Origin of the sequence: Streptomyces sp. NPDC086554 (assembly GCF_040686095.1) — a bacterium.
Classification (GTDB): domain Bacteria; phylum Actinomycetota; class Actinomycetes; order Streptomycetales; family Streptomycetaceae; genus Streptomyces.
This window is the reverse complement of record NZ_JBFBJK010000016.1, coordinates 54852-112311: the sequence shown is the minus strand read 5'-3', so window position 1 is coordinate 112311 and position 57460 is coordinate 54852. Positions and strand designations below refer to the sequence as shown.

47 protein-coding genes and 3 pseudogenes (2 of these 50 only partly in view) are annotated in these 57460 nt (G+C 71.6%); 22 read left to right on the top strand and 28 right to left on the bottom strand.

The features are described from left to right. The 4 genes from AB0O76_RS26055 to AB0O76_RS26040 form a co-directional block, all read right to left on the bottom strand. A protein-coding gene (locus AB0O76_RS26055) for a type I polyketide synthase (protein WP_365495862.1) crosses the window boundary here: on the bottom strand, nt 1–2073 show its beginning. It extends 12012 nt beyond the left edge of the window; only the first 2073 of its 14085 coding nucleotides appear in the window; its start codon is at nt 2071–2073; its stop codon lies beyond the left edge, outside the window. Between the two features lie 104 nt (nt 2074–2177). Further along, entirely contained in the window at nt 2178–2441 is a 264-nt protein-coding gene (locus AB0O76_RS26050) for an acyl carrier protein (RefSeq protein WP_365495860.1), read from the bottom strand. Nucleotides 2442–2547: 106 nt separating this feature from the next. Beyond that, nucleotides 2548–4065, bottom strand: coding sequence for an amino acid adenylation domain-containing protein (locus AB0O76_RS26045; protein ID WP_365495858.1), 1518 nt, complete (start codon nt 4063–4065; stop codon nt 2548–2550). Continuing rightward, nucleotides 4062–5201 carry an acyl-CoA dehydrogenase family protein gene (locus AB0O76_RS26040; RefSeq protein WP_365495856.1) on the bottom strand — a complete coding sequence of 380 codons (1140 nt, stop codon included), beginning with the start codon at nt 5199–5201 and terminating at the stop codon, nt 4062–4064. The genes AB0O76_RS26045 and AB0O76_RS26040 overlap by 4 nt, the downstream gene beginning before the upstream one ends. A 246-nt stretch (nt 5202–5447) precedes the next feature. On the opposite strand from AB0O76_RS26040, the gene AB0O76_RS26035 reads away from it, so the two are divergent. Further along, nucleotides 5448–5885: an ester cyclase gene (locus AB0O76_RS26035; RefSeq protein ID WP_365495854.1), complete on the top strand. Its 438-nt coding sequence runs from the start codon at nt 5448–5450 to the stop codon at nt 5883–5885. Between the two features lie 165 nt (nt 5886–6050). On the opposite strand, the gene AB0O76_RS26030 is transcribed toward AB0O76_RS26035, so the two are convergent. Continuing rightward, nucleotides 6051–8774, bottom strand: a complete 2724-nt coding sequence (locus tag AB0O76_RS26030) for an AAA family ATPase (RefSeq protein WP_365495852.1) — start codon at nt 8772–8774, stop codon at nt 6051–6053. A 922-nt stretch (nt 8775–9696) separates the two neighbouring features. Here AB0O76_RS26030 and AB0O76_RS26025 point away from each other — a divergent pair. Next, a pseudogene (locus AB0O76_RS26025) lies at nt 9697–9801 on the top strand (ISAs1 family transposase); the annotation flags it as partial. A gap of 504 nt (nt 9802–10305) precedes the next feature. On the opposite strand, the gene AB0O76_RS26020 reads toward AB0O76_RS26025, so the two are convergent. Then, the gene (locus AB0O76_RS26020; RefSeq protein ID WP_365495850.1) at nt 10306–10893 is read right to left on the bottom strand and encodes a hypothetical protein; all 588 of its coding nucleotides are present in this window, start codon (nt 10891–10893) and stop codon (nt 10306–10308) included. 224 nt (nt 10894–11117) lie between these two features. Here AB0O76_RS26020 and AB0O76_RS26015 point away from each other — a divergent pair, with 224 nt between their 5' ends. Next, on the top strand, nt 11118–12905 hold the full coding sequence (locus AB0O76_RS26015) for a BTAD domain-containing putative transcriptional regulator (protein WP_365495848.1): 1788 nt from the start codon (nt 11118–11120) through the stop codon (nt 12903–12905). A 155-nt stretch (nt 12906–13060) separates the two neighbouring features. On the opposite strand, the gene AB0O76_RS26010 is transcribed toward AB0O76_RS26015, so the two are convergent. Both AB0O76_RS26010 and AB0O76_RS26005 read right to left on the bottom strand, forming a co-directional pair. After that, nucleotides 13061–13933: an ABC transporter permease gene (locus AB0O76_RS26010; RefSeq protein ID WP_365495979.1), complete on the bottom strand. Its 873-nt coding sequence runs from the start codon at nt 13931–13933 to the stop codon at nt 13061–13063. A 14-nt stretch (nt 13934–13947) separates the two neighbouring features. After that, nucleotides 13948–14841, bottom strand: coding sequence for an ABC transporter ATP-binding protein (locus AB0O76_RS26005; RefSeq protein WP_365495846.1), 894 nt, complete (start codon nt 14839–14841; stop codon nt 13948–13950). 168 nt (nt 14842–15009) lie between these two features. Here AB0O76_RS26005 and AB0O76_RS26000 point away from each other — a divergent pair, with 168 nt between their 5' ends. Further along, a complete protein-coding gene (locus tag AB0O76_RS26000; RefSeq protein ID WP_365495844.1) occupies nt 15010–15879 on the top strand; it encodes a MarR family transcriptional regulator in 870 nt (289 codons plus the stop codon). Here the strand turns inward: AB0O76_RS26000 and AB0O76_RS25995 are convergent. From AB0O76_RS25995 to AB0O76_RS25980, 4 genes are all read right to left on the bottom strand, one after another. Next, entirely contained in the window at nt 15861–16544 is a 684-nt protein-coding gene (locus tag AB0O76_RS25995) for a response regulator transcription factor (RefSeq protein WP_365495842.1), read from the bottom strand. The genes AB0O76_RS26000 and AB0O76_RS25995 overlap by 19 nt on opposite strands. Next, nucleotides 16541–19081 carry an ATP-binding protein gene (locus AB0O76_RS25990; RefSeq protein ID WP_365495840.1) on the bottom strand — a complete coding sequence of 847 codons (2541 nt, stop codon included), beginning with the start codon at nt 19079–19081 and terminating at the stop codon, nt 16541–16543. Before AB0O76_RS25990 ends, AB0O76_RS25995 begins: the two co-directional genes overlap by 4 nt. A 274-nt stretch (nt 19082–19355) precedes the next feature. After that, a complete protein-coding gene (locus AB0O76_RS25985; protein WP_365495838.1) occupies nt 19356–19934 on the bottom strand; it encodes a sigma-70 family RNA polymerase sigma factor in 579 nt (192 codons plus the stop codon). A gap of 211 nt (nt 19935–20145) precedes the next feature. After that, nucleotides 20146–20931, bottom strand: coding sequence for a hypothetical protein (locus tag AB0O76_RS25980; protein WP_365495836.1), 786 nt, complete (start codon nt 20929–20931; stop codon nt 20146–20148). Between the two features lie 221 nt (nt 20932–21152). On the opposite strand from AB0O76_RS25980, the gene AB0O76_RS25975 reads away from it, so the two are divergent. Beyond that, nucleotides 21153–22223 (top strand): NAD-dependent epimerase/dehydratase family protein, encoded by a 1071-nt coding sequence (locus AB0O76_RS25975; RefSeq protein ID WP_365495835.1) that lies wholly within the window; start codon nt 21153–21155, stop codon nt 22221–22223. Nucleotides 22224–23020: 797 nt separating this feature from the next. Here AB0O76_RS25975 and AB0O76_RS25970 read toward each other — a convergent pair. From AB0O76_RS25970 to AB0O76_RS25960, 3 genes and pseudogenes are all read right to left on the bottom strand, one after another. Then, nucleotides 23021–23224 (bottom strand): hypothetical protein, encoded by a 204-nt coding sequence (locus tag AB0O76_RS25970; protein ID WP_365495833.1) that lies wholly within the window; start codon nt 23222–23224, stop codon nt 23021–23023. A gap of 148 nt (nt 23225–23372) precedes the next feature. Then, nucleotides 23373–24485 carry a HAMP domain-containing sensor histidine kinase gene (locus AB0O76_RS25965; RefSeq protein ID WP_365495831.1) on the bottom strand — a complete coding sequence of 371 codons (1113 nt, stop codon included), beginning with the start codon at nt 24483–24485 and terminating at the stop codon, nt 23373–23375. Between the two features lie 628 nt (nt 24486–25113). Continuing rightward, nucleotides 25114–25806: pseudogene (locus tag AB0O76_RS25960) on the bottom strand (response regulator transcription factor); the annotation flags it as partial. Between the two features lie 123 nt (nt 25807–25929). On the opposite strand from AB0O76_RS25960, the gene AB0O76_RS25955 reads away from it, so the two are divergent. The 3 genes from AB0O76_RS25955 to AB0O76_RS25945 all read left to right on the top strand — a co-directional run bounded on the left by AB0O76_RS25955 (nt 25930) and on the right by AB0O76_RS25945 (nt 28363). Further along, nucleotides 25930–26673: a glycosyltransferase family 2 protein gene (locus AB0O76_RS25955; RefSeq protein WP_365495829.1), complete on the top strand. Its 744-nt coding sequence runs from the start codon at nt 25930–25932 to the stop codon at nt 26671–26673. Between the two features lie 305 nt (nt 26674–26978). Next, nucleotides 26979–27599, top strand: a complete 621-nt coding sequence (locus AB0O76_RS25950) for a DUF2064 domain-containing protein (protein ID WP_365495977.1) — start codon at nt 26979–26981, stop codon at nt 27597–27599. Further along, nucleotides 27596–28363 (top strand): class I SAM-dependent methyltransferase, encoded by a 768-nt coding sequence (locus tag AB0O76_RS25945; protein ID WP_365495827.1) that lies wholly within the window; start codon nt 27596–27598, stop codon nt 28361–28363. The genes AB0O76_RS25950 and AB0O76_RS25945 overlap by 4 nt, the downstream gene beginning before the upstream one ends. 331 nt (nt 28364–28694) lie before the next feature. On the opposite strand, the gene AB0O76_RS25940 is transcribed toward AB0O76_RS25945, so the two are convergent. Then, nucleotides 28695–29951: a molybdopterin-dependent oxidoreductase gene (locus tag AB0O76_RS25940; protein ID WP_365495825.1), complete on the bottom strand. Its 1257-nt coding sequence runs from the start codon at nt 29949–29951 to the stop codon at nt 28695–28697. Between the two features lie 280 nt (nt 29952–30231). On the opposite strand from AB0O76_RS25940, the gene AB0O76_RS25935 reads away from it, so the two are divergent. Next, nucleotides 30232–31593 carry a hypothetical protein gene (locus tag AB0O76_RS25935; protein WP_365495975.1) on the top strand — a complete coding sequence of 454 codons (1362 nt, stop codon included), beginning with the start codon at nt 30232–30234 and terminating at the stop codon, nt 31591–31593. Between the two features lie 4 nt (nt 31594–31597). Here the strand turns inward: AB0O76_RS25935 and AB0O76_RS25930 are convergent, their stop codons facing one another. Continuing rightward, nucleotides 31598–32386: a lysophospholipid acyltransferase family protein gene (locus tag AB0O76_RS25930; RefSeq protein ID WP_365495823.1), complete on the bottom strand. Its 789-nt coding sequence runs from the start codon at nt 32384–32386 to the stop codon at nt 31598–31600. Beyond that, nucleotides 32383–33162 (bottom strand): GNAT family N-acyltransferase, encoded by a 780-nt coding sequence (locus AB0O76_RS25925; protein ID WP_365495821.1) that lies wholly within the window; start codon nt 33160–33162, stop codon nt 32383–32385. Before AB0O76_RS25925 ends, AB0O76_RS25930 begins: the two co-directional genes overlap by 4 nt. Before the next feature lie 272 nt (nt 33163–33434). On the opposite strand from AB0O76_RS25925, the gene AB0O76_RS25920 reads away from it, so the two are divergent. Next, complete coding sequence (locus tag AB0O76_RS25920) at nt 33435–34649, top strand: CaiB/BaiF CoA-transferase family protein (protein ID WP_365495819.1); 1215 nt, start codon at nt 33435–33437, stop codon at nt 34647–34649. Between the two features lie 6 nt (nt 34650–34655). Here the strand turns inward: AB0O76_RS25920 and AB0O76_RS25915 are convergent, their stop codons facing one another. Both AB0O76_RS25915 and AB0O76_RS25910 read right to left on the bottom strand, forming a co-directional pair. Next, entirely contained in the window at nt 34656–35213 is a 558-nt protein-coding gene (locus AB0O76_RS25915; RefSeq protein WP_365495817.1) for a YbaK/EbsC family protein, read from the bottom strand. A gap of 74 nt (nt 35214–35287) precedes the next feature. Further along, nucleotides 35288–35872 (bottom strand): XRE family transcriptional regulator, encoded by a 585-nt coding sequence (locus AB0O76_RS25910; protein ID WP_365495815.1) that lies wholly within the window; start codon nt 35870–35872, stop codon nt 35288–35290. Nucleotides 35873–35966: 94 nt separating this feature from the next. Here AB0O76_RS25910 and AB0O76_RS25905 point away from each other — a divergent pair, with 94 nt between their 5' ends. Further along, complete coding sequence (locus AB0O76_RS25905; RefSeq protein ID WP_365495813.1) at nt 35967–36830, top strand: DMT family transporter; 864 nt, start codon at nt 35967–35969, stop codon at nt 36828–36830. A gap of 103 nt (nt 36831–36933) precedes the next feature. Here AB0O76_RS25905 and AB0O76_RS25900 read toward each other — a convergent pair whose 3' ends face one another. Then, a complete protein-coding gene (locus AB0O76_RS25900) occupies nt 36934–37674 on the bottom strand; it encodes an acyltransferase (protein ID WP_365495811.1) in 741 nt (246 codons plus the stop codon). A 133-nt stretch (nt 37675–37807) separates the two neighbouring features. On the opposite strand from AB0O76_RS25900, the gene AB0O76_RS25895 reads away from it, so the two are divergent. Beyond that, nucleotides 37808–38338, top strand: a complete 531-nt coding sequence (locus tag AB0O76_RS25895) for a gamma carbonic anhydrase family protein (protein ID WP_365495809.1) — start codon at nt 37808–37810, stop codon at nt 38336–38338. A gap of 2 nt (nt 38339–38340) precedes the next feature. On the opposite strand, the gene AB0O76_RS25890 is transcribed toward AB0O76_RS25895, so the two are convergent. From AB0O76_RS25890 to AB0O76_RS25880, 3 genes are all read right to left on the bottom strand, one after another. After that, nucleotides 38341–39015 carry a DedA family protein gene (locus AB0O76_RS25890; RefSeq protein ID WP_365495807.1) on the bottom strand — a complete coding sequence of 225 codons (675 nt, stop codon included), beginning with the start codon at nt 39013–39015 and terminating at the stop codon, nt 38341–38343. Nucleotides 39016–39116: 101 nt separating this feature from the next. Beyond that, complete coding sequence (locus AB0O76_RS25885; RefSeq protein ID WP_365495805.1) at nt 39117–40733, bottom strand: carboxylesterase family protein; 1617 nt, start codon at nt 40731–40733, stop codon at nt 39117–39119. Nucleotides 40734–40985: 252 nt separating this feature from the next. Continuing rightward, nucleotides 40986–41438 carry a DUF4442 domain-containing protein gene (locus AB0O76_RS25880; RefSeq protein ID WP_360771504.1) on the bottom strand — a complete coding sequence of 151 codons (453 nt, stop codon included), beginning with the start codon at nt 41436–41438 and terminating at the stop codon, nt 40986–40988. Between the two features lie 81 nt (nt 41439–41519). On the opposite strand from AB0O76_RS25880, the gene AB0O76_RS25875 reads away from it, so the two are divergent. The 4 genes from AB0O76_RS25875 to AB0O76_RS25860 all read left to right on the top strand — a co-directional run bounded on the left by AB0O76_RS25875 (nt 41520) and on the right by AB0O76_RS25860 (nt 46107). Then, nucleotides 41520–42500: a hypothetical protein gene (locus AB0O76_RS25875; RefSeq protein WP_365495803.1), complete on the top strand. Its 981-nt coding sequence runs from the start codon at nt 41520–41522 to the stop codon at nt 42498–42500. Between the two features lie 77 nt (nt 42501–42577). Next, the gene (locus tag AB0O76_RS25870; protein WP_365495801.1) at nt 42578–43585 is read left to right on the top strand and encodes a hypothetical protein; all 1008 of its coding nucleotides are present in this window, start codon (nt 42578–42580) and stop codon (nt 43583–43585) included. A 99-nt stretch (nt 43586–43684) separates the two neighbouring features. Next, nucleotides 43685–44725 (top strand): hypothetical protein, encoded by a 1041-nt coding sequence (locus AB0O76_RS25865; protein ID WP_365495799.1) that lies wholly within the window; start codon nt 43685–43687, stop codon nt 44723–44725. 62 nt (nt 44726–44787) lie between these two features. Then, nucleotides 44788–46107 (top strand): MFS transporter, encoded by a 1320-nt coding sequence (locus tag AB0O76_RS25860; protein WP_365495797.1) that lies wholly within the window; start codon nt 44788–44790, stop codon nt 46105–46107. Here the strand turns inward: AB0O76_RS25860 and AB0O76_RS25855 are convergent. Further along, nucleotides 46069–46860 (bottom strand): fused MFS/spermidine synthase, encoded by a 792-nt coding sequence (locus tag AB0O76_RS25855; RefSeq protein WP_365495973.1) that lies wholly within the window; start codon nt 46858–46860, stop codon nt 46069–46071. The genes AB0O76_RS25860 and AB0O76_RS25855 overlap by 39 nt on opposite strands. Before the next feature lie 132 nt (nt 46861–46992). Next, a pseudogene (locus AB0O76_RS25850) lies at nt 46993–47487 on the bottom strand (EF-Tu/IF-2/RF-3 family GTPase); the annotation flags it as partial. Nucleotides 47488–47836: 349 nt separating this feature from the next. Between AB0O76_RS25850 and AB0O76_RS25845 the strand changes: the two are divergent. From AB0O76_RS25845 to AB0O76_RS25820, 6 genes are all read left to right on the top strand, one after another. Continuing rightward, nucleotides 47837–48163 carry a hypothetical protein gene (locus AB0O76_RS25845; protein ID WP_365495795.1) on the top strand — a complete coding sequence of 109 codons (327 nt, stop codon included), beginning with the start codon at nt 47837–47839 and terminating at the stop codon, nt 48161–48163. A gap of 1382 nt (nt 48164–49545) precedes the next feature. Beyond that, entirely contained in the window at nt 49546–50568 is a 1023-nt protein-coding gene (locus AB0O76_RS25840) for a dehydrogenase (protein ID WP_365495793.1), read from the top strand. A gap of 52 nt (nt 50569–50620) precedes the next feature. After that, entirely contained in the window at nt 50621–51019 is a 399-nt protein-coding gene (locus AB0O76_RS25835) for a 6-carboxytetrahydropterin synthase (protein WP_360771578.1), read from the top strand. A gap of 11 nt (nt 51020–51030) precedes the next feature. Next, a complete protein-coding gene (locus tag AB0O76_RS25830) occupies nt 51031–51711 on the top strand; it encodes a dihydrofolate reductase family protein (protein ID WP_365495791.1) in 681 nt (226 codons plus the stop codon). A gap of 107 nt (nt 51712–51818) precedes the next feature. After that, nucleotides 51819–52130 (top strand): trypco2 family protein, encoded by a 312-nt coding sequence (locus AB0O76_RS25825; protein WP_365495790.1) that lies wholly within the window; start codon nt 51819–51821, stop codon nt 52128–52130. Next, a complete protein-coding gene (locus AB0O76_RS25820) occupies nt 52120–55113 on the top strand; it encodes a trypsin-like peptidase domain-containing protein (protein ID WP_365495789.1) in 2994 nt (997 codons plus the stop codon). The genes AB0O76_RS25825 and AB0O76_RS25820 overlap by 11 nt, the downstream gene beginning before the upstream one ends. Nucleotides 55114–55419: 306 nt before the next feature. On the opposite strand, the gene tuf is transcribed toward AB0O76_RS25820, so the two are convergent. Together tuf and AB0O76_RS25810 are read right to left on the bottom strand one after the other, a co-directional pair. Continuing rightward, complete coding sequence (tuf, locus tag AB0O76_RS25815) at nt 55420–56601, bottom strand: elongation factor Tu (RefSeq protein ID WP_365495787.1); 1182 nt, start codon at nt 56599–56601, stop codon at nt 55420–55422. 306 nt (nt 56602–56907) lie between these two features. Beyond that, a protein-coding gene (locus AB0O76_RS25810; RefSeq protein WP_365495785.1) for a DNA alkylation repair protein crosses the window boundary here: on the bottom strand, nt 56908–57460 show its 3' portion. It continues 161 nt past the right edge of the window; 553 of the gene's 714 nt are visible here — the last part of the coding sequence; its start codon lies beyond the right edge, outside the window; the stop codon is at nt 56908–56910.

Sequence of the window (57460 nt, the reverse complement as noted above, 5' to 3'; positions counted from 1 at the left end):
GAGGAGGCCTCCCACGGTGGCCGCATCGCCCTGCACGGCGAGCATCCGGCCCAGGCCCGCGGTCTCCTCGAGGAGCTGCCCGCGGCGCACGATCAGCCGTACTGCGTCCTTGAGTTCGAGGACTCCTGCGGCGTGCGCGGCGGCGAGCTCGCCCACGCTGTGGCCGACCAGCGCCGCGGGCCGCACCCCGCGGGCGGTCAGCCACCGCACCAGCGCCACCTGGACGGCGAAGACGGCGGGCTGGGCGAAGTCGGTACGGTCCAGGCGGCTGTCCGTGGTGCGGCGCAGCTGCTCGACGAGGGACCAGTCGGCATCCCGGCGCACCAGGGCGTCGATCTCGTCGAGGGTGTCCCGGATCGCCGGGTCCGCGTCGTACAGGTCGGCCGCCATGCCGGGCCACTGGCAGCCCTGCCCGGAGAAGACCAGGACCGGCGCGGGCTCCCCGTCGTCGCCGACACGTCCCGTGTAGGCACCCTCGGGCAGGTCCTCGGGGTCGGCGGAGTCGGCCAGCACAGCGGCGAGTTGCGCCCGGCCGGTCGCGACGGCCGTGTAGCGGTGGCGCTCGTGGGTACGCCGGGTGGCGGCGGCGGCAAGCAGTTCGTCCAGGGGGACGCTCTCGTCGGCCACCGTGGCGCGCATCGCCTCGACCTGCTCGGCCAGCGCGCCGGGTGCGCCGGCGGAGACCAACAGGACGCGGGGGCGCTCGTCGCCGGACTCGTCGGCATCGGCGGCCGGCTCGTCGGTCCCGGGCACGGGCGGTGCCTCGGCGATCAAGTGGACGTTGGTGCCGCTGAGCCCGAAGGCGTTGATCCCGGCGCGCAGCGAGCGGTCAGCGGTGAGCGCGGTGCCGCCGGAGGCTGGCAGGGCGATGCCGTCGCCCTGCCAGTCGACGGCGGGGGTGGGCTCGTCGACGTTCGGCTGAGCGGGCACCAGACCGTTCTTGACGATCCAGATCACCTTGAGCAGGCCCACCACGCCGGCCGCCGAGTCGGTGTGCCCGAACACGGCCTTGTGCGAGCCGACGAGCAGCGGTGCCCGGTCCTGACGCCCCGCGCCGTAGACCTCGGACAGCGAGCCCAGCTCGATCATGTCGCCCAGCGGGGTGCCGGTGCCGTGCGCCTCGACGTAGTCCACGGCGTCGGATGTCAGGCCCGCGGAGTCCAGCGCTTGCCGGGCCACGGCCGCCTGCGACTCGGCGTTGGGCGCGGTCAGTCCCATCGTGGCGCCGTCGCTGCCGGCCGCCGAACCGCGGATGACGGCGTGGATGCGGTCACCGTCGGCCAGCGCGTCGGCCAGCCGCTTGAGCACGACCACGCCGCAGCCCTCGCCGCGCACGATGCCGTCGGCCGAGGCGTCGAAGGGGCGGCACCGTCCGCTGGGCGAGATCGCGCCGATGCCGCTCATGAAGACACTGATCTCAGGGCTCAGCATCAGGCTGACCCCGCCGGCCACCGCCGCGTCGATGTCGCGGGCGCGCAGGCTCTGGCACGCCTGGTGGACCGCGTACAGAGACGAGGAGCAGGCCGAGTTGAGGGCTATCGCGGGCCCGCGCAGATCGTAGGTGTACGCCAGGCGCCCGGCCGCGAAGCTGAACTCCATGCCGGTGACATAGTGCGGGCCGAGGTCGCCCAGGTCGACGCCCTTGGCGTGCAGCAGGTGGTAGTCGCCGGCGAGCAGGCCGACGTACACACCTGTGCGGGTGCCGCGCCACTGGTCCCGCGGACGGCCGGCGTCTGCCATCGCCTCGGTCGCCACCTCGAGCAGCAGCCGCTGCTGCGGGTCGACGGCGTCGGCCTCGCGCGGGGCGATGCCGAAGTACGCGGCGTCGAACCTGTCGACCTCGTCGAGGAAACCGCCGACATGGTTGACGACGGTGCCGGGCCGACTGCGCTCGGGGTCGTGCAGGTCCCGTCCCCAGCGGTCCTCCGGCACCTCGCGCAGAACGTCCTCGCCCGAGCCGAGCACCCGGCCGAGGGAGCCGAGGTCGCGGACGCCGCCGGGCAGGCGACATCCCACACCGACGACGGCAATGGGCTCGACGGGACTGGCGGTCTCATCCGTGCTGGCGGCCATGGTCGCGAATTCGCCTTTCACCTCGGGCTCGGGACCCCCGGCGGGGGCACCGCGGGGACGGGATGCGTCGGAATACGTTCTGCGGGGTGTGCGGGGTGTGGGGGTCAGGCTGCGGCGGCGCTCTGACGGGTCACCAGGGCGGTGATGCTCCGCACGTCGTGAAAGTTCTCCGAGTTGACCTGCATCGCGGGGATCTTGACGCCGACCGCCGTCCGTATGTGGGCGATCAGCATGGCGGTGTTCAGCGAGTTGAGGACGCCCCACTCGAGCAGCGGGCTGGTCTCCTCGAGCTCGCCCTTGGTGTCTCCGTCGAGGAACCGCTCGCGGATGAAGGCGGTAATGGACTCACGGATCTCGGACTCGGTCATCGGGGTCACCTTTCGTGGTGGAAGACGGTGGGGCAGCGGGTGGTGAGCGCTCGTCATGGCCCTGCCCACCACCGGACGTGGCGGGCGGGACGGCGGTCGGACACGGTCAGGAGCCGGACTCCTCAAGGCTGGCGGCGAGCCGCCTGCGATCGGTCTTGCCGTTGGCGGTACGGGGCAGTTCGGCCACGATGCGGACGTCGTCGGCGAGCATGTAGCGGGGCAGTTGGCGGGAGGCGTGGGCCTTGAGGCCGAGCACGCCGGGCTCGCGGCCCTGCGCGGGCAGGACGAACGCGGTCAGCCGGGTGTCCATGCCGGTGCCGGTGACCACCACCGCGGCCTCGGCCACGTCCTCGTGCAGCGCGAGCACGGCCTCGATCTCGCCGAGTTCGATCCGGTGGCCGCGCACCTTCACCATGTGGTCGCGCCGGCCGACGTAGGCGTAGGAACCATCGGGCAGTTCGCGCACCAGGTCACCGGTGCGGTACGGGCCGTCGCCGTGCGGCTCGCGGCCCCAGTAGCCGAGCATGACGGTGGGGCCGTCGACGAGCAGTTCGCCCTCCTCGCCCGTTGCCGCGCGACCGCCGTCGGGCGCCTCGGCCCAGACCCGGTCGCCGCTGACGGCCCGCCCGATCGGCAGCGGTCTTTCGCTGTCCAGGTCGGCGGGGGTGACCTCGTGGGCGGTGCACACATTGGTCTCGGTCGGGCCGTAGAGGTTGAGCAGCCGACGTCCCGGGGCCTGCGCTGCGAGCGCCTTGACCTGCGCGATCGGGAAGGGTTCACCGGCGAACAGGACAGTGCGCAGCGCCGGTGGCGCGGGCCGGTCGAGGAGTCCTCCGTCGCGCATCATCAGCGTCAGGGCGGAAGGCACGGAGTACCAGACGGTGATCCGCTGCTCGTACACGAAGTCCACCAACTGGGCGGGCGCGTAGGCGAGTTCATGCGGAATCAGGTGGACGCTGGCACCGACGGAGAAGGCCGCATACAAGTCGAGCACCGAGAGGTCGAAGCCGAACGGCGCATGGCTGGAGAAGCGGTCGTCGGCAGTGGGCTTGAGCTCGTCGACCACCCAGTCCACGAAGGCGCGGGCATTGCGGTGACTGACACAGACGCCCTTGGGGGTGCCGGTGGAGCCGGAGGTGTAGAGGATGTACGCGAGGTCGTCCGGGCCCACGGCGGCGTCGACAGGGGTGGCCGCCGGGTCGGGCTCCTGGGCGAGCTCCGCGCACGGGATCCCGCCGTCGAGGTCGGCCGCCGTCGCGGCCAGGCGTGCGCCGTCGACGAGCACCACCGCCGCAGCGCAGTCCCGGGCCATGGTCGACACCCGGGCCACCGGCAACGAACCGTCGGCCGGCACGTACGCGGCGCCGAGCCGCAGCACCGCCTGCATGCCGACCACGACCGCGGCCGACTTGGCGGCGTACAGCACGACCCGGTCACCCGGGCGGACGCCGAGGTCGCGCAGCCGGTGCGCCAACGCGTCGGCGGTGCGGTCGAGTTCGGCGTAGGTCAGCTCGGCGCCGGGGCCGGCCACGGCAAGCCGGCCGGGCATGGTGCGGGCGGCCTCGATGACCGGCCGGTGCAGGGCGTCAGCGGTACTCAGGGATTCGGTCGTCCGACTGCTCACAGTCCCAGCTCCCTGGCTATGAGTTCCTTCTGGATCTCCGAGGTGCCGGAGAAGAGCGTGGTCGGTACGGAGTCGCGCAGCTGGCGCTCGATGCCGGCGTGGCGCAGGTAGCCCTCGCCACCGAAGATCTGGATCGCGTCGAGACTGTTGGCTACCGCGGCCTCCGACACGGCCAACTTGGACAGGGCGACCGCGGAGGTGTAGTCGCGCTCCTGGTCCATCAGCCAGCAAGCGCGGTAGAGCAGCAGTCGCGCGCTCTCCAGACGCTGCTTCATGCCGGCGATACGGTGCGAAACGGCCTGGAACTCGGCGATGCGGCGCCCGAACTGCCTTCTACCGTCGGCGCGTTGGACGCACTCATCGAGCTGGCGATTCATCATGCCGAGGTAGCCGCCGAACAGGCAGGCACGCTCCCAGCCCATGGATTGCTGGAAGATGGCGCTGCCCTGGCCCTCGGCGCCGAGCCGGTACTCGGCCGGCACATGGCAGTCACGGAACGACACCCGGCCGGCCGGGCAGCCGGCCAGCCCCATCTTGTCGAACAGCGGCCCCGCTTCGGCGCCGGGCAGCTCCGCGGGCACCGCGAAGGCGGACACCCCGAGGAAACCGGCCTTCGGTGCGGTGACCGCGTAGGTGACGAACAGGTCGGCGAGCGGCGCGTTGCTGGCGAATGACTTGTCGCCGTGCAGGAGGTAGTCGTCGCCGGTGCGTCGGGCGGTCACGGCCAGGTTACCGACGTCGGATCCGGCCTCGTCCTCGGTCATCGCGTTCGCCGCGATCAGGTCGCCGCTGGCCATGCCGGTGAGCAGTTCGCCGCGGACCTCGACCTGGGCGTGGTCGCGGACCGGTACCGCGCAGGCGAGCAGGTGAGCGGAGACACCGAAGACGAGTCCGGTCTCGGGGCAGCCCTGTCCGAATGCCTCCAGACACAGCGCGGTGTCCAGGGCACCGAGGCCGCCGCCACCGCATTCGGTGGGCAGGCACAGACCGGTGAGGCCGATGTCCGCGGCGGTCTTCCACTGAGCGCGGGTGAAATGTTGGCCGTCCGGTGTGTTCGAGGATCCGAGCCGGGTACGGACTTCACCCAGAATGTCATCGAAGCGTTTCCGCTGCTTTTCGGTGAGATCGAAATCCACGGGGCCCGGCACCCTTCGTATTCACTGCGGACGAGAATTGCTTTGCACGATGGTCAGATTAGGTCGGGTACTGGCCCCCCGTCAGCCCCTAGGTCCGCCCCCCTAGACCCCTAGACAACTCCTCCTGCGAGCCCGGCGCTTGCACCGGCTAGGGGTGTCTATTCTGGGGTTGTGGCGTCCGTCGCGGAGCTCCTAGAGTCCATCTCCTGCAAGCCTTTGGTACACCCATCGTTCGGACGGAGCACCATGTCGAAAACGCCCTCGGAAACTGTTCGCAGTCTTTACGATGCGTTCAACTCGAATGACCTGGAGGCGCTGCGCGAGGTCATCGCGCCGGACATCATCGCCCATCTCCCCGGCACCTCCGCCGACGCCGAGCACCCGCCGGGCACGCCGCGCGACCGCGAGGGCTGGCTCGGGGTGTGGCAGTTCACCCAGGCGTTCTTCCCGGATATGCAGGCCGAGGTCCAGCAGATAGTGGAGACCGGCGACATGGTGGCCACCCGGTGCGTGGCGCGCGGCACCCACTCGGTGGAATTCATGGGGGCGCCTGCGAGCGGCAAGGTATTCGAGATGACGATGCTCAACATGAGCCGGGTACTTGACGGGAAAATCGTCGAGCACTGGACGATCAGCGACAACGCCACCATGCTGGCCCAGCTCGGTATCAAGCTCAGCCTCTGAGTCCGCCGGGGTTCGTCACGGCGCGACAGCCCGGCGGACACCGCCGGCCCTCCGCATCGGTCCCCGTGACCCGCTCCGGCGGAGCCAGGTCACGGGGACATGCGCGTACGGAGCCGGACCGCCTCGGTCACTGTGCCCAGGACTCGCCGACCGGCGTGCGGCTCGCTACAGGTCGACCGGGATCTGGTCCCGCCGGGAGATCTGCAGCTTCTGGTAGACGCGGGTGAGGTGCTGCTCGACCGTGCTGATGGTGATGTTGAGCCGTTGCGAGATCTCGCGGTTGCTGCGTCCGCGGGCGGCGAGTCCAGCCACCCGGCGTTCGGCCTGGGTCACCTTGCCCGGTGCCAGCGGGGTCGACTCGTCGTCCTTGAGCACGACGCGTTCCTGGGCGGACAGGGCGCCGATGCGTCCGTCCCGGTCAAGCCGCCAGCACAGCGGTCCGGCCCCGCACTCCCGGGCCAGGTGCCAGGCGCGACGGCGGGCGGCGTCGGCGCGATTCGGGCTGCCGGTACTCTCGTGCGCGACGGCCAGGTCGGCGAAGGCCTTGGCCAGCTCCAGCAAGTCACCCGTGTCGTGCAGCAACTCCACGGCCTGGCCGAGCAGTCGGGGACGGTCGGCGACCGGGGCGAGGGCAGCCTTCAGGCGCAGGGCGATGCCCCTGCTGCGGCCGTTGCTCGGCAGCTTCTTCACCTCCTGCTGGGCCAGCAGCTCGGACGCCTGTTCCGGCTCGTCCAGGCGGATCCAGGCTTCGGCCGCGTCGTAGGCCCACGACACTATGAGCGGGTGGTCGAGGCCGAGGCGGCGGGCGATCTTGCCGACGCGCAGGAAGTCGGAGAGCGCGGCGTGCGGCCGGTCGGTGGCCAGGTGCAGGCAGCCGCGGGCTCGGAGGTAGCCGAGCCAGAAGATGCTCTTCTCCGGGTCCACGGGCACCGGCAGGTCGAACAGCCGGGTGGCCTCCTCGTACGCTCCCATCTCGGTGTAGATGACGCCGAGGACGGCGCGCGCGCCGCAGACGAGAACGCTCCAGGTGCGCTCCGGCAGCACACTCTGGGCCTGCTCGATGCAGGCCAGCCCGTCGGCCAGGCGGCCCTGACGTACCGCCACCATTCCCTGTATCACCGCGAACACCGCCTCCCAGCCCGGGCAACGCCGTCGCTGCGATTCCTTGACGAGCTGCTCGCACCAGTCCCACGCCGAGTCCAGGCGGTCCGCGAACAGCAGCGCCTTTATGGCGCTGCACAGCGAGCCCACAGCGGAGTCGGTGAGCGGGGTGACCTTGAGGAAGTTCTCCGCAGCCGACACCCACTGTGTCGGGTCGTGCGTGAGCAGCGTCTCCGCGGAACTCTTCAGCCGCGGCATCCCCGGAATGCGCGGGTCCGCGCCGTCGGGTGCCGCCCCGGGCACCGTGGCAGGGCCCTCGTCAGGGAACTCCAGCGCGTGGAAGCTGTAGCGCACCCACATCCAGGCGACGTCCGGGGCGATCTCGCTCTCGGCCTCCGGTGCGCTGTGCTGGTCCACACCCTGCTGGTGCAGCGCCTCCAAGGCCTCCTCAATGCGGCCGTGGGCGATCAGGAGCCGTACGAGAACGCTGACGGCGGCGGGGGAAAGGCGCCCGGCCCGCATCGAGGCGATGAGTTCCGGCAGGTACCCGGACTCCACGGCGGCCGGGTCGATGCGCCAGGTGATCAGGCCGAGCCGCAGCAGGATCTCGATGCGTTGTTCGTCGTCCGGGGAGTTCTCCAGGGCGAGTTCGAGCAGGTCGATGGCGCGGCACGCATCGTCCTCGGTGAGTGCATCCTCCGCCGCGTGCCGCAGGATGACTTGCTGCCAGGGCTCGGTACCGCAGCGCCCGAGCAGCAGTTGTGTCGCGACCACCGGGGACGGCAGGCCCGCCTCATACAGCACGGAGGCCACCCTGCGGTGCAGTGCCTCGCGGGCCGCGGGGGGCATGTCGGCCAGCACGGTGGCGCGGGCGGCCGGGTGCCGGTAGCGCAGGCCGTCGATGATGCCGGCGCCACGCAGCGCCTGGATGTGGTGGTCGAGCTGCGCCGAGGGACGGCCGCTGACCCGCGCGACCAGTTCGGGGGTGGCGACCTCCTCGAGAACCGCGAGGAGGTGCCCTAACTGCAGGGCCACTTCTCCGCTCCGGTACAGGCAGGTGAGCACCGCCTGTCCGTACATCCCGCCTTCCATGGGCTGTGGTTCGGTGACCGCGTCGGCCCCGGCGTCGTCCCAGCGGCAGCACTCCTCGATCAGTGCGCGCAGGAGCAGCGGGTTTCCGGCGCTGATGCGGTGCAGCTGATCGACGACCGTGCCTAAGTGCGGGCCGCCGACCCTGCCGTCGACCATCTCGGCGACGCCCTTCTTGTCCAGCGGGCCGAGGCGGATCCGTAGCGAGTCGGACTGCCGCAGCAGTTCCGTCTTGATCACCGGGTCGCGGTGCGGGAGATGGAGGCTCTCCGCGAAGACCATCAAGGTCCGCGGTTCGCGGCCGACGGCCTGGAAGAGCCGGAACAGCGAGGCGTGGTCGGTGTCCTGGGCGTCGTCCACGCAGATCACGATCGGCCCCTGCCGCGACAGGACACGCAGTGCGTCGGACAAGTGCCGTACCGGGTCGGCCGCCGCCTCCTCGGGCTGCGCCCCGGACGGCAGTTGAGCGTTCAGCTGATGGAGCACGGTCATGTACTTCTCCGGGTCCGCACCCATGCCGCGCGCGCTCAGCACGGTGGCGCCCGCTTCCTCCGCGTACTCGGCGAAGGCGGCGAGCAGGGCGCTCTTGCCGCAGCCGACGCCGCCCTCCACGACAATCGTCCGCGAACGGGCACCGGAGCACTCCGCCAGCGCGGCTTTCAGGTGACCGAGTTCGCCATCACGATGGACGAGTAACATCCCTAAACCATCCCCCCATAAAACAGCACAGTGATCCCTGCGGTTCCGGGGCGCGACTATGGGCCCGGGCCAAACCCGAGTACGTCTGCGCTCTGCGAGGCTCCATCAGGGAAACTGCACAGCAATACCGCACAGCAATAGAATTCACAGTACGTAAATAAAGAGAAAAGTCATCGCCGAATAACCCACGATAGTGGGCAAGCGGGAGGTCTCGGCCAGATCCAATGAATCTCGGACATCCGTAACAAGCGGTCCCCCGTGCAACTCGTACACTGCATAGCGACATTGACACTATCGCGTAAGTGGCCCACGCAAGTAGATCACGCCCTCAAAAGTGGCGTAACTGACAGTTCGTTTACCCCGGCAGTAACGTGAGTTGGCGGCTGACGAGCCCTCCCCCGACGTTCCCGACCGTGGGCAAAGCGAGGATGACGCAGAAGCAGGCGGCAGGACGGTCGTGGTCCGCCGAGCGCATGCCGGCGGTCCGGGCCGCCCCCTCGGGCAGCACCGGGGGCATGGCGTGATGGGGCTTGGTCCGGTTCGCCGGTCTCGCGACTGACGTGGCGTCATATTCGTTATGTGGCAAGAGGCCCCGGAGAGCAGAGCAGGCACGGTGCTGGTGATCGTGCGGTTGTCGAGACTCATGAGAACCGAGCGAGACCGTGCCTGCCCGGGCATCATCGCCCATCCCTTCCGCGCCGGAGCAGCTGGGCTTCCCGAGTGCTCCCCTCACCTCAAGTGCTGTCGCTGACCTGGGGCGTTTCCTGATCCTGGTCACCGATCCCCGCGATGCGCGAGGGCTGCGCCATCCAGCTCTCGCGTTGCCCCGTACCGGGTCGGCCGCCGCCTCCTCGGGCTGCGCCCCCTGATCACCGGCCCGAGCGTCTTCGACGCCACCTGCACCGAGCTCGCCACCTGGATCAGAGGCCACTGGGGTATCGAGAACCTCTTGCACCACGTGCGGGACCGCACGTTCCGCGAGGACGACTCCAAGGTCCGCACCGGCACCCTGCCCCGCGCCATGGCCTCCGTGACCCGCGGTCCACTGGGCCGTCATGCAACGCGTTGTTTCACCTGTCCAACCACATGCCGTCGCTCCCAGTCTCAAGATCAATGCACACGCAGTGCACAAAACACGCGGGAACTCCTGGGAACACCCCAGGTCAGCCGGGAACAGCACCCCCAACGCCAAACGGCCCCGCCCCAGGTAAACACCCAGGTCAGGGCCGCAAAAGCAGACGAGCCGAGCCATACGCCGGGGTCTGTAACGCTGGTGCCAGACCTCGGCATCGTGAGTCGGCATCAACATCCGCCGCTTCCGGTGGCGCCCGGGAGGCCCACCCCGGCCGGCCCACACGCCGCAGCTCCTTCTCCGACCGCTGGGCCCCGCCGCGCCGATCTCCACGGCGACCGCGCCGTCCGGCGGCAGCGCCGAGCGCATGCCGAGCCCCGTCCAGCCCGCGAGAAGGTCAGCCATCGCGAGCGGTACGTCACTCCAGACGAGCCGCGCCCGGGAGGGCCCGCCCGTCCCCTACGGGATGTCCGCGCGGAACTTCTTCGTCAGGTCCGCGCCCCGGATCACGCCACCCGTGTGGTACTTGAGGCCCCAGGCGTCGATCACCGAGCCGTCGCCGAACATGCAGGCGGCGACGACCTTGCTTGCGTCGGTCTCGCCCTTCTCGGCCCAGCCGCCGCCGTCCGTCGCCTTCGGGCCGTACATGGCCGTGCCGTTGATGGACTCGCAGTAGCCGATGGACGGGTTGCCGGGGTGGCCGCCCGGGTCGGCCGGCTTGTGGATGTAGGCGAGTGCGGCCAGGGTCGGCTTGTCGGCGGCCAGGGTGTCGGCTCCGATCGTGATCTTCGTACCGTCCTCGCCGGTGAAGACGCACATCTCGCGTTCGCCGCCGAGCTGGACGATCTGGGTTCCGGTCTTGGTGTAGTACGGGACCTGCTGCTGCGGGGAGCCGCCCTGCTCGGTGCACCAAGTGGCGTCGGCCGACGGGCGCTTGGCGGAGTGACCGGCCGCGGGGGCAGCCGGGTTGTCGGCGGCGTCGGCCGCCACGACACTGCCCGAGAGCAGCAACGCGACGCCCACGGCGAGGGCTTGGGAACGCTTCACGCTTCCTCCAGAGGGGACACGGGGATGGCGGCGGTGCTCGGCACATATCTTCGGGAGGCCCTTTGCGCAGGTCAACGCGTTCTCCGGGGCTCTGTCCCGCCGGTGCGAAGTCGACGTGATCAGGCACGCGGCACTCGTCTGACGTGCCGCTACGAGGGGCGGGATCCGGCCAGTAATTCACCGGTAACAGGCCGGTGGGGGCAAGCGGTTACAGTGCTGCTCCCATGGGCGCTCCTCCAACACTCCGCATCAGACTGCTCGGCGGATTCCGCACGGAACGGGCCTCCGGGGTGCCGCCCTCCGAGCGGTGGCCGCGGCCGAGCGCCCGCACCGTGGTCAAACTCCTCGCCCTCGCCCCGGGGCACCAGTTGCACCGCGAGCACCTCATGGCGGAGTGCTGGCCGCATGCCGAACTGCCCGCCGCACAGCGGAACCTGCGGGTGGCGCTGCACGCCGCCCGCCACGCCCTGGAGCCCGAACTGACGCCACGGGCCGCATCGTCCTACGTGGTGGCCGACGGGGCGCTGCTGCGCCTGGCGCCCGGCAGGGTCGTGGTCGACGCGGACCGGGCGGGGTCCCTGGCGGAGCGTGCGCTCTCGGGCGGCGACACTGCCCAACTGGCCGCCGCCCTGGACGCGTTCACCGGAGACCTGCTTCCCGAGGACCGCTACGCGCCATGGGCCGAGCCGCACCGCACCCGCCTGGCCGAGCTGCGGGTCCGGGTGGCCCTCGCCCTCGCGCGGGCCCGGCTCGACGCGGGCGACGCGGAGCAGGCGGCGGCCGTAGCGCGCCTCGCCCTGGAGTCCGCCCCCGCCGACGAGCGGGCCCACCGCGTGCTGATCGGGGCGTACCTGCGGCAAGGGATGCGGGGCGCGGCGGCCCGCCAGTACGAGCGGTGCGCCGCGGCCATGGACTCCGCCGACCTGGGCGCACGCCCCGCCCCGGAGACGACCCGCCTTTACCGCGCGGCGCTCGACCACCCGCCGGAGCCGGAGCCGGAGGCGGACGCGGCACGGGTCCGGGTGGCCCTGGCCCGCACCCTGGAGCGCTCGGGCCGCTATGCCGACGCGGTGCACGTACTGCGCGAGGCGCTGGCGTCGTACGAACTCCAGCAAAGACCCGACGCCTGCACGTTGACGGCCGCGCGGCTCGCGGAAGTGCTGTCCCGCGCCACCACGCCCGACGAGGCGCGTGCCACCCTGGCGGGCCATCCACCGCGGCCGGACGCCGCCCCGGCCGTGCACGCCGCGCACCGCATGGCGGAGTCGGTGATCCTTTTCAACGACGGGGAGTACGAGGCCGGGCTCGCGGCGGCGCGGGGCGCGGAGGAACTGCTGCGTACGGACGTCCGGGACGCGCTGCCCGCCCGACCGGGGCCACCGTCGGCGACCGCACCGTCCGGAGCCGCTACCGCGACCGCCGGACGCCCGGAGCAGGCCGCCGGGCATCGGCGTCCGGACCGGCAGGCCGAACACGCCGCCCTCCTCGCCAGGTCCCTCGCCCAACAGGCCGCCTGCCACGGCCTGCTGGGGCGCAATGTGGAAGCGATCGCACCCGCCGAGCGGGCTCTCGTGCCGGCCGAGGAGTCCGGTGACCCGGCGCTGCTCGCCACGGTCCTCTCCGTGCTGCGCGAGAACGCCCGCCGCTCGGGGCGGCACCGCAAGGCGCTGGAGCACGGGCGGCGCGCGCTCACGCTCGCCGAGCAGGCAGGGCGGCCCACGGCCACCGCCTTCGAGCGCGCCAACCTCGCCGAGCTTCATCTGCTGCTCGGCGAGGCGGACGAGGCCGAGCAGTTGGCTGGCGCGGCCGTCGGGCTCGCCGAGCCGTTCGGCGGAACGGTGCTCGCCTTCGCGCTCACGGCGCTGGCCCGCGTCCGCGCGGCAACCGATCCGGACTCGGCCCGCTCGCTTCTCGACCGGGCCGAGCGCTGTGCCCACGAGGGCGGGCACCGGCAGGCCGTGGACGAGGTGCGCACGGCCCGCGCCGAGCTGGCCGAGCACCGGCGGGGCTGACGGCCGCCTCCATCCGGACCGGGCCGCGCTCCTCTCGACCAGGCCGAGCACTGTGCCCACGAGGGCAGGCACCGCCAGGCCGTGGACGAGGTACACGCGGCCCGCGCCGAGCTGGCCGAGCGCCCACCGGCGACGGCCCAAACATGTCGCCGCACCTACCCCACCCTCCGCAACGCCCGCTCCCGCCGCTCGGCCACGCTCGACCCCGACTCCCTGCGTGCCATGCGGCGAAGGACGACCGGCGCCACGAGGAGCCCCACCACGGCCCAGACGCCCAGTACCCCCGCGGTCTCCCAGTGCCGCCAGGACTCCCCGATCTCCACGGCGGCCGCGCTGTCCGGAAGCAGGGCGGAGCGCATGCCGAGGCCGAGCCAGTAGATGGGGAACGCCTGGGCGAGCCACTCCACCCACTGCGGCATCGCTGTCACCGGGTAGAAGATGCCGGAGACCGCGATCAGGCCGAGGACCGGCAGTTGGACAAGACCCTGGCTGCGCGCGCTGGTGAAGACCGAGCCGAGGACCGCGCCGATCGGCAGGGTCGCCACCATGCCGAGGACGAGCACCCAGGTCAGCGTCAGCCAGGAGCCCGCGCCGCCCACCGCGAGGCCGTCGACGAGGAGGACGCCCGGGATCAGCAGGATCGCGAGGTCGGCCAGGAGTCCGCCCGCCACCGAGATCACCTTCCCGATGAGGTGGCCCCGCATCCCGTTCGGCGTCGCCTTGGCCCGCAGCAGCGTGCCGTCCTCGCGTTCGGCGGTGAGCACCTGGCTCATGGTGACCATGCCCATCGCGGCGTTCATCCCCAGGATGCTGGGCAGCGCGAGGGTGCCGAGCAGGAGTCCGCTCGTACCGAACGTCGTGTCCCGCAGGAAGAACAGAACGATCAGCATCAGCACCGGCCAGAGCAGATGCGACAGCAGGTCGGCGCCGTTGGTGAAGGACTGCCGCAGCTCGATCAGGCCGCGGCTCCAGCCGGCGCGCAGCGCCACCGCCGCCGGACGCGTCGGGCCCGTCCCCTTCGTCGCCATCGCGTGCGTGCTGCTCATCGGGCCACCGCCTCGCCGTCGCGCACCAGTGCCAGGTACGTGTCCTCCAACGAGGCCCTGCGGACCTCCAGTTCACCGATCTCCTCGCCGTACCGCCCGAAGAGGCCGCGTACGAACTCCGTGGAGTCGGCCGTCGACGTGGCGAACCGTTGCCCGTCGCGCGTCCAGCGCACCTCGTCCTCGCCCGCGATCCGCCGGGCGAGATCGTCCGCCGTGCCGTCCGCGACGATGCGCCCGCCGGACAGGATCATGATGCGGTCGGCGAGCTTCCCCGCCTCGTCGAGGTCGTGCGTGGTGAGCAGGACCGTCGTCTCGTGGTCGTCGGCGAGCCGGTGCACGAGGGCGTGGAACTCCTGGCGCGCCTGCGGGTCGAAGCCCGCGGTGGGCTCGTCGAGGAAGAGCAGTTCGGGGCGGCCCACGATGCCGATCGCCACGTCGAGCCTGCGCCGCTGCCCGCCGGACAGCGTCTTGATCTTCTTGCCCGCGTGAGCGGTGAGACCGACCTCGGCCACGAGCTCGTCGGTGTCCCACGGGCGCCGGCGCGTCTCGGTGGAGTACGGGGCGTAGTACGTGCCCAGATGCGCGAGCAGCTCCCGCACCCGCCACTTGCCGTGGTCGCGCCAGGACTGCAGCACGACACCGATCCGGGCGCGCCAGGCCTCGGAGGCGTCCGCCGGGTCCGTGCCGAGCACCGCGACCCGTCCCCGCGAGCGGATGCGGAACCCTTCCAGGATCTCGATGGTGGTGGTCTTGCCCGCCCCGTTCGGCCCGAGCAGGGCCACCACCTCGCCATGGTGTGCCTGGAACGTCACGTCGTGCAGGACGTCGGTCGCGCCGTACCGCATGCGCAGCCCTTCGACATCGAGCACGACGTCCTTGCCGGTCGTCATCACGTCAACTCCTCGCCGGATCGCCGGGATATCCCTGGATACAGCCGCGAAGCTACGTTGCGTTCAGTACGCCATCAATGACGAAGCCGCCAAGTAGGCTGCTCCAACAAGGGATTTCACGGCATTCGTTGCAATGGCATTGCCGTCAAACGCAAGGAGGCGGTGTGCGTGCCCGGAGGCAGGCTCACCCACCAGGACCGCCGGGACATCGGCGCGGGCCTCGCCGACGGGCTCGGTTACGCCGAGATCGCGCGGCGGCTCGGCAGACCGACGTCCACCGTCAGCCGGGAGGTGGCCCGCAACGGCGGACCCTCCGCCTACCGGGTGGACCACGCCCATCTGGCCACCGAACGGCGCGCCCGGCGCCGCACGCCACGCACGCCCCTGGATCCGTCGGCAACGCCCGACGCCCACGGCCGCGACCCCGACGTCGTCAGCGACTTCGCCGAACAGCTCGCCACGCTGATGGTCAGCACCGGGCTCCCGCGGATGCCTGCGCGGGTGCTCGCCCGCCTGATCACGGACGACTCCGGCAGTCTCACCGCCGCCGAACTCGTCCGGCGGCTGCGGGTCAGCGCCGCGTCGGTGTCCAAGGCCGTCGGCTATCTGGAGTCCCTCGGCGTGATCCGCCGGGTGCGCGAGCCCGGGCAGCGGCGCGAGAGGTACGTCGTCGACGACGACGTATGGCTGCGGGCCTGGACGACCAGTGCCCGGACCCACGCGCAGTGGGCGGACACCGCCCTGCGGGGCGTCGGCCTCCTCGACGCGGCCACACCGGCGGGAGCTCGCCTGGCCCGGATGAGCGGATTCTTCGCGACCCTCAGCGACGACATGAGCGGCGGCCCCACGGCCGTCGACGACGCCCTGACCGTGCTCGCCGCCCTCCTGCACTCGGCCCGGCCCCTCACCGCGGACCAACTGGCCGCGGCCCTGGACTGGCCCCCGTCACGCGTCGCCCACGCCCTGCGGCAAGCCGGACCGGACCGCCTCTCACCGACCCAGCGCGCGGCGCTCGGTTCTCAGATCTCGAAGCGGTAACCCATGCCCGGCTCCGTGATGAGGTGCCGCGGGCTGGACGGGTCCGCTTCGAGTTTGCGTCTCAACTGGGCCATGTAGACGCGGAGATAGTTGGTCTTGTCGCTGCGGGACGAGCCCCATACGTCCGCGAGGAGCTGGCGCTGGGTGATGAGCCGCCCGGGGTGGGAGACCAGTATTTCCAGGAGCTGCCATTCGGTCGGGGTCAGGCGTACGTCGTGTCCGCGCCTGCGCACCTTCTTGGCGGCCAGGTCGACGGTGAACTCGTCCGTCGTGACGACCACCGCCTCGCCGGTGAACGGCACGGCCCGGGTGCGGCGGACGGCGGCGCGAAGACGGGCCAGGAGTTCGTCCATGCTGAACGGCTTCGTGATGTAGTCGTCGGCTCCCGCGTCGAGCGCCGCGACCTTCTGCGGCGCGGAACGCCGCGCGGTGAGCACGAGGACCGGCGCCCGGGTCGAGGCGCGCAGAGCCGTGAGCACGTCGATGCCGTCCATGTCCGGAAGGCCCAGGTCCAGGAGGATGACGTGGGGCCGCTGCGCCGCGGCGATCCGCAGCGCCGTCGCACCGTCGGGGGCGGTCTCGACCCCGTACCCGCGGGCCCGCAGGTTGATCACGAGAGCCCGTACGAGCTGGGCGTCGTCCTCCACCACAAGCACGCGTGTCATCGGTCTGCCCCCATTCCCTCGACCTCCGCGAACGGCAGCGAGAGGACCATCGTGAGGCCCCCGCCCGGGGTGTCCTCCGGGGTGAGCGTGCCGTCCATCGCTTCGGTGAGCCCCCGGGACAGGGCGAGCCCTAAGCCGAGGCCCGTGGTGTTGTCGGTGTCGCCGAGCCGCTGGAACGGCTCGAAGACCTGCTCCCGGTCGGCGGGCGGCACGCCCGGGCCCCGGTCGACGACGCGCAGCTCGACCCGGCCGCCGAGCGCGCTCGCGGAGACCAGGACCGGGGCTCCGGGCGGCGAGTGACGGGCGGCGTTGCCCACGAGGTTGGCGATGACCCGTTCCAGGAGCGGAGGATCGGCGAGCACCGCGGGGATCTCCTCCAGGCTCCGTACCTCGATGTCCGTCGCGTGCGCGGGCAGCGAGTCCAGGGCGGGCGGAAGGACCTCTTCCAGGGCCGTGGCGCGCGTCTTGAGGGTGAGTGCGCCGGCCTGCAGACGGCTCATGTCCAGGAGGTTCTCCACCAGTCGGGCCAGCTTGGCCAGGGACTCCTCGGCGGAGGCGAGCAGTTCGTCGCGGTCCTCGGCGGAGAAGTCCACGTCACGGCTGCGCAGCGAGCTGACGGCGGCAAGGACCGCGGCGAGCGGAGTCCGCAGATCGTGGCCGACGGCTCTCAGGAGCGCCGTGCGCATCCGGTCGGCGGCCTTGACGGGTTCGACCTCGGCCGCCCGCTCGGCGAGGCGGGCCCGCTCCACGGCGGCGCCGACGTGCGCCGCGAACGCGGCGAGCACCCGGCGCTCCGAGGACGGCAGCGTACGGCCGCGAAGGAGCAGCCAGGAGCCGGTACCGACCGGCACGGACAAGGTGCCGCCCGTCCCCGACGCACCGGCGCCCGGCGGTTCGTCCACGAGCTCGGCGGACTCCATGCCGAAGGTCTCCCGCATACGTTCCAGGAGTGCCGGAATCGCCTCGTCGCCGCGGACGATGCTGCCCGCGAGCGAGGACATCGTCTCCGCCTCGGCCGTGGCGCGGGCCGAGCGCCGCGAAAGCCGCAGCGACCGGTCCACGACGGCCGCGACCGTCGCCGCGACGACGGCGAAGACACCCAGCGCCAGCATGCTGTTCGGGTCGGCCATGGTGAACTCGCCGACCGGCGGCATGAACCAGTAGTTGAGCAGCAGCGAAGCGGTGAGCGAGGCGATCACCGCCGATGCGACGCCCCCGATGCAGGCCACGCCCACCACGGCGAGCAGATAGAGCAGCGCCTCGCTGGTGAGGTCCAGCGGACCGCGAAGACCGTCGAGCACGAAGGTCAGCAGGACCGGCAGGACAAGACCGGCGATCGGGCCCGCGACCAGGCGCGAGGTCGGCAGCGTACGGCGGCGGGACGGCAGCAGCCTGCCGCGGCCCGCCCGCTCGTGCGTGACCATGTGGACATCGATGTCCTGGGAGAGCGCGACCACCGTCTCGCCGATGCCGCTGCCGGTGAGGAACCGTTCGAGGCGGCCGCGCCGGCTGGTGCCGAGGACGAGCTGGGTGGCGTTCTCCGCGCGGGCGAACTCCACCAGGGCGGTGGGCACGTCGTCCCCGACGACCGAGTGGTAGCTGCCGCCGAGACTTTCCACGAGACGGCGCTGGCGGACCAGGGCGGAGTGCGAGGCCCCGGCGGCGAGCCCGTCGCTGCGCGCCACGTGCACGGCCAGCAGATCGCCGCGGTCCTGCGGGGCCTGCCCGGCCCGTACGAAGGTGAGCGCCCGCGGCAGAGCACCGATGCGGGCGGCCCTGCGGATCAGGGTCTCCCCCTCGGGGCCGCCGGTCAGCGCGACGACGACGCGTTCGCGGGCCTCCCACACGCGGGCGATGCCCTGTTCGGAGCGGTGCCGCAGGAGCGCCACGTCGACCTGGCCCGCCACCCACTGGAGGGCGAGTTCGCGCAGCGCGGTGAGGTTGCCGGGGCGGAAGTAGTTGGAGAGGGCGGCGTCGACCTTCGCCGGGGCGTAGATGTTGCCGTGCGCCATGCGGCGGCGCAGGCCTTCGGGCGCCATGTCGACCAGTTCGATCTGCTGGGCGCGGCGGACCACGTCGTCGGGCACGGTCTCGTTCTGCGGCACGCCGGTGATCTTCTCGACGACGTCGTTGAGGGACTCCAGGTGCTGGATGTTGACGGCCGTGACCACATCGATCCCGGCGGCGAGGAGCTCCTCGACGTCCTGCCAGCGCTTGGTGTTGCGGCCGCCGCCGGGGGCGTTCGTGTGGGCCAGCTCGTCGACGAGCGCGACCTGCGGGCGCCGTGCAAGCACGGCCTTCAGGTCCATCTCAGGGAACTCGCCGCCCCGGTAGCCGCAGTTGACGGGCTCGACGACCTCAAGGCCGTCGAGCATCGCCTCGGTCCGTGGGCGCCGGTGGCACTCCACGAAGCCCACCACCACGTCCGTGCCGCGGGCCGCGCGACGGCGCCCCTCGTCGAGCATGCGGTAGGTCTTGCCGACGCCGGGGGCCGCCCCGAGGTAGACCTTCAGCTGTCCGGGCCGTACGCCGCTCATGGGCTCGCGCTCAACTCCTGTTCTCCCCTGGGGATTTACTCGGGCGCCTTCCGCGGGAGCGGGGGAAGTGCCCTAGGGGAGATTCCTCCACCGAACGCCCTCCCGGCCGCGCGGACACGGCCCTTGACGCGACTCTGGCGCCTGTCACGAGGACATTGACGCGGCCCTGACGGCCTCGGCCGCCGACCGTCGAGGGCCGCGGCCGCCGGTCATGGGGTGCCGCGGCCGCCCGGCGTGGCTGCCGGGCGGGCGCGGCGCGAACGCGCGCGACCCGTCAGGCCGCCGCGCCCGCGAGCGCGGGGCGTTCGGCGTCCCGCAGCCGTTCCATCAGCGCGAGGCGGGCACGCGCCACCCGCGAACGGACCGTGCCCACCGGACAGCCGGTGAGCAGCGCGGCCTCCGCGTAGGGCAGCCCCAGGAGCTGGGTGAGGACAAAGGCCTCACGCCGCTCGTCGGGCAGATCCGCGAGCAGATCGGCGAGGGCCACGCCGTCGTCGAAGCCCGGCAGCCCGCTGGGCTGGGCGCGCTCCGCAGCCGACTGCCAGTCGTCCGTGTCGCAGAGACGCGGCCGGGCGGCGGCGTGCCGGAGGCTGTCGATCACCGCGCGGCGGGCGATGGAAAGGAGCCATGTACGGGCGGACGAGCGCCCCTCGAAACGGTGCAGGCTGCCGAGGGCCCGCAGAAATGTGTCCTGGGTCAGGTCGTCGGCGGCCTGCGGGTCGCCGCCCAGGTACGTCACGTACCGGCGGACGTCGCGGTGCAGGGCTCGCACGAAGTGCTCGACCGCTTCCGGGTCACCGCCGCGGGCGGCGAGCGCCCAGGCCGTTATCGACTCATCTGGTGAGCCGGGCAAGGCAGAAATGATCACCTGGTGTCCTTCTCGGGAGTCCGGAGATCCGGGATTCCGGGATTCCGGGATGCGGACCGGCCGTGCGCGCGCAGGCGGGCACGGTGCGGGTCCGGTGTTGGAGGTACAGCCGTACGGATACGTACGGCCGATGCCCGAGCCGACCGGGGAGCGCGGCGCTGGGCGCGGCGCGCGGGCGACGTCGGGGAACCGGCTGTCAGGCGACAGCGGTCCCCGCGGGCGGACCCCGAGAAGTGATGGCGTGCACGAGGAGGAACTGCCGCGGTGTGCGCACCGAAAGGCTGCGGCGCGGGCGGACCCGCGGCCGGGGGGCCGGCACCAGGGCCGTGCCGGGCAGCCGCAACGGTGCGACGAGCCAGCCGGCGAAGGAACGCGCGATGCGGAAGACGGCACGTTCGCCGTGCGCGAGCCAGAGGCCGCAGAGCAGCGCGGCCAGGAGGTGGGCGGCGAGCATCCCGGTGGGCGACATGCCGCCCATGTGGTGCATGTGCGCGGCCGCCCCCGCATCGCCCATGTGCTGCATGGACTCGACGTGTTGCGGATCCGGCATGTGCTGCATGTGCTGCATGTGCTGCATACCGGTCATGGCGGACGACATCGCGGAGCCGCCACCCGCCCCCGACCCCATGTCCATGGACCCCATGGATCCCATGTCCGATGACGGCAGGCACAGCACATTGCGCACCCACTGCCGGACGAGGGACGTGCCACCGGTCCGGGGAGTCGCGAGTGTCTGCGCCAGGGAGAACCCCGAGTGCAGTGCGGCCTGCGCCGCCACCGCGAGCGAGACGACGGCCGGCAGCCCCCGCTCACGCCCGGCAAGCGCCCACGCGGCAGCGCCGGCGCCGACGGTTCCGGCGCCGAGCGCCCACCAGGACACCGGGCTCCCGGACATCATGACGTGCCCCAGGGCAGCGAGCAGTACACAGACGGCGGCGAACACCGCGGCCCGTCCCGCTCGACAACACCAACCAGCACTCATGGCGGCTCATCCTTACATCCGCGTCACTCTCTTCACGGAGGGGTACGCCGTTTCCACTCACCCCGCCCACACATCCCCTCTTGTGAGCCACACCACACCAGTTGGCGGGAACTGGACGGCACATCGCCCCGACGCCCTCAAGGCGGGCCAGGTTCTTACGGACCGGTGACATGACGCCGTGATACGTCGATGAAGCAGTCGCGTCGGCCTAGCGTGGCGGCATGCGTGTACTGGTCACCGGCGGCGCCGGGTTCATCGGGTCACAGATCGTCGACGCGCTCGTGGCGCGCGGGCACGAGCCCGTCGTGTTCGACGCGTTGATCGCGTCGGCGCACTCCGGGGCGGAACGGCCCCGCTCCGCCGGAGAGCTGATCATCGGCGACGTACGCGATCCGGACGCCGTGGACGGTGCGCTGCGCGGCGTCGACGCGGTGTGCCATCAGGCGGCGATGGTCGGCCTCGGCAAGGACTTCGCGGACGCGCCCGATTACGTCGCCTGCAACGATCTGGGCACGGCGGTACTGCTGGCCGCGATGGCCCGGGCGGGGATCCGCGACCTGGTGCTCGCCGGCTCGATGGTGGTCTACGGGGAGGGCCGCTACACCTGCGCGGACCGCCACGGCATGGTGCGCCCGGGGCCGCGCGCGGAGTCGGACCTGCGGGCGGGCCGCTTCGAGCCCCGCTGCCCCTCCTGCGGCGCGGAGCTGACGCCGGGCCTGGTCACGGAGGACGCCCCGGTCGACCCGCGCAATGTGTACGCGACGACGAAGCTCGCCCAGGAACATCTGGCGGCGGCGTGGGCCCGGTCCACCGGCGGCCGCGTGGTGTCGCTGCGCTACCACAACGTCTACGGCCCCGGAATGCCCCGCGACACCCCGTACGCGGGCGTCGCGTCCTTCTTCCGCTCGTCCCTGGCCGCGGGCCGCGCTCCACGCGTCTTCGAGGACGGCGGCCAGCGCCGGGACTTCATCCACGTACGCGATGTGGCGGCGGCCAACGCGGTGACGCTTGAGGCTCTGCGGGACCGCGCCGACGGCGAGTTCGCGGCGTACAACACGGGCAGCGGGGATCCCCACACGATCGGCGAGATGGCCCGAACCCTGGCCGCCGCATGCGGTGGCCCAGCACCGGTCGTCACGGGGGAGTACCGCCTGGGCGACGTCCGCCACGTGACGGCGGACTCCACCCGCCTGCGGACCGAACTGGGCTGGAAGCCGGAGGTGGACTTCCCGTCGGGGATGCGGGAGTTCGCGGGGGCGGGGATGCGGGGGCAGACGGTTTCACGGCCATGATCCGGCACCGATCCGGCCGCGCACTGCCGCACCGCCGCACTGCCGCGTACTGATCTTGCTCATGAATCGGCCGATGGATCAACAGCCGCATCCGCCGCCACACCCCGCCACCGTGGCGGGTCCTGGTGGCCAGCTGCTCGTAGTGGTCAGGTCCGCGTCGATGATGTAGGCGGCGGATTCCTGAGGGGTGAACAACCCCACGGTCACCAAGCGTCGGTCGGCTCCGGTCAGGGCGGCCTCACGTCGGCGCGTGGTGACCAGGGCACGGCCGTGGGAGCTAGTGGGCGGCCACCAGCCACGCATGTCGGCAGGACCTCCACGGCGGCCTGTGCGTATCCGGCGGTGATTGCTGAGCGGCTGCTCGCGCTGATCCAAACCAGTACGTCGACCTCGCCGCTGTGCGCAGCTGGTCGGCCTCGGACCGGTGCTGGAAGGACAGGGCGCGCGGCGGGAGCACGCCGACCTGGTGCGGCCAGGCGGCCGGCGAGCGGGGCGCTGCCTGCTGTACCAGCGTGAGGCTGTCGATCGCCAGGTACCCGGTGTTGGCCAGTCCGCCCTCGTCGGAGGTGGCGGCCCCCGTACGGCTCACGTCTACCGGGCCGCCGCCCACTGGCCGGGTCCGATGTAGCCGGATACCGCTGTGCCGCCCTCGCGGGCGATGGCATCGCCGGTTTCCGCGGCGGCCACCGACGGCCCAGGCGTTGCGTCTGTCGTCCCGGGACCAGGACCAGGACCAGGACCGAGACCGGGATCGGCGCTTGGGCCACCGTCCGGTTCGGGGCGGCGTTTAGGCCATCTCACCATCGCGCGGAGATCCTCCCGCATACTGCGGCCGAGGACTGCATCAGCGCCCACACCAGGGCGGCGACACCGGTTGCGCCCTGCACCGAGGCGGCTACCAGCTGGCCGGTATCCGGGTCGTCCAGCAACCAGAAGAACGGTGTCGACACGGTCAGCACGACCGCGACCACCATGACCATGATCTTCCTGGGCCTCGACACACCCGCTCACCCCTCCCGGCAACCGACGCATGCCGCCCTCGGCAGCATGGGATGAACGTCACTGGTAGCACAGGACGTCTCTGCGCAACCACCGGTTCCCCGCGCGCTGTTGGGGCTGCCACCGCTTTGCGTTCAGGCACCGACGCCCCTACGTTCCCGCCTCCGGAAGCACCACCTCGAAGCAGCAGCCGCCCGTCACGTTGCGTACGTCTGCTCGGCCCTGGTGCGCCTCGACGATGCCGCGCACGATGGCCAGGCCCAGGCCCGCGCCCGCCGGGGGTGTACGGGCGTGGGTGCCGCGCCAACCCGTGTCGAAGACTCGGGGCAGATCCTCTTCGGGGATGCCGCCGCAGCCGTCCGTCACGGACAGGACCACGCCGTCGGTCGAGCGCCGTGCGGCGACGGCGACCGTGCCGTCGGCGGGGGTCCGCCGGATGGCGTTGATCAGCAGATTGCCGAGCACCCGGCTCATCTCCTTGCCGTCGACCTCGACGGGGACGGAATCGATCCGGTCGCCCACGAGGCGTACGCCGTGCTCGCGGGCGAGCGGATCCGCGCCCGCGATCGCGTCGCCGACCAGGTCGTACGCGGACATCCGCGACGGCGTGAGGGCGAGCGCGCCCGCGTGGATGCGGGACAGCTCGAAGAGGTCGCCGACCATGCCGTTCAGGCGCTCGACCTCGGTGCGGATCTGCCGCAGATAGCGGTCGGGGTCGGCGGCCACCCCGTCCTCCAGGGCCTCGCTCATCGCGCGCAGGCCGGCCAGCGGGGTGCGCAGATCGTGCGAGATCCAGGCGACGAGCTCGCGGCGTGACGTCTCCAGGGCGCGTTCCCGCTCGCGGGACTCCGCGAGCCTCGCGCTGGTGGACTCCAACTCGCGGGTGAGGGCGGCGAGTTCCGCGGTGGCGGGCACGCCGGGCGCGGCGAAGTCGCCGCCGTCACCGAAGGACCGGGCGGCGAGGGTGAGCGCCTTGCTGCGGGCCACCACCCAGCGCCCGAGCAGCAGCGCCGTGGCCAGCGAGACGACGGCGGCCATGGCGACGACGGTGGTGACGACGCTCAGATCGTGCGGGGACAGGAACATCGCCCACGCAACCGCCAGCGTGCCGGCCAGCATCGCGGTCACCGCGACACAGGCCACCACGGCGAGCGACACGACGAGCGACCGCCGCCGCAGCCCCCGCAGCAGCACCGCCCCGAGCAGCCCCGCGGCGGCGGCGCCGAGGAAGGCGTAGAGCGCGATGAGGAGGGTGTCACGCACGCGGGGCCACCGCCTCGGGACCACCTGCGACGGCGGGGGCGGGTCTGCTTTCCGCAGCCGCGGCCTCCGGGGTGGCCGCCACGGGGGCGACCGCCTCAGGAGCGGCCGTGGCGGGGGCGACCGCCTCAGGAGCGGCCCTCTCCGGAGCGGCCGCCTCCGGGACCGTGCTGTCCGGGGTGACCACCTCCAGGACCGTGGCGTCCGGGGTGACCACCTCCAGAACCGTGGCGTCCGGGGTGACCACCTCCAGAACCGTGGCGTCCTGGGCAGCGGCCTCCGAGGCTGCGGCTTCTGGAGCGACGCTGTCCGAGGCTTTGGCCTCCGGGACGACGCCGTCCGAGGTCATGGCCTCCAGGACGACGCCGTCCGAGGCCATGGCCTCCAGGACGGCCCTGCCCGAGGTGGCGCTACCCAATGCCGCACCCCCCGAGGCGACGCGCCCCGATGCCGTGCTGCCCGATGCGGCGGCATCCGAGGGCTGGCTGCCCGAGACCGCACCGTCCGATGCAGGCTCGCTACCCAAGGCCGCACCGTCCGATACAGGCCCGCCGCCCAACGCCGCACCGTCCGATACAGGCCCGCTGCCCAAGGCCGCACCACCCGAGCCCGCGCCGTCCGATGCCGCCAAGCGATACCCCACCCCCCAAACCGTCTGAATCAGCCGAGGCCGGGCCGGGTCGTTCTCGATCTTGCCGCGGAGGCGGCGGACGTGGACCGTGACCGTCGACAGGTCGCCGAAGTCCCAGCCCCAGACCTCCCGCATCAACTCCTCGCGGCCGAACGCGCGGCCCGGGTGGCGCATGAAGAAGGCGAGGAGGTCGAACTCGCGGACGGTGAGGGCGAGTTCGGTGCCGTGTTTGGACGCGCGGCGGGCCGGCGGGTCGACGGTCAGCCCTGCGGCGCTCAGCACCGCCCCGGGGCGCCCGCCGGCCGCGGAGCCCGTGCGGCGCAGCACCGACTCGACGCGCAGGACCAGTTCGCGGGGGCTGAACGGCTTGGTGACGTAGTCGTCCGCGCCTATCTCGAGCCCCAGGATCCGGTCGTCCTCGTCGCCCCGCGCCGTGAGCATGATGACCGGCACGGGGCCCCGCGCGCGCAGCCTGCGGCAGACCTCGAGGCCGTCGATGCCGGGCAGCATCAGATCGAGTACGACCAGGTCGGGGCGGCGGGCGGCATCACGCTCCAGCGCCGCGTGGCCGTCCTCGGCGCGTTCGACGGCGTACCCGGCACGCTCGAGGTAGCCGGTGACGACCTCGGCGACGGTGGCGTCGTCGTCCACGACGAGTACGCGCGGCGCGCCGCCCTGCGGTGGTGTCTCCATGCCGCAAGCCTCGCACCACCCCCGAGCGAGTGCCGCACCCCGGCCCGCCCCACTCGCCGACGTCCCCGTTTCGTAAGAACCTGAAGTCCGCTATGTCCCATTTCTCTTCGTAGGGTGAAGGGCGTGACGCACTCCTCCCACTCCCCCGAAAGCCCGCCGGGCCCACCGGCCCCACGGGCCGACATCGTGCTCCCCTGTCTCGACGAGGCCGCCGCCTTGCCCTGGGTGCTGCGGCGGATCCCCGCGGGCTGGCGCGCGATCGTCGTGGACAACGGCTCCACCGACGGCTCGGCGGAGGTCGCCCGCTCGCTCGGCGCAACCGTCGTGCACGAGCCGCGCCGGGGCTTCGGCGCCGCCTGCCACGCCGGTCTCACGGCCGCCACCGCGGACATCGTCTGCTTCTGCGACTGCGACGCCTCGCTCGATCCGGGCCTGCTCGAACCTTTCGTACGTCAAGTCGACGCGGGCCGCGCCGACTTGGTGGTGGGCCGGCGCCGCCCCCTCAGCCGGGGCGCATGGCCGCCGCACGCCCGTGCCGGCAACGCCGTCCTGGCCCGGATGCTGCACCGGCGCACCGGCGTCCGGCTGCACGACCTGGGCCCGATGCGAGCGGCCCGGCGCGAGGCCCTGCTCGACCTCGCCCTCACCGACCGCCGCAGCGGCTACCCGCTGCAGATGGTCGTACGGGCCGCCGACGCGGGCTGGCGGATCGAGGAGCGGGACGTGCCGTATCTGCCGCGCACCGGCAAGTCCAAGGTCACCGGCACCTGGCGCGGCACCTGGCACGCGGTCCGCGACATGCGGGGCGTACTCGCCGAACACCCCACGGCGGGGTCGGCCACACCCGGAAGCGGGCTGCCACGATGAAACAGCCCCCACGTATCCCGCCCGCCACCGACCCGGACCCCCGCACCGCCGACAGCCCGAAGCCCGGCACCACCCCCCGCACCGGCGCCTCCTCACCCCACGACGCGTCGGCCACCGTCGACGGATCCACGGCCGCACCGAGCGTCGGCTCCAAGTCCGCGCCCGGAACCAGCTCCACCGCCACACCCAGCCACAGCTCCGGGTCCACCCCCGGCGACGCCCCCGGAACGACCCCCCTCGCGTCACCGGGCCGCCGCCCCCACACGTACTCCCGCACCACACCCCCCACCGGCCCCGCCACCCTCCTGGTCATCGCCAAGCAGCCCCTCCCCGGCCGTGTGAAGACCCGCCTCACGCCGCCCTACACGCCACAGGAAGCCGCCCGCCTCGCCGAGGCCGCGCTTCGCGACACCCTGGATGCCGTGCTCGCGGCGCCCGCCCGGCGGCGGGTCCTGGTGCTCGCCGGGGAAGCGGGCCCTTGGCTGCCGGACGGATTCGACGTCGTGCCGCAGTGCGCGGGCGGGCTTGACCAGCGGCTCGCCGCGGCGTTCGCGGGGTGTGCTGGGCCCGCGCTCCTGATCGGGATGGACACCCCGCAGGTGACCCCCGCGCTGCTCGCCCCCGCCCTGGGCCCGGACGCCTGGCGGGATGCCGACGCGTGGTTCGGTCCGGCCGTGGACGGCGGCTTCTGGGCGCTCGGCCTGGCCGAGCCCGACCCGGAGCTGCTGCGCGGCGTCCCCATGTCGACGCCCACCACGGGCGCGGCCCAGCGCGGCCGCCTCACCGCGGCGGGCCTGCGGGTGCGCGACCTGCCGGTGCTGCGTGACGTCGACACCGCAGAGGACGCTTCGCTGGTCGCCGCCGACGCGCCGGACGGTCGTTTCGCCCAAGCCCTCGCCCGCCTCGCCCCGGCCGGCCGCCGATGAGCACCGCCGTGGCGTGGTGCGCCGACCCCTACGCCGACGCCCTGCGCAACGGCCACGGCCCGCTGTTCCTGCGGCGCACCGACGGGTGGCTGCTGCCCCTGGAGGTCGAACGCTGGTGCGCGGCCGCCGACGCGGCGGACCTCTCCGCGCTGCGCCGCTGCACGGGCCCGGTGCTGGACATCGGCTGCGGTCCCGGCCGCCTGGTCGCCGCGCTGACCGCCATCGGCCATCGCGCCCTCGGCATCGACATCAGCGAGGCGGCCGTCGCCCACACCCGCCGCATCGGCGGCACGGCCCTGCGCCGCTCCGTCTTCGACTCCCTTCCGGACGAGGGGAGTTGGGGCACGGCGCTGCTCATCGACGGCAACATCGGCATCGGTGGCGACCCCGGCGCGCTGCTTGCCAGGACCGCCCGGCTCCTGGCCCCCGGCGGGCTGCTCATCGCGGAGACCGCGCCGGTGGACGTCGACGAGCGGGTCCAGGTCCGCGTGGACGACGGCCGGGGCCTGGACGCGGCCGGGGAGACCTTCCCCTGGGCCCGGCTCGGCACCCCGGCGCTGCTGCGCCACGCCCGCCCGACGGCCTTGCACCTCGCCGATCAGTGGACCGTCGGCGGCCGCTCCTTCGTGGCGCTGCGCAGGCGACGCGACGTACGCAGCGCCCGCAGCAGCAGCCAGAGCGCGGAACCCGCGAAGAGCGCCGCCGTCACCAGGAGCCAGCGGGGCAGGAACACGTCGGCCGGCAGGCCCGTGGCGGACTCGTAGCGCGGCACCGTCCGGGCGATCAGCGGGAACCACACCAGCAGAAGCAGCCCGGAAAGCGCCGCGGGGACCCGGATGAAGTTGACCAGGTCCCTGCGGCGTCCGCCGAGCGACCGCTGCACGGCCCGGTCGGCGATCGCGTACAGCGGGAGCAGCACCAGGTCGTGAAGGAGCGCCGCGCCGACGAACCAGGCCGCGACGGCGAGCCAGTCGTCCGCGAGGAGCCGTACGCCCGCGTATCCCGCGAGGGCGAACGAGGCGAGCAGCAGGAGCAGTTGGAGGGGGCTCTCGCCGTACAAGCGGCGGAAGCGGTCCCGGAGCGTGGCGCCCGTCATCACAGCTCCCCGAAGGTCAGGCGGGTCACCCATTTGGTGTTCAGCACACCGGGCGCCGCCGGGACGATGATCCGTGCCGGATAGCCGTGGTCGGGGGACAGTTCCTCGCCGTTCACCTGGAGCGCGAGCAGCGAGCGCGGGTCGCGGACCTGGTTGTCGCGCAGGGCCGCCTGGCGGAACGAGCCGCGCCGCTGGAGCGAATCGACGAACACTCCGGGCACCGTCGATCGGTCCTCGTAGCCGACGAGCGCGGCCAGATCCCGCAGCCGGACCCCGCGCCACCACTGGTCGGAGGTCGACCAGCCCTCCACGCACGCGATGGGCAACGCCGCGCTGTGCTGGGTCATGGCCAGCAAGTCGTCCCGGTCCAGGCTCAGTTCGCGTCCGCGGCCGCTGACGACCAGGCGCCACGACCGCCCCGTGTCGGCCGATCTGATCCCCACCGCCGCGGCCGACTTGTTGATCTGGAAGCCGTTCGGCCCCCTCCCCGGTTCACCGCCCCCGTGCGGCGCCAGGAGCGCCGTGCGCCGCGCCGCGCCGTCGAAGTTCTGCCCCGCCGTCGTCGCGAGCAGCAGCAGCGAACCCCCGCCGACCAGGCCGAGCGCGCCCCGCCGGGACATCGTCGACCCCTCCGACGGTTTGTCATGCGTACGCAGTTGCTCGCGCACCCCGCGTTCCCGCAACGTGCGCACGGCCCGCGGCAGCTTCAGCGCGGCGTGCGCCACGAAGGCGCCGAAGAACACCCAGGCGCCGTAGAAGTGCAGCGGGTAGAAGGAGCCGGGGAAGAGGTACTCCAGCTGGACGTTGAGCACGCCGGTGGCGAACTCGAACAGCGCACCGCCCACCAGGAGCAGCAGCGAGAGCCGCTCAAGGGCGTGCCCCGCCGACCGCACCGGCGGCAGCTCGAACAGCTTCGGGATCACCGACCACAGCTTGGCGAGCAGCACCGGGATCAGGGCGATGCCGACGGTGACGTGCAGGCCCTGGTTGAGGCGGTAGAGCCAGTGCGGGTCGGTCGGCCAGGAGAAGAGATAGAAGCCGAGCAGGCCCTTGTCCGGGGTCTTGTCGTTCACCGGCGACAGGTTCGGGTTGTACGCGGCGTACGAGAGCAGGCCGGTCACGAAGAGCAGCGGGATCCCGACGAGCAGGACGACGCCCAGTACGGAGGTGAACCAGGTCCCCCGCAGCGGGCTGCGCCAGAAGCCCGGCGAAGCAGGGGGTGCGGCGGGTGGCTGGGGCCGTGTCGTGTCGCCCATCACGCTTCCTCGACGGTCATGGGCGATGGTGGGATCCTCCGCCCTGAGCCGACGGTAAGCCGCGCGACCTGCCCGGACGGGCCCACGACTCATGACGAAACTCTGACGGCGGACGGGGAGCGCCCCGAAGGGGCGCGGGGAACTGCGCGACCAGCCACGACGACGCCGCAGACATTCGACGCCACTCCCAGCACAGCGCCCACCGCAAGATCTGACGGAACGATGACACCAGCCCGGCCAAAGCCCCCCGCAGGGGATTTCCACCTAGCGTGCACACGTGATCCCCCAAGAAGGACGCGCCACCCCGCCGCGCCGCGATCTGCTCACCGCCGGGGGCGGCGCACTGCTCGTCGCCCTGGCCGTCGCCGTCGGCACGTACATGGCGAACGAGTACGGCAATCTGCACGTCAACTGGCCCCCGCTGTACGCCAAGTGGTCCCCGCACATCGGCCCGGGCACCCCGGCCGCGCTCGCGGTGGCCGCTGCGACCGTCGCCTACGGCCCGGCGCTCGCCGCACGCCTGCCGTGGCGGGCGCTGGTCATCGGCAGCTGGGGCGCGTCCCTGGCCTGGATCTGGTCCCTCGCGCTCGTCGACGGCTGGCATCCGGGCATCGCCCGGCGCCTGACCACCAAGTACGAGTACCTCCAGGTGATCGACCGCTTCGACGACATCCCCGCCGCGCTGCGGGACTTCACGCGGCACATCCTGATCGACGCGCCGGACCACTGGCCCGCGCACACGGCGGGACATCCGCCCGGCGCCACGCTCACCTTCGTCCTCCTCGACCGCATCGGCCTGGGCGGCGGCGCCTGGGCCGGCGTCTGGTGCATCACGCTCGGCGCGACCGTCGCCGCGGCCGTGCTCGTCACCGTGCGTGCCCTGGCCGACGAGGCGAGCGCACGCCGGGCCGCGCCCTTCCTGGTGCTCGCCCCGGCCGCGGTGTGGACGGGCACGTCGGCGGACGGCTACTTCGCCGCCGTCGCCGCGTGGACGATCGCCCTGCTCGCGCTCGCCGCGACCCACTCGGCCCGCTTCCCGGCGGCCGCCGCCCTCGGCTCGGGCCTGCTGTTCGGGCTGCTCTGCTACCTCAGCTACGGCCTGACGCTGTTCGCGGTGATCGCCGTCGCGGTGCTGCTGCTCACCAGGACCGCGCGCCCGCTGCCCCTGTTCCTGGCGGGGGCGGTGGTCGTGCCGCTGGTGTTCACCCTGGTGGGCTTCAACTGGTGGGAGGCGTACCGGCTGTTGGTGGAGCGCTACTACCAGGGAGCGGGCGGCATCCGTCCGTACGGCTACTGGGTCTGGGCCAACCTCGCCTGCACGGTCCTTGTCGTCGGCCTCGCCACGGTCGCGGGTCTGGGCAGGACCGTGCTCCGGGCGCCGGGCGCCGTACGCCGACTGCGTACGCGAGAGGACACGCCCACCGACCGCCTCACCCTGCTCGTCGTGGCCGCGCTGCTGGCCCTCGCCGCCGCCGATCTCTCCGGAATGAGCAAGGCGGAGACGGAACGCATCTGGCTGCCGTTCGCGGCCTGGCTGCTCGCCGCGGCGGCGTTCCTGCCCGCGCGCACCCAGCGCTTCTGGCTGACCGCACAAGCCCTGCTGGCCCTGCTGCTCAACCACCTGCTGCATACGGGATGGTGACGCCTCACCCGTGAGCGGCCAACTCCCGAGCGCCGATCACCGCTTGCGCCTCGGCGGCCAGCTCGCGCCGGTCCGAACCGTGCAGCGGCGCGTGCGCGGTGATCCGCACGGTCAGACCGCCCGCGCGGGCGACCCGGTGCAGCGAGGCCGCGAAGGTCTCGTCGCCGAGGAACGCGGCGGCGGTGCTGGGGGCCCCGTCCTGTTCGTAGCGGATGGTCACAGGGCGTACGGGGGCGCCCGCGTCGGCCGCCGCCTGGAAGGTGGCCCGGCGGAACCGGCCGCCGGACACGGAGCACCAGGTCGTCGCCTGGGGAAAGACTGCGACCGAGCGGCCCGAGCGGAGGGTTGCCGTCAACTCGGCGACCGTGTCCGGCAGTTGACGCAGGCCGTCGCGGTCGATGAACTGCGTCCCGGCGCGCCGGGCGAGCGTGCCGACGACCGGCCACCGGCCCACCTCCCGCTTGGCGAGGACCGTCACCGGCTCCACGGCGAGCAGGGCGACGACGTCGAGCCAGGAGATGTGGTTGGCGACGATCAGGGTGCCGGTGGGGCCACCGCCGACGGTCAGGCGATCGAGGTCCGCCGCCGGCCGTACGCCGAGCGCGGCGAGCACTCCCCTGGCCCGCGCCCGCAGCGCGCCGGGCTCGGCGATCCGTCCGCCCTGCGCCGCGCCTTTGCCGATCTCGTACGCCAACGCGGCGTACCGGCGGGCCACTTCACCCCGCGGCACCGGCGGCGCCGACCGGGTGGCGCAGGCCGGGGTGCACAGACTCGCCGGGGCCCAGGGGCTCATGGCGTCTCCCCCAGGAAGTAGCGGCGGTGGCGGTCGCTGAGCCGTTCCATGTCGAGCAGGACGAAGAAGTCGGCGACGTCGAACTCGGGGTCGTGCGTCGGCGCCCCGCACATCCACGCGCCGAGCCGGAGGTAGCCCCGAAGGAGCGGGGGAAGGTCGGCGTAGGTGGGGCGCTCCACGGTCGGCTCGGTGGGTGTCCAGGGGCGCCGGGGGTGCACGCGCAGCTCGGGCGGCGACGCGTGCCTGGAGGTGCCGAGCAGCCAGGCGCTGGAGGCGGCCTTCCCGCCGTCGGACAGCGGCACGGACGCGCAGCCCGCCAGATAGCGGTGGCCGGAGAGCAGGACGTAGCGGGCGAGCGCGGACCACATCAGGTTGATCACCGCGCCGGAGCGGTGATCCGGGTGCACGCAGGAGCGCCCGGCCTCGATCGTGGAGGAGCGGAGGTCCGCGAGTGCGCGCAGATCGAACTCGCCGTCGGAGTAGGACCGGTCGGACCGTCCGGGCGGCAGCAGGCGGTAGGTGCCGACCACCTCGTCCGTGGCGGTGTCGGTGACGATGAGGTGGTCGACGAGGTCGTCGTAGTCGTCCACGTCGTGACCGGGCAGCGGCGTGTGGAGGGTGGCGCCCATCTCCTCGCCGAAGACGCGGTACCGCAGGCGTTGCGCTGCGCGTATCCGGCTCTCGGAGTCGGCGATGGAGGTCACGTACGAGCCGGTGACGGCGCCGGGGGCGGCGGGCGTCGAGGCGGCGGCCGAAGCAAGCGGTGTCGAGGGCATGCCGGCACGGTCCTTGCGCCGGCTGAACTGCGCACGATGGCCGCGAGGCCGGTGGTCACGCCCCTCATGAGCATCAGGTGAACGGCGCCCGCAAACCCCTGACCCGGCCTTTTCACCGAATCGACCGACCGGTTAACGGAATCGGCCGCCGAACCACCGGCCGGTGTCGGGAACGTGACCGCGACCGTACAGACTCACGTACGAGGCTCACGTACGAGCCGCAGGCCCGGCCACGGGCGCAGGCCCCCGCACGCGTCGAACGAGAGGCAGTCATGGCGACCGCACGACAGACATCCGGCCCGCTCCCCCTTGCGGGCATCACGGTGGTCAGCCTGGAGCAGGCCGTGGCCGCGCCCTTCGCCACCCGCCAGCTGGCCGATCTCGGCGCCCGCGTCATCAAGGTGGAGCGCACCGGCGGCGGCGACTTCGCACGCCGCTACGACACCACGGTGCACGGCCAGGCCAGCTATTTCGTCTGGCTCAACCGCTCCAAGGAGTCCCTCACCCTGGACCTCAAGTCCGATGAGGGCCTGGAGATCCTGCACGAGCTGCTCGCGGGCGCCGATGTGTTCGTGCAGAACCTCGCCCCGGGCGCGGCCGGCCGCCTCGGCCTCGGCGCCGACGAGCTCCAGGCCCGCTACCCGTCGTTGATCCCCTGCACGGTCAGCGGGTACGGCACGAGCGGATCCTGGGCGGACCGCAAGGCGTACGACCTGCTCGTGCAGTGCCAGACGGGCCTGCTCTCGCTGACCGGCACGCCCGACGAGGCGGTGCGGGCCGGCATCTCGGTCGCCGACATCGCGGGCGGCATGTACGCCTACAGCGGTGTCCTGTCCGCGCTGTTCACCCGGGCGACGACCGGGCGCGCCCCGGCCGTCGAGGTCTCCCTCTTCGACGCGCTGGCCGAGTGGATGAGCCAGCCCGCGTACTACACGCGCTACGGCGGCACGCAGCCGCCGCGGGTCGGCGCCCGGCACGCGACGGTCGCGCCGTACGGCCCCTTCACCGCGTCCGACGGCAAGGACGTGCTCCTCTCCGTGCAGAACGAACGCGAGTGGGCGGCCCTGTGCGAGCGGGTCATCGGGCGTCCCGAGCTGACCGACGACCCGCGGTTCGCCACCGGCTCCGACCGCGTGGCGCACCGCGACGAGCTCGACGCGATCATCTCCGTACGCTTCGCCGAGCTCGGCAGCGAGGAGGCGATGGAGCTGCTCGACCGGGCCGGCATCGCGAACGCGGGCGTCAATTCGGTCAGCGAGTTCCTCGACCATCCGGCGCTCGGCGAGCGCGACCGCTGGCGGGAGATCGCCGTGCCCGGCACGTCGTCGCCCGTCCAGGCGCTGCTGCCGCCCGCGGATCTGAGCGGCGTGAGCCCGCGGATGGATCCCGTCCCCGCCGCGGGCGAGCACACCGAGTCGATCCTCGCCGAACTGGGCCGCGGCCCGGACGACATCGCCCGGCTGCGCGCGGCGGGAGTCTGCCGGTGACGAGGGTCAGGCGACGCCGAGCCCTTCGATGACGACCGCGTTCGGCAGCCCGGCGAACGCCTTGCCCGGCACGATGAGCTTGCCCCGGCGGCTGCCGCTGCCGATCAGGACGTACGGCAGGTCGACGACGGCGGCGTCCACCAGGAGCTGCCAGTGGGCGGGCAGGCCGATCGGGGTGATGCCGCCGTACTCCATGCCGGTCTCGCCGGTCGCCATGTCCATCGGCGCGAACGAGGCCTTGCGGGCGCCGAGTTGGCGACGCACGACGCCGTTCACGTCGACGCGGGTCGAGGAGAGGACCAGGCAGGCGGCGAGCGTGGACTCGCCGCCGCGCTTGCCTGCGACGACCACGCAGTTCGCGGACCGCTCCAGGATGTCCCGGCCGTAGTGCTCCACGAAAGTGGCGGTGTCGGCCCACTGCGGGTCGGTGTCGACGTGGATCAGCTGCTCAGGGGGGACGTCCCCGTGCCATCCGCGCACGGCGTCGGCGACGGGGGCCACCAGGAGGTCGAGGGCCTCGACGGCCGGGCGTACGACGTCGAAATCTCCCATGGGTGCACGCATGGCCGCACGCTAACAGCGGTGCGTACGCGACAACTCGGCCGTCTCAGGGTGCGGGCACCGTCCCGCTGGAGCGCTCAGTAGGAGGCGGCGTGCGCGGGCGGCACGGACACCGACATGGTCATCTCGACCGGCTCGGCACCCCTGTTGTGATAGCCGTGCGGGACGTTCGCCTCGAACGTCGCGGCCGACCCGGCGGCGACGGCATGCTCCACCCCGTCCACGACGAGCGTCAGCTCGCCCGCCGAGACATGAAGCAGCTCGATGGTCCCCGGCGGATGCGCGTCGGAGTCGCTGCCCTCACCGGGCATCAGCTTCCAGGCCCACAGCTCGAAGGGGCCGCGCGCCTCCGTCCCGACCAGCAGCGTCGTGCTGCTGCCCGCCTCCGTGGACCACATCCGCACCGCCTGCTCCGGCGGCACGAGCCGGACGTGCGATCCCTGCTCGTAGTCCAGGAGCGTGGTGATGCTGACGCCCAGGGCGTCCGCGAGTTTCACCGTGATGCCCACGCTGGGGTTGGTCCTTGCCTGCTCGATCTGAATGATCATGCCGCGGCTGACGCCCGCGCGGGCCGCGAGCGCGTCGAGCGTGAAGCCACGTTCGGTGCGCCAGCGCTTGAGGTTGCGGGCGAGCGACTGGGTGAGCTGGTCGAGGTCCGACACATTCCGTCCAATATTCTGGATGACAGAGTTCAATATGTTGCACTACGGTGTGGTGCACCTAAAGGTTCACCACACTGTACTGCGAGGATCATCGATGACAGCACTGTTCGCCCTGGCCACCAGCCTCCTGTGGGGCCTCGCCGACTTCGGCGGCGGACTGCTGACGCGACGTATCCCCGCACTCACGGTCGTCGTCGCCTCGCAGACCATCGCCGTGATCGTCCTCGGCGCGATCGTGATCGCGACCGGCGGTTGGACGGAGTGGGGCCCGCAGCTGTGGTTCGCGGTCGGCGCGGGACTCGTCGGCCCGGTCGCGATGCTCTCCTTCTACAAGGCCCTTGCCCTCGGCCCGATGGGCGTCGTGTCGCCGCTCGGCTCGCTGGGTGTCGTCGTACCGGTGGGCGTCGGACTCTTCCTGGGCGAGCGGCCAGGGGTGCCGCAGTTCGCCGGCATCGCCGTCGCCGTCGTAGGCATCCTGCTCGCGGGCGGACCCGAGCTGCGCGGCGCGCCCGTGCAGCGGCAGGCGGTCCTGCTGACCCTGCTCGCGGCCTTCGGTTTCGGCGCGGTGATGGCCCTCATCTCCGAGGCGTCGAGCACCATGACCGGCCTGTTCCTCGCCCTGTTCGTGCAGCGCGTGACGAACGTGGCAGCGGGCGGCGCGGCCCTGTATGTCTCGGTGAAGCGCGGCGGCACGGCACTCCCCGAGGGCACGGGAATGGGCGTGATCCGGGCATCGCTCCCGGCACTCGCCTTTGTCGGCCTGGCAGATGTCGCCGCCAACGGCACGTACTCGATCGCGGCCCAGAACGGCCCGGTCACCGTGGCCGCCGTACTCGCCTCGCTCTACCCGGTGGTGACCGCGCTGGCGGCACGGATGGTGCTCCACGAACGCCTGCGCGGCATCCAGGCGGCGGGGGCGGGGTTGGCGCTGGTGGGTACGGTGCTGCTGGCGAGCTAGCCAGGGCCCGGCAGGAGCGCCCCGTAAGGGGCGCGGGGCTGTGACATATGCGGCTCCGCCGCGTGGGCGCGACAAGCCCCCACACACCCGCAGACAAGGGAAGTCAGCCTTCCCCCAACTCCCCCAGGGCAAGCAACTGTTCCGGCGTGACCCCGTCAGGAATCGGCACAGGCGCCGGCGTACGCAACGGCGGCTGCCACCCGGCCTCGGGGTCCCACGTACGCACCACACGCGCCGGCGCGCCGGCAACCACCGCATGGTCGGGGACGTCACCCCGGACAACCGCGCCCGCCGCAACGACCACGTTGCGGCCGATCCGCGCCCCCGGCAGGATCACCGCATTCGTACCGATCCAGCAGCCGGGCCCGATCTCGACCGGCTCCATGCGGGGCCACTGCTTGCCGATGGGCGTGTGCGGATCGTCGTACGAGTGGTTCGTCGACGTCACGTACACGCTGGGCCCGAAGTAGCAGTCGTCGCCGATCGTCACCGCCGTGTCGGCGATGACATGGCTGCCGCGGCCCAGCACGACGCCGTTGCCGATGCGCAGGATCGGGTCCGGGCCGAGGTCCAGGTCGGGCATCATCCCGGCCGTCAGCGTGACCTGCTCGGCGATGATGCAGTGGTCGCCGATGCGGATCCACGGCTCACCGAAGACGGTCCCCTGCGGGAACGCCAGCTTCGTGTTCTCGCCGAGCGCACCGAACCGCAGCCGCCCCGGCCGCTGCGCGGTGACGGCACCCGTCCGCTGCACCCACGCCCAGCCCGCGTGGACGGCGCGCTGGGCCGCGCGGCGCCGCCAGTCGGCGACCGCGGATGAGAACGTGTTCCTGTTCTTCGGCACGGGCTCACGTTACTCAGCCGCGGGCCCGCGAGTGAGCCGGAACCCCTGTGATCTTCACCCCACACGGCGGTACACCGACCGCCGTCCCGTACGGTTCCGCCAGGCGCGAGACACGTACGAATGGAGACATCCGATGGGCCACGAGGCACTCATCACCGGGATCGGCGGCAAGGACCCGAAGATCGATCAGGACGCCTTCACCGCGCCCGCCTCCGTCGTCATCGGCGAAGTGACCCTGCACGCGGGTGCGAGCGCGTGGTACGGGGCGGTGCTCCGCGCCGACGGCGGGCCGATCGTCGTGGGCGCCGACAGCAACATCCAGGACAACTGCAGCCTCCACGTCGACCTGGGCTTCCCCATGACCATCGGCGAGCGGGTCTCGGTCGGCCACAACGCCGTCCTGCACGGCTGCACCGTCGAGGACGACTGCCTCATCGGGATGGGCGCGACGGTCCTCAACGGCGCGGTGATCGGCGCCGGTTCACTGGTCGCGGCGCAGGCGCTCGTCCCGCAGGGGATGGTCGTGCCGCCAGGATCGCTCGTCGCGGGCGTACCGGCCAAGGTGCGCAGGCCCCTCACCGACGAGGAGCGCGCGGGCATCACCCTCAACGGCACGATGTACGTCGAGCTGGCCAAGGCCCACAAGGACGCCCACGCGGGCTGACGTCAGTCGGCGGCCGGGACGGGCACCGGCTCGGCCGCCTGCACACCACTCCCGGCCTCGGCCTCGGCCCGCTCCGCGGACTTCTTGGCGCGGCGCTTGACGAACAGCATGGAGCCGACGCCGATCAGGACGGCGATGGCGAGACCGAAGTACGAGAACCGCTTGAGCCAGTCCTCCGCGACCACGCCGATGTAGTAGATGACGGCGGTGGTGCCGCCCGCCCAGACGATGCCGCCCAGGACGTTGGCGATGAGGAACTTCCAGTACGGCATGCGCAGGACGCCCGCGAGGGGCCCGGCGAAGATCCGGAGCAGGGCGACGAAGCGGCCGAAGAAGACCGCCCACATGCCCCACTTCTGGAAGGACCGCTCGGCGGTGGCGATGTTCGCGGCACCGAAGTGCTTGGGGAATTTCCCTTCGAGCCACGCGAGCAGTGGCCTGCCGCCCTTGCGTCCGATCGCGTATCCGATGGAGTCGCCGATGATGGCGCCCGCGGTGGCGCAGATCCCGAGGATGACGGGGTTGAGCTCGCCGTGCTGCGAGGAGAGCAGCGCGGCGGAGACGAGGACGATCTCACCCGGCAGCGGGATGCCCAGGCTCTCCAGACCGATGATCACGCCCACCAGCGCGTAGATACTGACGGCCGGTACGGTCTCCAGCCATTCCTGGACGTGCAACGCCGGTTCCTCCTGTGCTGGTGTGCTTGTACCTGTGCTGGTGTGCCTGTACCCGGCGTGCGCGATCCCCCCGGGTCGCGCACGCCGGGCAGCCTACCCGCTCACCCGGCGTCGGCCGGAGCGGAGTCCCAGAGGTCACACCGGTGATCGTCGGCCAGTGTCGTGCTCACTGTGTTGCCGCCCGCGGAGGCGGTACGCAGCGAGAGCACCTGGCCGGGCCGCGTGCGCTGATCGGGCGCTGCGGGCTGGCCGTCGGCGCTCGGCGGCCCGCCGTGGATGAAAGAGCCCCAGTACTGGACCATCTGCCGGGCCAGCGACCGCTGTTCGGCGTTGAGCGGCGTCGGGAGCCCGAAGTGCTTGAAGAGGTACTGCACTTCATTCACATGGGTCGCCCCGAAGTCGAAGGTCTTGCCCGCCTCACGGATCGACGCGAAGGGCGGCGAAGTGCGGTCGGCGAACTCATAGGCGTAGACGGGTCCGCGGTCCGCGAGCGCCTTGTTGATGCGCAGCGCGGTGCAGGCGAACATCCGGTCCCCGAGAGCGGCGGCGTAGGCGTGCGTCGGCGAGGCGTGCTCGGACGCCGGGTAGCGCTTGAGGACCTTGGCTCCCAGCTCTTTGCCGTACGCCTGGGTGAGCGCGCCCGGGTACTGCTCGGCGGTGAGCGGCTTGCCCTGCCCGTCGAACTGGGCGTAGGCGAAGAGCCGCCCCTCGTCGCTGTTGGCCCCGTTCAGGACGGGCACGTCCGATGCGCTCCCTTGCGTGTACGCCTCCTTCGGCTGCACCGGAAGGAAGTCGCCGCCCACGACCGGGCCCCAGTCGAACCCGCCCTGCGCCGCGAGGATCTCCGCGGCGGGCTTCTTCCGCAGACAGGCGAGGGCGGTCGCCGCGTCCGGGCAGCCCGCCTTCTTCGCGAACGCCGCGCCCTGCATACCGGCTTCCTTCTGCTCACGGGCCGCGCAGTCGTCGTACGCGCCGCTCTGCACGATCCCCGCGCGGTAGAGGCCGTCGGCGGTGGGCGAGGCGAGCAGGGTGCAGACGGAGCGGCCGCCGGCGGACTCGCCCGCGATGGTGACGCGGTGCCGGTCGCCGCCGAACGAGCCGATGTTGGCGCGCACCCAGCGCAGGGCCGCCTGCTGGTCGAGCATGCCGTAGTTGCCCGAGACGTGATCGGACGCCTCACCGTCGAGTCCCTCTCCGGCGAGGAAACCCATGGCTCCGAGGCGGTAGTTGACGGTCACGACCACGGTGCCGGTGCGCCGGGCGAAGGCGTCGGGGACGATGTCCTCGCCGGCTCCCGCGGTGAGCCCGCCGCCGTGCAGCCAGACCATGACGGGGCGTTGGCGCCTGTCCTCGCCATCGGGGGCGTAGACGTTCAGGTCGAGGCAGTCCTCGGTGTGACTGGGATTCTCGTAGCCGGGATCCCAACTGGCGCTCTGCACACACCGGTTGCCGAAGGAGGTGGCGCCGCGCACCCCGTGCCAGGGCTTGACCGGCCGTGGCTCCTTCCACCGGAGCTCGCCGACGGGCTGACGCGCGTACGGGATCCCGAGGAACTGGCGCCCCTCGGCGGTGGATTCACCGCGTAACCAGCCTGCGTCCGTACGGACGAGCGTCGCGCCCTTCGTCGGCGGATTGCTCCCTGCGGACTGCGCGGCCTGCGCGGCCTGCGGGGTGAGCACGGCAGCGGCGGCCGCGGCGATGGCGAGGAAGCCGGCCACGGCACCCCGCACCCTCCCCGACCTGCCGCTGCCTAATCCCGTTGCCCTCGATCTCCTCAAGCTCCTCAAGCTCCTCATGCGGCGACTCCTCTGCAGATGTCGACCCACTGGCGGCGAGGAAACTATGGCCGCTACTGACTCGTGTCAATAAGTTGAACGGAAAACGGCGCCGCTCCGGCCGGCACCCCCGTGCCCGACCGGCGCGACGCCGTTCGCCCGACGAACGTACGTAAACGAACGCCCGTATGCGACTCAGTTATTGGGCCGCAGCGTCCAGACGACGGTCATCTCGCCGGTCACGGCGCCGTCGGCACGCTGGATCTCGATCGCCACGGGGAACTCGGGCCGCTCGCCCGCGTCCAGCTCGGCGATCACATCGGCGGCCGGACGGCCGAGGGTCGCGGTGGCGGTCACCGGACCCATGGCGAGCTTCTTGTACGCGATGTCGGCGCGCACGGCGAGCGGCACGGCCCGCGAGAGCTGCTCCCCGAAGGCGGCCAGCACGATGGCACCGCTCGCCGACTCGCCCAGCGTGAACATCGCTCCGGCGTGCGGCCCGCCGACGTGGTTGTGGTAGTCGCCCTGGTCGGGCAGGGCGACCACGGCCTTCTCGGGCGTGGTCTCACGGAACTCGAGGTTCAGGGTCCGGGCCATCGGCACGGTGGCGGCGAGCATCTCGCCGATCGACATCTGGTCTGCGCTCATGGCGGCGATGTTACCCACGGGTAGCGTTCTTTGGCCAGGAACTGACTCGACGTGGATCACGGTCGCCTATCGTTGCTGCTCATGTGGCCAGGAGAGCAGCAGCCCGGGGGCGGGCCGAATCAGCAGCCGAATCCTTATCACCAGCCGGGATATCAGCAGCAGGGGCAGCAGCAGGGGCACCAGCAGCCGTCCCCCTGGAACGCGCCCACGGTCCCCGGCGGCCAGGCGCAGACCCCGCATGACGACGGCGGCGGCAGCGGCCGGGGCGGCAACAGGACCAAGATCGTCGCCATCGTCGCGGCCGCCGCGGTCGTGGTGGCCGCGGGCGTCACCGGCTTTCTCGTCCTGGGCGGCGGCAAGGACGACACGGCGAAGCCGGACCCGACGCTGTCCGCCTCCGCGTCCCCGAGTCCGGCCGCCTCCGACAAGGCCGACGCACGCGGCAAGGGCCGCGGGCCCAAGCCGACGATCCCGGGCTGGCAGACGGTCGTGAACCCCGAGCGCGGCATCGCCTTCGACGCACCCCCGGGGTGGAATCTCAAGTCGAAGGACTGGGCCGAAGCCGTCGGAGAGGCCGACGACCCCGACAGCATCCTGATCGGGATGGCGGCACCCGCCGTGCTCAAGGAGCAGTGGTGCGCGAGCGACCCCGACCGGGACGGCACCAAGGACTACAGGCCGCTCGCGGAGGCCGGCAGCAGGGGCAACCGCAGCGCGAAGAGCACCGAAGAGATCGCCGAGAAGGATTCGGCGATGTGGGTGTACGGCGCGTACTCGCAGCCCGACCGGAAGAAGATCAGGACCAGCGCGGTGGAGCCGTACACCACCAAGTCCGGCATCACCGGCAGCCTGGCGAGCTCCTCGGTCTCCGGCGTCAAGAAGGCCGACGACAAGTGCCGTACGGACGGCAAGGCGACCACCTTCGGATTCAAGGACTCCCGGGGGAAGTTGGTCTCGTGGTCGTTCTTCGGCGCCCGGGGCGTGAGCGAGGAAGTGCCGGACGCGACGGTCAAGAAGATGCTCAGCACGGTGCGCGAATACGACAATGGGCCCGAGTCCTGAGCAACCACCCCGCCACAGCCCCTCTCACCTGGGGTTGCCGTGCTGACCGCGCGTCAAGACCCGTATCGTTGCCCGCCATGTGGCCAGGACAGCAGCCGCCCGGGGGCGAGCAGAACCCGCAGAACCAGAATCCGTACCAGCAGCCGGGGTACCAGGCGCCGAACCCGTATCAGCAGCCCGGGTATCAGCAGCAGGGCCAGCAGCAGGGCCAGTGGAGCGCGCCGACGGCGCCGATGGGTGTCACGCAGCCGCCGCCCGGCGGTGGCGGTGGCGGTGACGGCGGCAACAAGACCAAGGTCGTGGCGATCGTCGCCGCCGTCGGGGTCGTGGTGGCCGCCGGCGTCACCGGCTTCCTGGTCCTCGGCGGCGACAAGGACGACGAGGCGGACTCGAAGCCGTCCAAGTCCCCTTCGAAGTCCGCGTCGAAGAAGCCGGGCAGCGGCCCGGCGAACGGCGGCGGCACCGAGCGCGGCACGGGCAAGGGCCCGAAGCCGACGATCGAGGGCTGGCAGGTCGTGGTGAACCCCAAGTGGGGCACCGCCTTCGACGTCCCCGCCGACTGGGAGGTGCAGTCGCCGGACTCGGCGATCGCCTTCGAGGACGACAAGGGCAAGCCCCTCATCACCATGTCGGCGCCCGCGTACTACAAGTCGAAGTGGTGCTCGGACGACGAGGACAGGGACGGCAACTCCGACGACACCGCGCTCGGCGCCGTCGGCACCAAGGGGGCGAACGGCGCGAAGAACACCGACGAGGTCGCCGTGAACCAGGTGCCCTGGTGGGTCTTCGGCGGCTACACCCAGCCCGACAAGAAGAGCCTCAAGTTCGACGAGAAGGCGGAGCCCTTCACCACGAAGACGGGCATCAAGGGCAGCCTCGCCCGTGCCCATTCGGAGAACACGCCCCAGAAGGGCAAGTGCGCCTCCGACGGCAAGGCGATCACCTTCGGCTTCAAGAACTCCGCGGGCGAGTACGTCGCCTGGAATCTCTACAGCGCCAAGGGCGTCAAGGAGGAGATTCCGGAGGCGACGATCATGAAGATCCTCAATACGGTGCGGCTGGCCGGCGACCCGACGGAGTCCTGATCCGTTTCGTACGCCAACGGGGCTTGTGACCCGATGTGTCGGCCGCTCCGCGAGGGCAGCGATGACATCAGGCCACAAGCCCCTCTATGGTTACTGCCCATGTGGCCAGGACAGCAGCCGCCCGGGGGCGAGCAGAACCCGCAGGACCCGAATTCCAATCCGTACCAGCAGCCGGGGTACCAGCAACCGAACCCGTACCAGCAGCCCGGGTATCAGCAGCAGCCGCCGCAAGCGGGTGCCTACTCGCAGCCCGAGCAGCCGCAGCAGTGGGCCGCGCCCACCCCGCCGCCGATGCCGCCCCAGCAGGGCGGCGGCCAGGGCGGGGACGGGAACAAGACGAAGATCACCGCGATCGTCGCGGCGCTCGCCGTCGTGGTGGCCGCCGGTGTCACGGGCTTCCTGGTCCTCGGCGGCGACAAGGACGACGTCGCGGACAAGAAGCCGAAGAAGTCTCCTTCCAAGTCCACGTCGAAGAAGCCGAGCCCGACCGATGACGGCGGCACCGAGCGCGGCACGGGCAATGGCCCGAAGCCGACGATCAAGGGCTGGCAGGTCGTGGTGAACCCCAAGTGGGGCACGGCCTTTGACGTTCCCGCCGACTGGGCCATCGAGACGCCTGATACCAGCATCGGATTCGCAGACAGCGCGGGCGACGGCATAAAGCCCCTCATCAGCATGTCGGCGCCCGCGATCTACAAAGCGAAGTGGTGCACGTCCGACGACGACAAGGACGGCAAGTCGGACGACACGTCCCTCGCTGCGGTCGGCACAAAGGGCCAAAATGGCGCCAAGAACACCGAGGACGTTGCGCGCAACGACTCCGCGTGGTGGGTCTTCGGCGGCTACACGGACCAGAAGAAGGCCGACAGGAAGAAGATCAAGATCGGCAAGATCGAGTCGTTCACCACCGACTCGGGCATCAAGGGCAGTGTCGCCACCTCCACGACGTCCGGCGTCGTCAAGCAGGACAAGTGCGACTCGAACGGCAAGGCCACCACGTTCGCCTTCAAGAACTCCGAGGGTGAGTACGTGGCGTGGACGCTGTACGGCGCCAAGGGCGTGAAGGACGAGGTCCCCGACGCGATGGTGCAGAAGATCCTCAAGACGGTACGGCTGCACGGCGACCCCGAGGAGTCCTGAACCACCGGCTCCCACGCTGAATCCGTTTGGCAAGTCGGCTTCCGGACGGCGATAGTCCCCAGGTGACCACTCCCGCCGCCGCGCGCCGCCCCTCCTGGGCAGGCCGCAACTACACCCTGCTGACTGCCGCCGCGATCGTCACCAACCTGGGCAGCCACGGCGCCCTGATCGCGGCGGCGTTCGCGGTCCTCGACTCGGGCGGGGACGGTGGGGACGTGGGTCTGGTGGCGGCGGCGCGCACGCTGCCGCTCGTGCTGTTCCTGCTCATCGGCGGCGCCGTCGCCGACAGGCTGCCGCGCCACCATGTCATGGTCGCGGCCAACGCCCTCAACTGCCTTTCGCAAGCCGTCTTCGCGTTCCTCGTCGTCTCCGGCGCTCCCCCGCTGTGGTCGATGATGCTGCTCACCGGGCTCGGCGGCATCGGCCAGGCGTTCTTCGGCCCGGCCGCCGAGGGCATGCTGATGTCGACGGTCAGCGGAGAGCAGGCGAGCCGCGCCTTCGCGTTGTACCGGATGGCGATGCAGGGCGCCGGACTCGGCGGCGCCGCGCTCGGCGGTCTGATGGTGGCCGCGCTCGGGCCCGGCTGGGTCCTCGCGGTGGACGCGGTCGCCTTCGCGATCGCGGGAGCCATGCGGTCGTTCCTCGACGTGAGTCACATACCGGCGCGCGAGCCGGGCGGCGGGTTGCTCTCGGATCTGCGGGAGGGCTGGCGCGAGTTCATCGGCCGGCCCTGGCTCTGGGCGATCGTCGCGCAGTTCTCCGTCGTGGTGGCGGTGGTCGGCGCGGCCGAGGCGGTGTTCGGACCGCTGGTGGCCCGCGACGAGCTGGGCGGCGCCGGACCCTGGGGCCTGGCGCTCGGCGCGTTCGGCGCGGGCACGGTCGGCGGCGCGATCCTGATGATGCGGTGGAAGCCGCGCCGGCTGCTCCTCGCGGGCACGCTCTGCGTCTTTCCGCTCGCCGCGCCCTCGGCGGCGCTCGCCGTGCCGCTGCCGGTGTGGGGTCTGGCGGCGGTGATGTTCGTCAGCGGTGTGGCGATCGAGGTGTTCGGCGTCTCCTGGATGACGACGATGCATCAGGAGATCCCCGAGGAGAAGCTGTCCCGCGTGGCCGCCTACGACTGGTTCGGCTCGATCGCGATGGTCCCGCTCGCCACGGCCCTCGCCGGTCCCGCCGAGGTCGCCTTCGGGCGTTCGGCGTCGCTGTGGGGCTGTGCGGCGCTTGTGGTCGTGGTGACGGCGCTCGTCCTGCTCGTCCCCGACGTGCGGAACCTGACGCGGCGCACGCCGTCGAGGGAGGTGGCTGCTTCCCCGGCCGCTCCCCCGGCCTCTCCCCCGGCCACGCGCTCAGCCGATGCTGAAAGCACCGTCGGGCGGCTCGGGTGAGGCCACCGCGTCCTCGTCCCGCACGGGCCGCGCGTCGCCGATGAACCGCCGCAGCGCGTCCCCGTGCTCGACGCGTGCCGGGAAGACGTCGGCCGCCGCCCGCCGGGCGAGCGCCTGGACGTCGATGGTGTCGTGGGAGGCCACGAGCACCGCGTTGCCGAAGCGGCGGCCGCGCAGCACGCCCGGTTCGGCGATCAGCGCGAGCTCCGCGAACACCTCGGCGAACCCGGCCAGTTGGGAGCGCAGGAACGTGAACGGCGCACCGTCGGCGAGGTTCGCCGCGTAGATCCCGCCCGTGCGCAGCACCCGCTCCGCGGCCCGCGCGTAGGCCACGGAGGTCAGATGGGCGGGCACCCGCGAGCCGCCGAACACGTCGGCGACCAGTACGTCGGCGCTGTCGGACGCCGCCGCTTCCAGCCACCGGCGGGCGTCATCCCCGTGCACGGCGATCCCGCAGCCTTCCGGCACCGGCAGATGCTCCCCCACCAGGTCGAGAAGACCGCGGTCCGCCTCCACCACGTCCTGGCGTGAACCGGGCCGGGTGGCCGCGACATAGCGGGGCAGGGTGAGCGCGCCGCCGCCGAGGTGCAGCACGTCGAGGGGGTGCTCCAGCTCGGCCGCGGTGTCCAGGACATGGGCGAGGCGCTGCGCGTACTCGAACTCCAGATGCGTGGGGTCGTCCAGATCGACGTACGACTGCGGCGCCCCGTCGACCGTGAGCAGCCAGGCGCGCGGCCGGTCCACGTCCGGCATCAGCTTGGCGGTGCCGTGATCCACGTCCCTGATGACGGGTATGGCCTCGTCCGCGCGTTCGTCCTCAGTCACCGCTCCATTGTGCCCGCCTCCCGCAGAGGTGGATCCCCTGCGGGAGGCGGGCAGCTGCCGTCAGCCGACCTCGGTCACGGTGCCCGCGCCCACGGTGCGGCCGCCCTCGCGGATCGCGAAGCCGAGGCCCGTCTCCAGGGGCACGTCGCGGCCGAGCTCGACGGTCATGGTGACGGTGTCGCCGGGCCGGGCGACGGCGGCATCGCCGAGGTCGACGTCGCCGACGACGTCCGCGGTACGGAGGTAGAACTGCGGCCGGTAGCCGGTCGCGATCGGCGTCGACCGGCCGCCCTCCTTCGTCGACAGGACGTACACCTGCGCGGTGAAGCGACGCCTTGGACTGACGGTCCCCGGCGCCGCGACGACATGGCCGCGTCGTACGGCGTCGCGTGGCACACCGCGAAGGAGCAGCGCCACGTTGTCGCCCGCCTGCGCGGACTCCATCGGCTTGCCGAAGGTCTCGAGGCCGGTGACCACGGTCTCCGTCTCCGCGCCCAGGACCTCCACCCGGTCACCGATCCGCACCGTGCCGCGCTCGACGGCCCCGGTGACGACGGGGGTGGGGGATGTAGGTGGTTTTACGTTTCGAATGGAGTGCGGTGGAGTGTTGAGGGGTTGCGCACTGAGGAAGGGCGGGAGGCTTGGGTGCCGCTCTCGCAGCTACGAGTGCCGTGGGAGCAGACCGACATGTGGCTGGCGAAGGAACGGCGCTGGAGCGAACTGGCCGCGACTACGCCTGCACGCGACGCTCCTGAGCGACGTGCGGTGGATGCCGTCTTTGAAGCGTGCCCTTGGGAAGAGTTGGCGGAAATCGGCTACTCGCGGCACGACGACGGGGTCTTGTACGTGCACGACGTAGAGGCGTTCGCCGGGGCTCTGGGGGAGAGTGCGGGGTTCTTCGCCGGTGGGGCAACGGGAGGCGATCTACGGCTCGTACACTCCGGGGCGAGGCAAGCAGGAGGGGCATCACTTCAGCGCCGAGACCTGCGCCGCGGTCGACCGGGAGTTCAAACCCGCCCGTGACCTCGTGCGTCAGTGGTGCGGCGCGGAAGCCGCTGAGTCATTCGCCGAACTCCGCATCCTGCGGGCCGAGGTCATCAGGCTCGGCGGAATCGTCGAGCAGGCCGTCGGCATGCTTCGCCAGGCAGGCAAGAACCGAGATGCGGCGAAAATCGAGGCGCAGTTCGAGATCCCCGTCGAGGTGTTCCGCAGGATGACACCACCCGGCTGAATCCCCCGAGTCCGGTGCCATTCGGCCGCTGCCCGTAACAGGATCCGAGAAGGTGACGATGGCCAAAGCTCCGCTCAACGAGCGGCAGACGCAAGTCCTTCGCTGGATCGTCCAAGGTTGCCCTGCCGGGGGCTGGGACGACTTCACCTACAAGACGAGTGCCGAGGCCACGCCTGCAGGTCGTCACTACCTGGAGAACGGGCGCTATCCGACGCTGCCGGCAGTGCGGGCAAGCACCGCGAGGACGACCAATTCCAGCTCCGCCCCGGTGACGGCCACCGGCTCTGCACGCCGGGCGGTGCCCGCTCCCGAGAAGGCTTCTGCCGCCAAGACTGACGCGAGGACCGCCCTCACACCACGTGCAGCGCCCAAGCCGCCCAAGCCGCGCAAGGGGACTCTGGGGGAGCAGCTGGTTGAGGACCTCCTGGCGGCGGGAGGGATCCTTGTGGTCAAACCGGAGTACGGAGTTGGTGCCCCGAACTGGTCGGCCCGGAGCCGTCCTTGACCCGATCCCTGTCCCACAGACACTCCGCAAGCCGCATGCCGTCGTCACCGCGCTGAGAGACGGCAACCCTGCCTTGAGGCTGAGCAAACCTGTCCAGCAACGTGCGTTGCGCCTTGTGCAGGCCATCGTGACCGAAGCCGAGCAGCGCGGACACAAGGTCCAACTCGCCCGCACGGAACATCAGCGATCGCGTTCCCGGAGTCTGGGCGGGGCGACCTGTCCTGGGTCAGAATCCCCGCGTACGACTACACGCCCTCCGACCGCCTGGCCATCGCGCTGAACGGAGGAGTCTCTCACCGCCAGCCGACTTGGAAAGATGCGGCAGAGCGCCCGTTGGAAGACCAACTGCCCGAAATCCTGCAGGAAATGGGCCTACGAGGGTTGGCGGCTGAGCGGAAGCGGGCCGAGGAAGAGGAGCAGGGCCGGATCAAACGCAACCGGTGGGAATCCGCAATGCGTCAGGCCCGCCTCGATTACGCCGAAGCATTCCGCGTCAGAACACTGCAACAGCAGGAAAGTTCATGGCGGCAGGCCGCACGCCTCGCCGACTACCTGGCCGCCGCCTCCGCGAGAACCGCGGTCCTGCCCGACGGTGCCGAGCGAAGCGCGGCCGAGGAGTGGCTGGTATGGGCGACAAAGTACGTACGTTCCCTCGATCCCCTCCTCCGACCGCTTCGTCTGCCCGAAATTACCGAGCCCCGGAACGCTACGACAGACTTTGTGTGTCTCCTTGCTGCATGCCGATGCGCTCTGAGTCGCCCTCCGGGCCCGCAACTTGATCGTCTAGGATCGCAGGAATTCCCCACTCCGGGGGAGTAGGCGGGCCCCCACTAGCAGAGGACCACCTGTGCCGAGCCACATACGCTCCTTCTGGGTTATGTCCCCAGGGCGGGGTGAGATTCTGACCTCGAGCCCCGCCTGCCCGCCTGCCCGCCTGCCCGCCTGCCCGCCTGCCCGCCTGCCCGCCTGCCCGCCTGCCCGCCTGCCCGCCTGCCCGCCTGGTGATGAGGCCCTAGTTCGGACCCTGTTCTCGGGCGTGAGCCGTGGCACGGAGTCTCTGGTTTTCCATGGCAGGGTCCCGACCAGCCAGTACGCGGCCATGCGCGCCCCCTTCCAGGAGGGCGACTTCCCCGGACCCGTCAAGTACGGGTACCTCAATGTCGGGCGGGTAGAGGCTGGGCCGACGGAGCTGGTGGGCCGGACCGTGTTCAGCCTGTACCCGCACCAGACCCGTTTCCGGGTCCCGGCCGGAGCTCTCACGCCGGTGCCCGACGCGGTACCGCCGGAGCGCGCCGTGCTGGCCGGCATCGTCGAGACCGCGCTCAACGCGCTGTGGGATGCGCCACCGCGGATTGGCGACCGGATCGCGGTGGTGGGCGCGGGCCTGGTCGGTTGCTGCGTGGCCGCGCTCCTGGCCCGGTTCCCCGGTGTCCGGGTGCAGCTCGTCGACGTCGATCCGGCCCGCGCGGAGGTCGCCGCGGTGCTCGGCGTTGCCTTTGCCGACCCCGCGCAGGCAAGAGATGACTGCGATCTCGTTTTTCATGCCAGCGCGACTCAGGCCGGGCTCCGTCGCTCCCTCGAACTGCTCGTTCCCGAGGGCTCCGTGGTCGATCTGAGCTGGTACGGGGACCGGTCGGTGACCCTGCCGCTGGGGGAGTTCTTCCACTCCCGGCGCCTGTCGCTGCGCAGCAGCCAGGTCGGCGCCGTGCCGCCGGAACGGCGCGGGCGGCACACGGCCGCCGACCGGCTCAGCCTGGCGCTCGACTTCCTGCGGGACCCGATCTTCGATGTGCTGATCACTGGCGAGTCTGATTTCGACGAACTCCCGCGAGTCATGGCGGAGATCGCCACGGGCAAGCTGCCCGGCCTCTGCCACCGCATCCGATACAGCCCTTACTGATGCTGAGCTGCGCCTGCCCCGACACCGTCGTCAACACCCTTCCGGAGAAGTCATGTTCACCGTTACCGTCCGCGATCACCTCATGATCGCCCATAGCCTCCGTGGCGAGGTCTTCGGTCCCGCGCAGCGCCTGCACGGAGCGACGTACCTGGTCGACGCGGCCTTCCAGCGTCCGGAGCTGGACGCCGACAACCTGGTCATCGACATGGACCTGGCCGCCAGGGAAGTGCGCGGGATCGTCGCAGCGCTCTCTTACCAGAACCTCGACGACGACCCGGACTTCGCCGGAACCAACACCACCACGGAGTTCCTGGCCAAGGTCATCGCGGACCGTCTCGCCGCCCGCATACATGACGGCGCTCTGGGCCCCGGCGCCCGCGGTCTGACGGGGCTCACCGTGCGGCTCCACGAATCACACATAGCGTGGGCCGACTACCAGCGCGCGCTCTGACCGCCCGGGCCATGGCCATTCGCCCGTACGTACTTCTGTCGGCGGCTGTCTCCGTGGACGGCCGTCTGGATGACACCGCCCGTGAGCGGCTCGTGCTCTCCAACCGCCGGGACCTCGACCGCGTCGACCGTGAACGAGCCGCGGCTGACGCCATCCTGATCGGTGCCACCACCTTGCGCAGGGACAACCCGCGGCTACTGGTGACGAGCGCCGAACGGCGTGCCCGGCGCATTGCGTCGGGCAAGCCGGAGCATCCGCTCAAGGTCACGGTCACCGGGTCCGCCGAGTTGGACGCGAGGGGCGCGTTCTGGCACTGCGGGGGCGAGAAGCTGGTCTTCACGGTGGACGGCGCGGTGTCCCGGGTCCGTCGCATCCTGGGTACCGTCGCCGGCATCGTCAGTACCGGCCCCGCTCTCGACTGGCCCCTCCTCCTTGACGAACTCGGTCGGCGTGGGGTGGAAAGGCTCCTGGTGGAAGGCGGCGGGACGATCCACACCCAGCTCCTGGCGCAGAACCTGGCCGATGAACTCCACTTCGTCGTTGCACCGCTCCTGGTGGGCGAGGCCGCCGCGCCGACGTTCCTGGCCCCGGCGCCGTATCCCGGTGGTTCCACAGCCCGTATGAAACTCCTTGAAGCACGCCCCATCGACGATGTCGTTCTGCTGCGCTACGCACCGAAAGTCCGTTCCTGAGACGCCGGCGGGAACGCAAGTCGGTCCGCCTGCCGTGCAGTTGACCATCCGTCGGTATGCTCGGCGGGCGCATGGTCGGTTGGTGTCGGGCGAGGAGAGGGCCGAGAGTGGACGACGCGGTGGAACTGGCGGACATGATCGCCCAGTTGCGGAGCGAGCTGAGCCGGGCCATGGCGGACGGGGAAGGCGAAGGGCTCCGGTTCCAGGCGGAGAAGCTCGAACTCGAACTCACCGTAGGCGTGGAACGGAGCCGGGAGCCGGGGGCCAAGGTGAGGTTCTGGGTGTTCGACGTCCACCATTCCGCGCGGTCCGCGCAGGTGGCCACCCAGCGGGTCATGCTCACCCTTCAGCCGGTACGCGGCGACGCACCCGACCGGCCCGCGCTGATCTCGGGTGTCGAGCTGCCCCATGAGCGCTGAGCCTGCTGAGTCTCTTGAGCGCTCGGTGAGGCTCGATTCCCCGGCCGATGGGCCCGGGCTCGACCCGCACCGGATCGCCGAGATCATTGCCGAAAACAGCAGCGGCAGGCGGCGTGGCTCCGGTTATCGGATCTCCGCTGGTGTGATCCTCACGGCTGCCCATGTGGTCACCGATGCGACCGGGGTTGTCGTGCGGTGCGACGCCGACCGGCCCGGAGAGTGGGCGGCTGCGGCGACCGTGGCCTGGGCGAACGAGGGCAGCGACCTCGCCGTGCTGACCGTGGTACCACCACCAGCAGCATCCGCGGTCATCGAACGGGCCCGTTTCGGGCGCATCGCTGACGACCGGCACGGCGTGATCGGTGTACACGCTGCCGGATTCCCGCTGTGGAAGCAGCGCCGCAGCCCCGACGGCGCGTACTTCCGCGAACTGCACCAGGCGGACGGCACCGTGGCAGCACTCTCCAACCTGCGTACCGGCACGCTGGAAATGACCGTGACTCCGGCCGGAACCGATCCCGATCCGGGCGCGTCGCCGTGGGCGGGCATGTCCGGTGCCGCGGTGTGGGCCGGCAACCGGATCATCGGCGTGGTCGCCGAGCACCACCGCCCGGAGGGTGCGGGCCGACTCACCGCGGTCCGCCTCGACCGTGCGCTGCAGACGTGCGACGCCGCAGACCGCGCGGAACTCGCCCGTCTCCTTGCGCTCCCGGACACAGGGGCCCTGCCCCTCGCCGTCCCCGGAGAATCGCGCGAGGCGTGGGCGCGTGGCGTGCGGGTGGTCGGGGTTCCCGTGGCGCACGGGATCGAGCTGTTCAAGAACCGCACCCATGAACGCGACGAGATCGCACGCCACTTGAACGATCCAGCTGCCCGCATGGTGACCATCACCGGACCGCGCGGCATCGGCAAGAGCGCGCTCGCCGCGAAGGTCATGGACCTCCTCGACCGCGGCGAATGGCCTCGCCCCGCTGGAGGGCCACTCCCGTTCGGCCTGGTCAACCTCTCCACCCGCACCTCCGGGATCTCTCTGGAACGCCTCTACTTCGACTGCGCCCGTCTGCTCGGATCCGAGCAGGAAACGAATCTGCACAAGGTCTGGGCCGCCGCCGGGACGATGCAGGACAGGCTCGACGAACTGCGCGCGGCCATGGGCGACCGGCTGATCGTCATCCTCATGGACAATCTGGAGGACCTGCTCCACGACGACGGCAGCATCGCAGACCAGGAGCTGGCGGTCCTCCTCGACTGGCTGTTCAGGGTTCCCGCCACCCCACGTCTCCTCGTCACCAGCCAGGTACCGGTGCGCCTCGCCCCCGAACTGCGGCGTTTCGCCGCGCACGTGAAACTCTCCAAGGGCCTGGGCCCCGCCGAGGCGGTGGCGCTGCTGCGCGAACTCGACCGGGACGGCAGCCTCGGCATGGCCGACCTGTCCGACGAGGAACTGCTGGCCGCCGCGGTCCGTGTCCACGGCGTCCCACGCGCGCTGGAACTCCTCGTCGGTGTGCTGGCCGACGACGACACGGTGCTGTTGCCCAGCCTTCAGGACGTACTGCAGGACTTCACCCAACGCGACAGCGTCGTAGCCGAACTTGCCCAGGACCGCTACGGACGCCTTGACGAGCGGGCTCATGCCGTCCTCGGTGTCCTCGCCGCGCTGCGTACCCCCGCCGAGCAGAGCGTGGTCGTGGAGATCGTGGACGGACTCGATCCGGACCTGCCCGTGATCCCCGTCCTCATGTCCCTCATCCGCGTGCATCTGGTGTCCGTGGACCGGGCGCGCCGCACCTTCGCCCTTCACCCGCTGGACGCGGAGATCGCTTACGGACGGATGCCGCGGCACGGACCTTTCAGGAGGCAGGCAGTGCAACGGCAGATCGCATCGTGGTACGCGCGCCAGGCCAAGCCGCGCGGCACATGGCGGACGCTGGAGGACATCGAACCGCACCGACGGCAGTTCGACCACCTCGTGCAAGCGGGCGACCACGACAGCGCCGCGCGGGTGCTGAACGAGATCAGCGAATGGCTCGTCTGGCACGGCTCGGTGCTCGCCGCCGTCTCGATGCACCTCGCCGTCGACGGGCACATCGGCGACGAGCGGGTGCGTCTCGCGCACACCGTCGCCTACGGGCACGCCCGGCTCAGCGCGGGACCGATGGAACAGGCGGCCCAGCTGTTCACCGAAGCGGCCGCCCTTGCCGAACGCCTCGGTGACAGGCCCGCACTGCAGAACGCGCTCTTCGGCCTCGGAGATGCCCACCGGCAACTCGGCGACCAGGGCGCCACCGTCGAACCTCTCGCCCGCGCCGCCGAGCTGGCGCACGAACTCGGTGACACCGAGCGCGAAGTGCACGCGAGGCTCTCCCTCAGCCTCGCCCACAGCTACCTCGGCGACGGCGAGAGCGCGCTGGACGGCGCTGACCGGCTGCACGCGATAGCCGAGGCGAGCGGCGATCCGCTCACGGCCGCCCGTGCGGGCAATGCGCGCACCATCGCCCTGCTCACGCTGGGCCGCTGGCAGGAGACCGCCGACGCGGGCGCCGAGACGGCCCGCGCCTACCGCGCCGCGGGCAGTCAGGAGGCGATCGCCTACGCACTGAACGCGCAAGGCATCGCTCTCCTGGCCCTCGACGACCCGGAGCAAGCGGCCTCGGCCCTCGAAGAAGCCCGCCACGAAGCCTCGCTCATGGAGAACCCCCGGGCCGAGGGCGTCTGCTTGCTCAACCTCGCCTGGGCGCACTGGCGCGACGACCGCCTCACGGAGGCCGCCACCACAGCCGAACGCGCCTCGACCGCTCTCCAGATCGCCGGAGCAGCCCAGGCGGAAGCGGCCCGCTCCCTGGCCGAGGCTGCCCGCGCCCTCCCGACCGCTCGGCAGGCCGCCGCCGATGCTCTGACTCGCGCGGCTGCTGCCCTTGACGGAAACGCCGAGGTCATCGCCCCTGCCTGGCTCACCGATGACGCCCGCCGACTGGCGGACTAAATCTGTTCGACGACGATCGTCGGGCTGGCCTGCCCGGTGCCCCTTGCGCTACCCCGGCGGCGGACGAGGCTCGCCCGAGGTCGTCTTCCAGCATCTCGCCGTCCGCGAACACCACAACCGCATCCGGGCCGCCAGAGCACTGGTGGAGCTGGGAGGCCAACGAGCCGAATCTGGTTGAGGAGCCGTCGCCTGCAACGGTGGCCGTGGAGGCGGCGGACGGTGCCTGGTCTGCGTACGTACTGAAGCACATGCAGACCAGGCACCGGCCCGGAGAACAGACGACCCCGGATCCTGACCGCCGGCTCCCTAGCCGAGCACCTCGGTCACGGTGCCCGCGCCCACGGTGCGGCCGCCCTCGCGGATCGCGAAGCCGAGGCCCGTCTCCAAGGGCACGTCGCGGCCGAGCTCGACGGTCATGGTGACGGTGTCGCCGGGCCGGGCGACGGCGGCATCGCCGAGGTCGACGTCGCCGACGACGTCCGCGGTGCGGAGGTAGAACTGCGGCCGGTAGCCGGTCGCGATCGGCGTCGACCGGCCGCCCTCCTTCGTCGACAGGACGTACACCTGCGCGGTGAAGCGACGCGCAGGTGTGACGCTGCCGGGCGCCGCCACGATGTGGCCGCGGCGCACCCCATCGCGGGGCACCCCGCGAAGGAGCAGCGCCACGTTGTCGCCCGCCTGGGCGCTGTCCATCGGCTTGCCGAAGGTCTCGAGCCCGGTGACCACCGTATCGGTGTCCGCGCCGAGACCACCGAGGACGCTGACGCGGTCGCCGACCTTGATGGTGCCGCGCTCGACGGCGCCGGTGACGACCGTGCCGCGACCAGTGATCGTGAAGGTGTTCTCCACGGGCAGCAGGAAGGGCGCGTCGACATACCGCTCGGGCATGGGCACATAGGTGTCCACCGCGTCGAGCAGCGCCTCGATGGCGGCGGCCCACCGTGGGTCGCCCTCCAGCGCCTTCAGCCCCGAGACCCGTACGACGGGGACGGAGTCGCCTCCGTACCCGTGCGCGTTCAGCAGCTCGCGCACCTCCAGCTCGACGAGGTCGGTGAGCTCCTCGTCACCGGCGTCGGCCTTGTTGAGGGCGACGACGATGTGGTCGACGCCGACCTGCCGGGCGAGCAGGACGTGCTCGGCGGTCTGCGGCATGATCCCGTCGAGCGCGGACACGACGAGGATCGCCCCGTCCAGCTGCGCGGCGCCGGTGACCATGTTCTTTACGTAGTCGGCGTGGCCCGGCATGTCCACGTGCGCGTAGTGGCGGGTGTCGGTCTCGTACTCGACGTGCGCGATGTTGATGGTGATGCCGCGCTGTGCCTCCTCGGGGGCGCGGTCGATGCGGTCGAAGGGCACGAACGTGCCGGTGCCGCGCTCGCTGAGGACCTTGGTGATGGCGGCGGTCAGGGTGGTCTTGCCGTGGTCGACATGGCCCATCGTGCCGATGTTGAGGTGCGGTTTCGTGCGGACGTAAGCCGTCTTGGACATGGCGGTTCCTTCTCCGGAACTCGAAGCTGAAGTCCTGGGCGCACGTCATCGCGTACGCGCTCGGGACGGGGACCCCGGGGCCGAACCGACCCTCCCCCTATGGGGTCCGCCGGAGTGTCCGGGGAGGGTCAGCGTCGGGCGCCGTCGACGGGAAGTGCGGCGCAGAGGAGGACGGCAGCCTTCGCAGCGACCGCGCCTGCGGTCGAAGCTGCGGGAAAGGCATACCGGAACATGTCGCAGATCATCGCCGATCGGGCCGTGCGGGGCGAATGGTTTTCGGCGCGCGGCAGTTGGCGTGCCTGCCGGTCAGAGGTTCTTCAGCGCCTCGCGCACCGAGAGCGGCGCCAGACGGCCGCCTTCCCTCTCGACGAAGTCGCGCACGGCGTCCGGGTCGGTCTTGGCGTACTCGCGCAGACACCAGCCGATGGCCTTGCGGATGAAGAAGTCGGGGTGTCCGGACTGACGTACGCAGTACGCGAAGAGGCGCTCGGTGTCGGTGGCGTCCTTGTACCGGAGCTGATGGAGGAGGGCGGTGCGGGCCACCCACAGATCGTCGTCCTCGATCCAGGCGTCCATCTCGGACTTCAGCTTGGGGTCGGCCGCGACGAGGCCACCGACGACGTGCGAGGCGAGTGCGTCGACCGTGTCCCACCAGGAGACGGTGGTCACAAGGCGGCGGGCGACGGGCAGGAAGCCGGAGGAGAGGCGCTTCACGTAACGGCGCAGATAGTCGACGGCGAAGTAGGCGTACTCGCGCTCCGGCAGCTCCCAGCAGCGCAGCGCGATCGCGGCACAGTCCGACTCGTCGGGGCGCGGGGTCCCGGCGAGCACCGTGCGGGACAGCTCGCGGCGCAGCGGC

Bases quoted from the DNA above. Each gene is read 5' to 3' on its own strand.
- AB0O76_RS26050 (WP_365495860.1), bottom strand. From the start codon at position 2,441: ATGACCGAGTCCGAGATCCGTGAGTCCATTACCGCCTTCATCCGCGAG.
- AB0O76_RS26035 (WP_365495854.1), top strand. From the start codon at position 5,448: ATGTCGAAAACGCCCTCGGAAACTGTTCGCAGTCTTTACGATGCGTTC.
- AB0O76_RS26030 (WP_365495852.1), bottom strand. From the start codon at position 8,774: ATGTTACTCGTCCATCGTGATGGCGAACTCGGTCACCTGAAAGCCGCG.
- AB0O76_RS26015 (WP_365495848.1), top strand. From the start codon at position 11,118: ATGGGCGCTCCTCCAACACTCCGCATCAGACTGCTCGGCGGATTCCGC.
- AB0O76_RS26010 (WP_365495979.1), bottom strand. From the start codon at position 13,933: ATGGCGACGAAGGGGACGGGCCCGACGCGTCCGGCGGCGGTGGCGCTG.
- AB0O76_RS26005 (WP_365495846.1), bottom strand. From the start codon at position 14,841: ATGACGACCGGCAAGGACGTCGTGCTCGATGTCGAAGGGCTGCGCATG.
- AB0O76_RS25995 (WP_365495842.1), bottom strand. From the start codon at position 16,544: ATGACACGCGTGCTTGTGGTGGAGGACGACGCCCAGCTCGTACGGGCT.
- AB0O76_RS25990 (WP_365495840.1), bottom strand. From the start codon at position 19,081: ATGAGCGGCGTACGGCCCGGACAGCTGAAGGTCTACCTCGGGGCGGCC.
- AB0O76_RS25980 (WP_365495836.1), bottom strand. From the start codon at position 20,931: ATGAGTGCTGGTTGGTGTTGTCGAGCGGGACGGGCCGCGGTGTTCGCC.
- AB0O76_RS25975 (WP_365495835.1), top strand. From the start codon at position 21,153: ATGCGTGTACTGGTCACCGGCGGCGCCGGGTTCATCGGGTCACAGATC.
- AB0O76_RS25945 (WP_365495827.1), top strand. From the start codon at position 27,596: ATGAGCACCGCCGTGGCGTGGTGCGCCGACCCCTACGCCGACGCCCTG.
- AB0O76_RS25940 (WP_365495825.1), bottom strand. From the start codon at position 29,951: ATGGGCGACACGACACGGCCCCAGCCACCCGCCGCACCCCCTGCTTCG.
- AB0O76_RS25930 (WP_365495823.1), bottom strand. From the start codon at position 32,386: ATGAGCCCCTGGGCCCCGGCGAGTCTGTGCACCCCGGCCTGCGCCACC.
- AB0O76_RS25925 (WP_365495821.1), bottom strand. From the start codon at position 33,162: ATGCCCTCGACACCGCTTGCTTCGGCCGCCGCCTCGACGCCCGCCGCC.
- AB0O76_RS25920 (WP_365495819.1), top strand. From the start codon at position 33,435: ATGGCGACCGCACGACAGACATCCGGCCCGCTCCCCCTTGCGGGCATC.
- AB0O76_RS25915 (WP_365495817.1), bottom strand. From the start codon at position 35,213: ATGCGTGCACCCATGGGAGATTTCGACGTCGTACGCCCGGCCGTCGAG.
- AB0O76_RS25905 (WP_365495813.1), top strand. From the start codon at position 35,967: ATGACAGCACTGTTCGCCCTGGCCACCAGCCTCCTGTGGGGCCTCGCC.
- AB0O76_RS25895 (WP_365495809.1), top strand. From the start codon at position 37,808: ATGGGCCACGAGGCACTCATCACCGGGATCGGCGGCAAGGACCCGAAG.
- AB0O76_RS25880 (WP_360771504.1), bottom strand. From the start codon at position 41,438: ATGAGCGCAGACCAGATGTCGATCGGCGAGATGCTCGCCGCCACCGTG.
- AB0O76_RS25875 (WP_365495803.1), top strand. From the start codon at position 41,520: ATGTGGCCAGGAGAGCAGCAGCCCGGGGGCGGGCCGAATCAGCAGCCG.
- AB0O76_RS25870 (WP_365495801.1), top strand. From the start codon at position 42,578: ATGTGGCCAGGACAGCAGCCGCCCGGGGGCGAGCAGAACCCGCAGAAC.
- AB0O76_RS25865 (WP_365495799.1), top strand. From the start codon at position 43,685: ATGTGGCCAGGACAGCAGCCGCCCGGGGGCGAGCAGAACCCGCAGGAC.
- AB0O76_RS25855 (WP_365495973.1), bottom strand. From the start codon at position 46,860: ATGCCGGACGTGGACCGGCCGCGCGCCTGGCTGCTCACGGTCGACGGG.
- AB0O76_RS25840 (WP_365495793.1), top strand. From the start codon at position 49,546: ATGTCCCCAGGGCGGGGTGAGATTCTGACCTCGAGCCCCGCCTGCCCG.
- AB0O76_RS25835 (WP_360771578.1), top strand. From the start codon at position 50,621: ATGTTCACCGTTACCGTCCGCGATCACCTCATGATCGCCCATAGCCTC.
- AB0O76_RS25830 (WP_365495791.1), top strand. From the start codon at position 51,031: ATGGCCATTCGCCCGTACGTACTTCTGTCGGCGGCTGTCTCCGTGGAC.
- AB0O76_RS25820 (WP_365495789.1), top strand. From the start codon at position 52,120: ATGAGCGCTGAGCCTGCTGAGTCTCTTGAGCGCTCGGTGAGGCTCGAT.
- tuf (WP_365495787.1), bottom strand. From the start codon at position 56,601: ATGTCCAAGACGGCTTACGTCCGCACGAAACCGCACCTCAACATCGGC.